The organism is Nocardioides sp. NPDC006273 (assembly GCF_040613495.1).
In the GTDB taxonomy this organism is placed as follows: Bacteria; Actinomycetota; Actinomycetes; order Propionibacteriales; family Nocardioidaceae; genus Nocardioides.
On record NZ_JBEXSD010000036.1, the window covers coordinates 1 to 57537 of the forward strand.

Genomic DNA, 57537 nt, shown 5'->3' on the forward strand with positions numbered 1-57537 from the left:
CGCCGCGGGGGCTGGTCCTGCCCGAACCCCGCGCCGAGTCGGCTCGTCCTGACCGAGTTCCGCCGAGTCGGCTCGTCTTAACGCGCCGACTCGGCGCTGCTCCGTGTCAGTTTGAGCCGACTCGGCGCTGCGCTGTGTCAGTTTGAGCCGACTCGGCGGGCTAGACGGACTCGGCCTCGGCGAGCTCGCGCTTCCACTCGCGGAAGGTCTCCTCGGTGCGACCGCGGCGCCAGTAGCCGGAGATGGAGACGTCGGCCTTCGGGACGCCCCGCTCCTTGAGGAGGTAGGGGCGGATGCCGTGCATGGTGACGGCCGCCTCGCCGTGGACGAAGGCGTGGACGCGGCCGTCGAGCCACTTCAGGTCGCGGACGGCGGTGAGGAGGAGCTGCTCGTGACCCTCGGCGTCCTGCGCCGCGTGGTGGGTGTGGTCGCCGGTGACCAGCCAGGTCACCTCCACGCCCTCGGGGTGGTCGAGCGGCTGCTCATGGTCCGGTGCGGGGATGTCGAGGACGGCGTATCCGCGGGCGTCGGCCGGGAGAGCGGCCAGAGCGGCGCGGATGGCGGGCAGGGCGGTCTCGTCGCCGGCGAGCAGGTGCCAGTCGGCCTCCGGGTCGGGCGCGTAGGCGCCGCCGGGGCCGAGGGCCACGAGGGTGTCACCGGGCTCGGCCGCGACGGCCCAGGGACCGGCGTACCCCTCGGTGCCGTGGACGACGAAGTCGATGTCGAGGGTGCCGTCCTCGACCGACGGGTTGAGAGCGGTGTAGGTGCGCACCACGGGGGTGTCGTCGGCCGAGCCGGGCTCGCCAGGGATGGCCAGCTTCACGTAGCGGTCGGTGAAGACGCTCGCCGAGAAGGCGCTCAGGTCCTCCGAGCGGAAACTCACCCGGATCATCGTCGGGCTCAGCTGCTCGGTGGCGGTGACGACGAGGACGGTCTCGGGCTTCGCGGGTCGGCTCATGTAGGCAAACCTAACTCGCCTCCAAACCGGCCTCGGTCAACCCGCCGACCGGGTGGAGTGCACGGACCGAGGCTGGGTCGACTCGTTCGGCTCCTCGGACGAGTCGAAAGTGGGGGCGACGGGAGCGGCGAGGGGTCGCTGAGGCCTGTTGACCAGCGACACGCTCGGCTCCAGAACCCGCAGCAGCGTCTCGACATGGCCACGCGCCTCGGTCACCAGCCGGCGCGCCTCGCGCGGCGACCGTCTCCGCAGGTCGAGAAGGTCGTCGTCGGCCGGCCGCCGGATCCGCCGCCGGGTCCGTTGCAGCGGCGCGAGCTGGACCAGCGCACGCAGCCGGGCTGCCGCATCCGCTTCCGAACCCGTGGGGCCGCCCAGGGCCGCGCGTCCCAGCAGATCGCTGAGCGCGGCGAGCTCGACGAGCGTGAACGTCCGCTTGACCGCCGGGGGCACCAGCCGCGCGACGTCGCTGCGATGGGACCGCTCGGCGGTGATGATCAGGTCGGCACGCTCGATGTCGGCGACGTCGAGACGGTAAGCCTGATGCCTGGTCAGCCGGGTGCCGGCGAGAGCCACCTCGGAGGCGATCATCGAGTCCATGTCGTAGCCCTCGAGCGCTTCGCTGCCGGCCGAGATCACCGTGATGCCGTGCCGGGCGAGCCCGCCGATCTGGCCGACGCCCTCACGGAGCATCGCCTCGATCGCCGGGGATCGTCGTATGTTCCCGGTGCAGACGACCAGGATCGTCGCGGAGTCCATCCTGCCTACCTTCGAACAGTTGCCTGACGATTCTCGAGCGTGAATCGCACATCCACGCAGCGGACCCCCCGAACGTGACGAACAGACATTACGCAGCCAGCGTACGGCTCCAGAAACCAACGGCAGATCAATCCCCCATTTGGGGGAACGGGGCGGCCGCTCGGCCACGTCGTCCCCAAATCGGGTGAGGATGTGCGATGGCCCCGTGGACCTGCCCTGAGGGCGGATGAGCCACGGACGAACAGCCTGGCAAAGACATCGGACGGAGTGACCTGGTGGACCTGCGCGACTACGTCGCAGCCCTGCGAAAGCGTTGGTACATCGTCGCTGCGCTCGCGATCATCGGCGCCAGCGCGGCCTTCGCGCAGGCGCACGCGACCCCCCCGCAGTACCGCGCCCAGAGCACCGTCTTCGTCTCTATCGCGCGCGGCGCGACGACCCAGGAGCTGGTCCAGGGCTCGACGTTCACCCAGGACATCGTCCAGTCCTACGCCAAGCTGGCCACGATGCCGGTGGTCCTCGACCAGGTCATCTACGACCTCGACCTGGACACGACCTCGAAGGCACTGGCCGAGACGGTCACCGCTGAGAACCCGCTCGACACCGTGATCATCGAGATCGACGCGGTGGCCACGACCAGTAGGGGCGCCTCCGACCTGTCCAACGCGGTCGCCGACGAGCTCACCACCACGATCACCAACCTCTCCCCCAGCTCCAACAAGAAGTCCGCGGTCGAGGTGACCGTGGTCGCCCGGGCCGACCCGCCCGAAGAGGCGTTCGCACCGCGTACGCGGCTGGCCGCTCTGGTCGGCTTCACCGGTGGCTTCGGCCTCGGTGTCGCGATCGCCGTGGTCCGAGCCCTTCTGGACACGCGGGTCAGGACCGCTGCCGAGCTCGAGCAGCTCACCGACGTGGGGCTCCTGGGGGCGATCCCCCGGCGCCGGGGCCAGCGGCGCTCCCGCGGTGCGATCACCGCGATCGATCCGCACAACGTCGCCTCGGAGGCCTATCGAAGACTGCAGACCAACCTGCAGTTCCTCGATGCCTCCTCGCGGGTCCGATCCATGGTCGTGACCTCCTCGATCGGTGGTGAGGGCAAGTCGACGACATCGATCAACCTGGCGCTGGCGATCGCCGAGCAGGGCCAGCGCGTGCTGCTCGTCGACGCCGACATGCGCCGACCGGCGGTCGCCGACTACTGCGGCCTGGAGGGCGCGGCCGGGCTGACGACGGTGCTGATCGGGAAGGTCCAGCTCGACGACGTCATCCAGGTCTGGGGCGACGCGAACCTGCACGTGCTCACCATGGGCGAGATCCCGCCCAACCCCGCCCAGCTGATCGGCTCGCCCCGGATGGCCGCCCTGCTGGAGGAGGCGCGCGCCAGCTACGACGTGGTCATCCTCGACTCCCCGCCGCTGCTTCCGGTCGCCGACGGCGCGATCCTGTCGCGGTTGACCGACGGCGCACTGGTGGTCGCCAACTGCCGTGCGATCCACCGCCCGCAGGTGCTCGAGGCCATCGACAGCCTCGAGGCCGTCGACGCCCGCTGCCTCGGCATCGTCGCCAACCAGGTTCGCGACACCGCCGCGCACACCTACTACGGCCAGCCGGAGCAGAACTGGTTCGCCCGTCTCCTCGCCGGCCTCGTACGCCACCGGGAACCGCGCCAGCAGGGCTACCCCGCCGCCGGGAGCTGACCGTGGCGGTCGCGACCGCGGTGCGCTCGCCGCGCACCGAGCGCACCTCGCGCAACCGACGCACCCAGCACGCCGAACGGACCGGCTGGGAGGTGCTGGCCGCGCTGCTGGCGGGAGCGGCGGCGTTCCTCGCGGGGACCGACTTCAACCTCGCCAGAGGGCTGACGGTCGGCGGGCTGATCGGCGCGGCCCTGGCACCTGTCTGGATCCGGGAGGCGAGCCGCTATCGCGGGGCCGTGCTGGGCGGCGTACTGCTGCTCGCCTGTTTCATCTCCGCGATCGCGCTCAACACCTGGCGTTCGGCGACGCATCCGCCGACCGAGGCCAGTGTGCTCATCGAGCTGCTGCCGGTCTTCTCCGCCGCGATGAGCGCCGGGGCGCTGTTGTGGGGCCAACGGGTGCTCTCACCAGGGGCCGTGGTGTGTCTCTACGCAGTCGGCGCGTTCACCACCGCCCCGATGGGCTCTCGGTTCACCGAGGAACCGTGGCGGTTCGGGTTCGCGATGCCCTCGACGATGCTGCTGCTGGGAGCCTGCCTGCTCATCCCCCGGCGCCCCCGCAAGCAGGTCGCCGCTGAGCTCGTCGTCCTCGGCCTGCTGACCGCGGTCACCGCGCTCTCGGGTGCTCGCTCGATGAGCGCGTTCTTGATCATGACCGCGGTGCTGCTGGTGTGGCAGCACCGACCAGCGACGGCGAAGAAGTCGACCTCCGTGCTGCTCTCCCTGGTGCTGGTCGGCGGCCTCGGGCTCGGGATCTACCGGGCGCTCGAGGGGGCTGCCCTGGAGGGCTACCTAGGCCAGTCTGCGCAGGAGCGCACCGAGCTGCAGGTGCAGACAGCGGGATCGCTCATCCTCGGCGGGCGACCGGAGATCGGGGCCACGGTCGCCCTCATGCTCCACGAGCCGCTCGGCTACGGTGCCGGCATCATGGCCACCGCGACCGACATGCAGGCCGCCAAACAGGGCATGTCGGCGCTCGGTTATGACCCGGACAACGGCTACGTCGAGCACTACATGTTCGGCACCCGGATCGAGGTCCACTCGCTGATCGGCGACCTGTGGATCTGGTTCGGTCTCGCCGGGCTGGTGATGTCTGGGTGGCTGCTGTGGCTCGCCACCGGCTATCTCGGCCGCAGCCTGGCCCACCGCACCGGCACCGCCCTCGGCATCTTCCTCGCCCTGCAGCTTGGCTGGAACCTCTTCTTCGGGCCGATCATCAGCTCGCTGCCGACGCTCGCGCTGGCGCTCGGGGTGTTCCTGCTGCAGCGCAAGGAGGTGGCTGCCGAGCCGTCCCCGCCGCAACAGAAGCAGCGGCCGCCACGGCGACGACAGGGGCGCCGCGACCGGCGAGCTCGCCAGCGCTACCTGGCCGGAGGTCCGCAGCGTGCGTGAAGGCTGGATCGACTCCGCGCGCGGCCTGGCGATCATCCTGGTGGTGCTCTTCCATGCCGTGATCAACCTCGACCTGGTCGGGCTCGCCGGCCCCTGGTCGCGGCTGGCCTACACCCTCGACACCTTCCGGATGCCGCTGTTCTTCTTCCTCTCCGGCCTCCTCGCGCCCTCCCTGCTCGCCCGACCTCTGCGGGTCGTGTTGCGCACCCGGTGCCTGAACCTGATCTACCTCTACGTCCTTTGGTGCCTGCTCCTCGGCATCTTCCGCGCGCTCCTGCCGCATCCCCCGCCCGAGACGTTCGCCTCAATCGCCCAGGTGCTGATCGAGCCCAACGTCTACCTCTGGTTCCTCTACACCCTGTGCCTGTTCACGCTCGCCGGCTGGCTGACCCGGCGGCTGCCGGCGTGGCTCGTCATCGGCACAGCGCTGATCTGCTCCGCAGTCTTCGCCGCTGGTCTCGTCTCCACCGGCGACGTCCCCTGGGACAAGACGTTCCGCTACTGGTTCTTCTTCGTGCTGGCCTCCCGCGCCGCACCTGCGGTGCGCTCGGCTGTGCCACGGATGCGGCCGGTTCACGTGGTCGGGGCCGGCCTGGCGTACGTCTTGGTTCTGGGGTTCTTCCTCTACGTCGCCGACGACCGGATCATCTTCGTACGTCCGATGCTGGGCCTGCTCGCGGTCGCGGCAGGCTGCGGGCTCGGGGTGATGATCGCCCGGGTCCCGGCGTTCGATTTCGTACGCCACCTCGGCACCCGCACCCTCCCGATCTACGTCGTCCACGCCTTCCCGATCACCGCCGCCGCGGCCCTGCTCACCGGGCGCGACATCGACTGGCCGCCGGGCGCCGGACTGGTGGCCATGCCCCTGCTGACCATCACGGCGATCCTGCTCGCCCTGGGTCTGGACCGGCTGATCACCGGCAGAATCCGCGGCATCTTCGACTTTCCGATCGCGCGCTGGACCGCCAAGCGTCCGACGGGCGGAGGTCAGCGCCCGTACTCGGTCACATAGGAGCCCCAGGCGCCCCGGAGCATGCCCAGGCCGCGCAGCATGGTGCGGGTGCCTCGGGCGTGGTGGGCCGACGAGCCGGTGAGGCGGCCGAGGACGATGCGGGCCGATCCGCCCAGGAGGCGGACGAGGCCGCGGGCGGTGGCACGCAATCGCGCCATCGGACGCCGGCCCCGGGGTGCGAGGTAGACCTGCACCCGGGAGTCGGAGTTGCCGATCCGGGAGGCGCGGGCGCGCACCCACTCGCGGGTCGAACGGTCGGTGGGGACCAGGTCATGGACGGGAGCCTCGTCGCACCACACGATCCGGCCGCCGCCTGCGGAGAGGGTGCGGGTGAAGACCGTGTCGGAGCCGCCGGAGAGACCGAAGCCGAGATCGAAGCGGAGCGAGCCGACCTGGCGCATGTCGAGGAGAAGGTTGTTGGTCGCGGCGGTGGTGACGACCGTGCCGGTGGCGTGCCGCAGTCGTACGAAGAAGCCACCCGCGGTGATCCACGGGTCCGGTTCGGCGGCGAAGGTGGAGACCACCGGACCGACGACGCCAGCCGCACCTGTCTCCTGCCAGCAGGTGAGCAGGGTCGGCAGCCACCTCTGCGACGGTTGCTCGTCGTCGTCGATGAAGACGACGACGGCGTCCGGTCCGGCCTCTGCCAGCGCCCGGTTCCGCGCGGCGGCGATCCCTGGGGTGGGCTCATGGGCGTAGACGACGCGGGTATCGCCGTCTGCCGCCTGGGCCACCGCCGCCGCGGCGCTCGGCTGCTCGTCGTTGTCGACCACGAGCATCCGAGCGCCGGGAACCAGATCGAGCTGGGTCCGGAGCATGCCGATCGCCTCGGCCAGCCCCTCAGGCCGCCGATAGGTGAGCATGCAGACCCAGACCGGCTGGGTCATCGGGAAGGAGTCACTTGATCGTGACCGTCACCCAGTCGGAGCGCGAGACGTTGCCGAGCGGGTCCACGGCCTCGATCTTGTACTTCTGCGCCGAGCGGCTGGCGCGACCGGTGTCGGTGAAGGTCATCGCGGCGTGCTTCCAGAACGGGGCCGTGACCTTGACGGTCTTGATCGGCGTGGAGGTCATCGAGCCTCGGTAGAGCTTGTACGTGACGGTCGCGTTGTCCTTGTCGGGGTTGCCGGGCCACTTCAGCGTGGCCTTGCCCGCGGAGGGCGAGGTGCCGGTCAGCGCCCACTTGGCGCCCTTCAGCGTCGGACCGATCTTGTTGGGAGCGATGTCCTTGACGGCGAACCGCACCAGACCCTGCTGGGCGACGCCGTTGACCTTCAGGAACTCACCGCCGTACAGCACGTACTTGGCGTTGGCCGTCACCGTCCAGGTCGACTGCTTGGCGCTGGTGAAGGTGCCGTTGGTCCACTTCGGGTACCACTCCAGGAACTGCGGGCGCGGGGTGCCGGGGTGGTCGGGGTAGTTGTACTTGGTGTCGGCGGTGTTGGTGCCGCGTACGTCCTGGGTGGTGGCGGTGGCGTGGTACCACGCCCGCGGCTTGGTCTCCGGGAAGCCGGCGGAGGTGTCGCAGCCGTGCTTGTGGCTGGCCTGGTAGACCACGTCGGTGGTGGGCCAGACGGCGTAGGTGTCACCGTGGCAGTCCTCGAGCCAGGTCAGCTTGCCGGTGGCCCAACTGGCCTTGAAGGATCCCTCGAGGTTGCCGCCGCTGCCGTAGTGGTAGCCGGTGCCGTAGAAGCTGGTGCCGTCGGACTCCAGCGACAGGATCGCCGAGTTGGCACCGCCGTTGCGGACCTCGGAGTTGACGGGCAGCGCCAGCGACTTGCCCGAGGAGACCTCGATCCGGGCCAGGCCGTAGCCCGGGTTGGCGGAGCCGTTCGCGCTGGTGAACGCCCCACCGATCACGATCTTGGTGCCGTCGGAGGAGACCGCGATGTCGTTGACGTTGCCGCCGGCGAGCTTCGGGTTCATCGGCAGCAGGCCCGTGCCGGTGTCGCTGGGCTTGACCGCCGCCACCTTCGTACGCGCGATCTTGTCGGCCGAGGTGAACACCCCGCCGTAGAAGACAGCGGTCGAGGTGGCCGCGACCGCGTTGGTGGTCGAGTTGAAGATCGGCCGGAAGCTCGTGGCCTTGCCGGTGGCGAGGTTGATCGCCGCGCCGCGGTAGCGATTCACGCCGTCGACCTGGGTGAAGCTGCCGGCGACGTAGAGCAGCTTCTTGTCGGGCGAGAGCGCCAGGTCCTTGACCTGGCCGTTGAACTTCGGCGCGAAGCCGGTGACCAACTTTCCGGTCGAGAGCCGGTAGGCCAACATGTGGGAGCGCGCCGACTCGCTGGTGCCGGCCGCGGCGCCCGCGGGACGAGCGGAGGTGAAGTTGCCGCCCACGTAGACGATGTCCCCGACGATCACCTGCTTCCAGGCGACCCCGTTGATCTGCACGGTCGGGAGTACGTCGGCAGAGACCGTCCTCGGCAGGTCTGTATCGGCCGGAGCGGTGTCCGCGGATGCGGAGGTCGTCGCCAGGGTCAGGCTCGTGGCCAGGAGCGCCAAGACAGCGAGGATCGGCTTCATCACATCTCTCATCGTGGGGACGGTTATCGCTGGGGGCGGCCCTTGAAGACCACCACGTCGGCGCCGTTGCCCAGATCGAGCTCGACGCGTACGGGGCGGGCTTCCTCGGGAATCTGGAAGACGTAGACGCCCTTGGCGGATTCGCCGTCCGCGACCGAGGCCGGGAACGGCACCTCGCCGTCGGAGGCGACGCTCACCGCCGGGGTGCGCTCAGGCCCGTAGTAGGCGTTGACCACACCGAGCGCCAGGTCGAGCTTCTTCCCGGTCTGGTTCTTCACCTTCACGGTGATCGCGAGCGCCGGACCGCCGATCTCGCCGGGAAGGCTTGCCGTGGCTTGAACGGAGTCGATCCTCGCCAGTCGTGCCGTCACGCCGGGGGCCGTCGTCGCCTCGGCCTTCAGGCCGAGCGCGCGGTTGCCGTCCGTCGGCTTCCCCGGTTCGGCGCTCGCCGAGTCGGGCGCCCGTGCAGGTTCCTCCTCCGACGGGGTCGTCGTCGGGGTGGGTTCGGCGGCCACCGTCGAGTCCGGCTCGGAGCTGGCCGGGGCGGACGGGTCGCGGACGATCAGGGCGACCGCGACACTCACCAGGACGACGGCCACGACGGCTGCCGCGACGTACATCCTCGAGCGCGGGACTTGACTGAGCATGGGGGAACTTCCGCGGGCAGGGTGGGACAAGACGATGGATCAAAGACGTCGCATTGTGGCCCAAGCCGACCGCCCGCGGGCGCGTCCGCAACACACACTCCCCAAGATCGGGTACGTGATGGCCGACGGCTACGGCTCGACCACCGACAGATCGTCGTAGCTCACCTCGACCGGCGTCGCGCCGATCGACGAGGAGCCGTAGCCGCGCACCATCACTCCCCCGGGGAGTTGGTTGGCCAGGGTCGAGTCGGAGAGCTCGTACGTCCATCCCGACGGCTCCGTGGAGCCGACCGGCCACACCTTGGTGCGCACGGTCGACGGCGTGGCGCCGGTGACCTGGAGGCGGACCATCAGCCGGTCGCCGGGCGCAACGCTCAGGCCCGAGACGACGTTGGCGCCGACGACGGGGGTGCCGCTGCGTACGAGGTGGACGCCGACGGTGCCGTCCGGGTTGAACCGGAGCCGAGAGGCGTAGTGGTCGGAGCCGGAGACCCGGGCACCGAGGATCGACCAGACGAAGCCCGCGTCCGGGAGCCGAGAGACTCCGACGCTGACGGTGGCGTCCACGTCGCCCGCCGAGATCTCCTCGAGCCGGGACTCGGTGGTGCCGCCGGGGGTGCTCGCGTGCCGGCCACGGCCCTCGGAGACCGAGAAGTTGCCGGCGACGCCGGTGCTGCGCGTCCAGGTGCCACCGGCGTCGGCGGTGCCCCAGCCGCTCGTCTCGGCGCGCTCGAACGTGTCTTCGGCGACGGTGCCCTCGGCAGGAGGCGCCGGCTCACCGGTGACGTCGACGGTGACCCATTCGGTGAGCGCCTGGTTGCCGAAGGCGTCCTCGGCGACGACCCGGTAGCGCTGGGTGGAGCCCGGCGGCGCCTCGGAGTCGAGGAAGCTCTGCGTGGTCTGCTTCCAGAACGCCGCGGTAACGGCCTTTGTGTGGATCGGCGCGACGTCGGTCGAGCCGCGGTAGACCTTGTAGGTCACGGTCGCGTTGTCCTGATCGGCGTTGCCGGGCCAGCTCAGCTTGACCTGGCCGTCGGCGGGCGAGGTCGCGGTGAGCCCGAAGTCCGCGCCGGACAGGGCCGGACCGACCTCGTTGGGAGCGATCGTGTTGACCGCGAAGCGCACAAGACCCTGCTGGGCGACCCCGTCGACCTCGAGGAACTCGCCGCCGTAGACGACGTAGTCGTCGTTGGCGGTCACCGTCCAGGGCGCCTGGTTGGCGCCGGTGAAGGTGCCGGGGGTCCACTTCGGGTACCACTCCAGGAACTCCGGGCGCGGGGTGCCGGGGTGGTCGGGGTAGCCGTACTTGTCGTCGGCGACGTTGGTGCCGCGTACATCCTGGGTGACCGCGGTGGAGTGCTGGTAGCTGCGCGGCTTCGTCTCCGGGAAGCCGCCGGAGGTGTCGCAGCCGTGCTTGTGGCTGGCTTGGTAGACGACATCAGAGGTCGGCCAGACGGAGTAGGTGTCCCCGTGGCAGTCCTCGATCCAGGTCAGCTGGCCGGTGGCCCAGTCGGCCTTGAAGGAGCCCTCGACGTTGCCGGCCTTGCCGTAGTGATAGCCGCTGCCGTAGAAGCTGGTGCTGTCGCTCTCCAGGGACAGGATCGCGGAGTTCGTGCCGGCGTTGCGCACCTCCGAGTTGACCGGGAGCGACATCGAGGCGCCGGTCGCGACCTTGATCCGGGCCAGGCCGTAGCCCGGGTTGGAGGAGCCGTTGACGCTGGTGAAGTTGCCGGCGATCACGATGTCGGCGCCGTCGGGCGAGACCACGATGTCCTGCAGCGACCCGTTGGAGACGGTCGGGTTCATCGGCAGCAGCTGGGTGCCGGTGTCGCTGGGGCGGACCGCGGCCACCTTCGTACGTGCGGTGTTGTCGGCGGAGGTGAAAGCACCGCCGTAGAAGACCGCATCCGCGGTCGCCGCGACCGCGTTGGTGGTCGAGTTGAAGATCGGCCGGAAGCTGGTCAGCGCGCCGGTGGCGAGATTGATCGCCGCGCCGCGGTAGCGGTTGACGCCGTCGACATTGGTGAAGCTGCCGGCGAGGTAGAGCAGGGACTTGTCGGGCGAGAGCGCCATGTCCTTGACCTGGCCGTTGACGCTCGGCGCGAAGCCCGGGATCAGCTCGCCGGTCGAGAGCCGGTAGGCCAGCAGGTTCGACCGCGGCGTCTCATCGGTGCCCGCCGCGGCGCCCGCCGGACGAGCCGAGCTAAAGTTGCCCCCGACATAGACGGTGTCGCCGACGATCACCTGCTTCCAGGCGACCCCGTCGATCTGCACGGTCGGAAGTACGTCGGCCGAGACCGTCTCCGGTAGCTCGGGGTCGACCGGAGCCGTGTCCGCCGTCGCCCCTCCCTGCATGGCGAGGCTGCCCGCCCCGAGAACAGCAGCGACCACCCCGGCCGCCAGCAGACGCCACTTGGTCCCACCGGGCTTGCCCTGAATCCGCGTCATCATCCATCCCTGTACAAAGGCAGCCAGCTCCGGCTGCGACACGCCAGTGTCGAGGACACCCGCGGTCATCCGCCCGTCGATCACACCGCCGTTCCCCTGAATCGGGTATGTATTGGACCCAGAGGCCCCATCCGCGCAAGCTGCGTGGTGCAGACTCCGACATCCGTTGGCCACACAGTCCCAGGAAGGCGTCCGTCTTTGACTGTCTCGCCCGGCCCGTCCCGAATCCTGCTCCTCGGCATCTCCACGGTCGCTACGGCGATCGCGCTGGGTTCGACCTACGCGCTGACCTCAGATCCCGCCCCGGAGAGCGCGCCGCGTGCGGAGAGGAACTACGGCGAACTGCCGCCCGACAACTTCGGCGGACCGGTGACGTCGTCGCCGTCGGCACCGGCCTCGGCCTCTCCATCGGCCTCCTCCACACGCATCCCCAGCCCGACCGCGAACCCGTCCGCTAGGCCGACGAAGAAGCAGCGACCTTCGGACTCGGCCGAGCCGCCCAGCTCCGGCGACCGCCCGGGGTCACCCGAGCAGGAGCCGGTGGAGGCCGACCCGCTGGCGTCGCCGCCGCCAGGCAACCCAGGACAGCAGGGCCCGGAGCCGGATCGCACCGGCGTACCTCCGAAGAAGAAGCTGCGCGTCCACCGTGGCGACTTGGTCATCCGGACCGCGGGGAAGGTGGTCGACGGGCTGGAGGTGCACGGCCGGGTGAGCGTCGAGGCGCCGAACGTGACGATCCGCAACACCAAGGTGATCGTGCCGACCGGCTCCGAGACCGCGGGGATCTCCAACAACAACGACAGCGGTCGCGGGATGCTGGTGCGCAACGTCGAGGTGCGGGCCGCGAGCGCCGCTCCCGGCGTCAACGGCGTGGTCGGCCATGACTTCACGCTGGAGAGCTCCGAGATCCACCACGTCACCGACCAGGTCCACATCACCGGCAGCAACGTGACGGTGCGCGACAACTGGTTTCACGACAACTACCACTTCGAGAGCGACCCCTACCAGGACGGCGGCGCCTCCCACGACGACTCGATCCAGATCATCGGCGGCGGCAACATCACGATCGCGGGCAACCGGTTCACCGGCGCCTACAACGCCGGTGTGCAGATCACCCAGAGCATCCGCGACGTCGACGGGGTCACGATCCGTGACAACCTTCTCGGCGGAGGCGGCTGCACCGTCAACATCGCCGAGAAGGGCCGAGGCCCGGTCGACGGACTGGTGATCCGCGACAACCGCTTCCTCAGCGACCAGCGCATCGACGGCTGCGCGATCATCCGCCCCTCCTCGACGAAGGTCAGCCACTCCGGAAACGTCTGGGACGACACCGGGCGTCCGGTCACCCTCAGCCGCGGCTGATCTTCTGGGACAGCGCGCCCCGCACCGTCACCACCAGCGACATCACGTCGCGGCGTACCGGAGGGACGATCAGCAGAAGCGCGTACGCCGCGGCCCCGGCCACCGCGCAGACCGGCACCGTGACCGCGGGGTGCTGTCCGTGGAGCGCCTGAGCGGTGGCGTACGCCGCGGCGGCGACCGCCCCGGCGACCAGCAGGATCCGGGCGGCACCGAGGTAGAGCGGGCCCACTCGGAGCTGGGTGCGGCGGGAGATCCACCACAGCGACAGCGGCCACTCCAGCAGGTGGGCGGTCGCGTAGCCGACCGCGACGCCGGTGATCCCGTACTGCACCCCGATGACCACGCAGACGACCTTCAGGGCCGAGGCGACCAGGGTGTAGTGGCGCAGCTCCGTGGTCAGCCCGTGGGCGAGATAGACCCAGTAGCCGACGTAGGCCAGTGTCTGGAAGAGGCCGGCGCAGGCGAGCAGGGCGACGATGGCGGCGACGTCCCAGCCTGGGCCGAGCATGAGCGCGCAGATCGGAGCCGCAGCGCCGGCAACCAGCCCGAGCCCGGCACCGAGGCTGTAGCCGAGCGCGACCTGGCCGCGCTGCACGAAGCGCTGGGTCAGCGCGGGGTTGTCGCGGATTCGGCTCAGCACCGGCAGTGCCACCGTCGTGGTGGGGCCGCGCAGCTGGCCGAGTGGGGTCATCAGCAGCTGCCAGGCGCGGTTGTAGGTGCCGAGCTGTTCGGCTCCGAGGCGGGTGCCGATGAGCACCGAGTCGATGTTGCTGGCGGCATAGTTGATCAGCTGGGTGCCCGCCAGCGACCAGCCGAAACGCAGGAAGCCGCCCATCTCGACGCCGCGCCGTGGGCGGCCGGGAAGCCAGCCAGCGAAAGCGCCGGTGATCGCCAGCGCGACGGCGCTCTGGACGAGCTGCTGAACGGCCAGCGCCCAGTAGCCGGCGCCGTTGGCCGCCGCGCACGCCGCGACCGCAAGAGCCAGCAACGGCGCCGCGACCCCGGCGACGGCGAGCCGCGTGAAGCGCATCCGACGGGTCAGGTCGGCGCGATACTGCGCGGCCATGCCGTTGAGCACGAACATCCCAGCCATCGCCACGGTCAGCATGGTGAGCGCCGGCTCTCCGTAGAGCGCGGCGATCAGCGGCGCGGCGGCGATCGCCAGGAGCGCCAGGGCTAGGCCCAGGCCTGAGTTGAGCCACCACAGGTTCGTCTGCTGCTCTCGGCTGAGCTCCTTGGCCTGGATCGCGGCCGTCGAGAGCCCGAGGTCACGGAAGATCTCCGCGACCGCGACGACCGCCAGCACCATCGCGACCAGGCCGTAGTCGCGCGGGCCGAGCATCCGGGACAGCACCACGACCGAGGCGATCTGGACCAGGATGCGTACGCCCTGGCCGCCGAGCACCACCATCCCTCCTCGAGCAGCGCTCCTACCCAGGCTCAATCGAGGACCTCGGCAGCGATCTCGTCCTGATAGCGCTGGACGCCGAAGCGCTCCTCGGCGTCCTTGCGCCCGGCGGTGGCGAGCCCGGCCGCCAGGGCGGGGTCCGCAGCGAGCCGCTGGATCGCCTCGGCCAGGTCCCCGGCGTCACCAGGGATGACCAGCAGCCCGGTCTCGCCGTCGCGCACGATCTCGGCCAGCCCCTGCACTCGGCTCGCGACCAACGGCCGCTCGGCGAGCAGCGCCTCGACCGCGACGTTGCCGAAGGGCTCGACGCGGGAGGGCACCAGCACCACGTCGGCCTGCTCGAGCTCGCCGGCCGGCTCGGTGACGTAGCCCAGGAACTCGACGCTACCGGCCAGGTCGGCCTCGGCAGCGCGGTCGCGGAGCTCCTGCTCGAACCACTCGTAGCCCGCGAACACCGAACCGCACACGCGCAGCCGCGCATCGATCCCTTGTCGGCGCACCTCGGCGAGCGCTTCGAGGGCCACGTCGGTCCCCTTGCGCGGCGAGAGCCGCCCGACCAGCACCAGTCGCAGCGGTCCGTCGGGGGTCCGGGCGCGGGCTGCGGCGGCGGACTCCGGCCCGGGAACGCCGTTGTAGACGACAGTCGTACGCCGCTCCAGCACCGGCAGCGTGCGCACGAGCACGTCGCGCGAGGCCCGCGAGTTGGCCACCACGCGGGTGGCCAGAACGAGCGGAGCGGTCAGGGCGAGGCGTACGGGCTTGGGCTGGTCGTCCTCGGCCTCGTGCACGTGGCAGACCACGGGAACGCGCGCGGCGCGAGCGACGAGGATCCACCACGGGATCGTCACGGTGTTGACCAGCATCCGGCTCGGCCGGGCCCGGCGCCACAGCCGCGCCGCTCGCACCCAGAAGACCATCAGCGCCGCGGCCAGCCGGACGAGGCCGGCAGGGCTGAGGTAGGCCTTGCGCAGCACCGGGAACGCCATCACCTCGACGCTCGCGCCGGCGGCCTCGAGCAGCGGGAGGAGCGGTCCGTGCTCGGGTACGACGACGGTGACCCGCTGCCCGGCCTGGTGCAGCCCACGCACCGTCTCGACCAGCTGAAGATCGGAGCCGTAGACGTCCGGCGACGGGTGGGCGACCAACAAACGCATGATGGGGCCACGGTATGACACCGCACGGGCCCGGGCCGAAAGTCCCAGCGAAGTCCTCCCCAGATCTGGGGATCGGGCGACCCGGGCATCCTCGGGGCGATCGCGGCTCGACTAGGGTCCCGGTGTCCTCCCCTACGTATGAGCGAAGCAGGCAACGAGCATGGCCGCGACCGGCGCCCAACGCGCCCCAGGCGGGTTCCGCACACATCTGGAGGCGCTGGGGCGGGCGCAGAAGCCGTCGCTCAACACCGCGGCCTACTCGCGGCTCGTCAACCGGCCCGCCGGCCGGGTCGTCGCCGCGGCCGCGCACACGCTCGGCCTGAGGCCCAACCAGGTCACTGCGCTGAGTGCGACGCTCTCGGCCGCCGGCCTGCTGGTGCTCGCGCTGGTCGAGCCGCGCTGGTGGACCGGGATCGTGGTCGCGGTGCTGCTGGCAGCGGGCTACGTTCTCGACTCCTCCGACGGTCAGCTCGCCCGGCTGCGTGGCGGCGGGACGCGGTCGGGTGAGTGGCTCGACCACACCATCGACTGCTTCAAGACCGCCAGCCTCCACCTGGCGGTGCTGGTGTCCTGGCACCGCTTCGGCCCGGCCACCGACGGCTGGCTGTTGGTGCCGCTGGGCTTCGAGGTGGTCGCCGTGGTGACGTACTTCGGGCTGATCCTGATGCCGACGCTGCGCCCGTCCTCCACCGTGTCCCCCGTGGCAGTCCAGGAGAACCCGCTCCGCAAGTGGGCGCTGCTGCCGATGGACTACGGAGCACAGTGCTGGATGTTCGTGCTGCTCGGCTTCGGAGCGGTCTTCCAGTGGACCTACGCCCTGGTGTTCGTCTGCAACGCCGCCGCGCTGGTCGTCGCGCTGCGCAAGTGGTGGCGCGAGCTGCGCGCGCTGGACGGGCCGTCATGAGCAACCTCTCCCGGCTTGCCGTGGTAGTGGTCAGCTATGGCGATCCAGCGCTGCTGGAGCACCACACGACCCAGGTGGCCACCGCCCTCGCGCCCGCACGGATCGTCGTGGTCGACAACCACTCGACCGATGCCAATCGGGCCGCGGTCCGGAACCTCTGCGAGCGTAAGGGCTGGACCGGAGTCTTTCCGGGCACCAACACCGGCTTCGGCGCCGGCTGCAACCTGGGCGCCGCGGCCGCGCTGGCCGAGGGCGCCGAGGTCCTGCTCTTCCTCAACCCGGACGCCACGATCGATACCGAGTCGGCCGTACGCCTCGTCGCCGCCGTGGACGCCGAGCCGCTCCTGCTCGCCGGGCCGACGGTGCTCGGCTCTGACGGCGAGGTCGCCTCCGCGGGTCTCGATCTCGACCTCGAAACCGGGACGATGCGCCCTTGGCGGCGGCGAGCCCAGCACTCCAGATCACAGCGCCCCGAGGCCGAGACGCTGCCGTGGATCACCGGCGCCTGTTTCGCGGTCACGCGCGAGCTGTGGGAGCGGGTCGGCGGCTTCGACGAGCGCTACTTTCTCTACTGGGAGGACGTCGACCTCTGTGCCCGGGTCCAAGCACTCGGCGGCCGGGTCGCGGTCATCGACGGGGCCACGGCGACCCACTCCGGCGGCGGCACCCAGCGCGCAGAGGGATCCCGCGCCAAGTCGCCCGCCTACTACTACTTCAACATCCGCAACCGGGCCCTCTTCGCCCGGACCTGGCTCAGCCAGGAGCGGCAGCAGGCCTGGCGACGCGGGGCGGTCGGGGCGGCGTACGAGATCTTGATGCGTGGCGGGCGCCGGCAGCTCCTGCACCCGGTGCGTCCGGTCTCCGCGGCCGTGCGGGGGCTGCGCGACGGGCGCCGCGACCGGCCGGTCCGGGTCCTGGAGTCGGCCCGGGAGCTGCGCGCGACGACCAACCCCTACATCGTCCAGCTCGTCCAGACCCTGGGTCGCCGCGATGACACCGAGGTCCTCCTGTTCGGCTTCGCGCGGGCCATCGCGGGCCGCTACGACGTCTTCCACGTGCACTGGCCCGAGCTGCTGATGTCGGCGCGCACACCTCTGCGCCGCCTGGCCCGCCGCCTGCTCACGACCGCGTTCGTCGCCCGGCTGACGCTGACCCGGACCCCGGTCGTACGCACCTGGCACAACCTCCTCCGCCCCGACGGCCTGAGCCGCTGGGATCACCGGCTCCTGGACTCCCTCGAGCGTCGCACCAGGCACGTCATCCGGCTCACCGACCAGACCGCTCCCCCGCTCGACGTACCGACCTCGACGATCGTCCATGCCCACTATCGCGACTGGTTCGCGCCGATGATCGAGGTCTCGACAAGCTCGGCCACCGGATCGACCACCAGCCACCCGAGACGAGTGCTCTACTTCGGCCTGATCAAGCCCTACAAGGGTGTCGAACTGCTCCTGGAGGCGGTCGCCGACAGCCCCGAGGCCGACCTGGAGGTACGCCTGATCGGCTCCCCCACCGACCCTGCTCTCGCCGACCAGGTCCGAGCCGCGGTCGCCGCCGACGCCCGGGTGAGCGCCGAGCTGAGCTACGCCGACGATGCCACCCTGGCCGCCGAGATCGCCCAGGCGGCGCTGGTGGTGCTGCCCTACCGGGCGATGCACAACTCGGGCGCGCTGCTGCTCGCGCTCTCCCTCGACACCCCGGTCCTGGCGCCCGACAACGAGGTCAACCGCCGTCTGGCCGATGAGGTCGGTGCGGGCTGGCTCCACCTCTTCGAAGGCACCCTCACCATCGAGGACCTGGAGCGTGCGTTGAAGTCCGTCGCCACCGACCCACCGTCCGGTCGACCCGATCTCTCGGCGCGGGAGTGGCCCGAGTCGGCCGCGCTGCATGCCGCCGCGTTCCGGGCGGCACTGCGGCCCTGAAGCGTTCCGGCTAACATCTCAGGCATGTCGAGTCCCAAAGCAGACAGGTCAGGGGCTGCCGGTCACACCGCCAGCCCCGTGAACCACTGAGCATTCCGCCCGCGATCTGAGCGGGCGTGTTCGACATGCTCCGGGCCGCCGGCCGTGGTGACCAGAAGACCATCTTCTGACCACTCACCTCGGAGTACTCGATGCCTTTCGCCCTCTACATGCTTGCCCTGGCGGTCTTCGTCATGGGCACCTCGGAGTTCATGCTCGCGGGCCTGCTGCCCGCGATCGCCACCGATCTCGACGTCACCGTCGGCACCGCGGGCCTTCTGACCTCCGCGTTCGCCGTAGGAATGGTCCTCGGCGCGCCGCTGATGGCTGCCTTCGCCCGCCGCTGGCCCCCGCGTACGGCGCTGCTGGTCTGCCTGCTCCTGTTCGCCGCCTGCCATGTGATCGCCGCGGTCACGCCCGTCTTCCCCGTCCTTCTCACCGCCCGCGTACTCAGTGCCCTAGCCAACGCGGGCTTCCTCGCCGTGGCACTGGCCACGGCAACCACCCTCGTGCCCGAGGACAGGAAGGGGCGCGCCCTGGCCATCCTGCTGTCCGGCACGACCATCGCCACGGTCGCCGGCGTTCCCGCAGGGGCACTGCTCGGCACCGCGGCCGGCTGGCGCACCACGTTCTGGGCCATCTCGCTGCTGTGCGTGCCCGCCGCGATCGGAATCCTGCGCGGCGTCGCGGACTCCCAGGCCCGGGCTGATGTCAGCACCGGTTCACCGAGGCTCCGCGCCGAGCTGGCCCAGCTACGCTCCCACCGCCTCCTGCTCGCGATGGCCCTCGCCGCACTGGTCAACGGCGGCACCTTCGCAGCCTTCACTTTTCTGGCACCGGTGGTGACCGAGACAGCAGGACTGGGAGAAGCCTGGGTCTCCTTGGTGCTGGTGATGTTCGGCCTCGGATCCTTCCTCGGTGTCACCGTCGCAGGACGCCTGTCGGACAACAGGCCGGGGCTGGTCCTCGCCGTCGGTGGCCCGCTGCTGCTGACAGGCTGGATCGCGCTCGCCCTGGCCGCGTCCGACCCCGTCCTTCTCGTCGTCCTGGTTCTGGTGCAGGGAATGCTGTCGTTCGGCGTCGGCAGCACCCTGATCGCCCAGGTGCTCTACGCCGCGTCCGGCGCCCCGACGATGGGCGGTTCCTACGCGACCGCTGCGCTCAACATCGGAGCCGCAGCCGGCCCCGTCCTCGGCGCACTCGGCCTCGCCACCGGAGCAGGCAACCTCGCCGCGGTATGGGTCGCGGCCGGCCTCACCGCCCTGACTCTCATGGTCATGCTCCTGTCGAAGTTTCACCGCAGGGCGGTCAGTGTGGAGACACTCGGCTGAGCGACCCGTACGCTCGCGCCTCAGCCATACCCAGGTCAGGGGGTAGGGGCTCGCAGCGGACGACCCGGTGGGTGTGCGTCGCCCAGGGCACGCCGGATCGCCTGCACCTAGTGAGGCAACTACACGACCCGAGATCTGTCCGGCACGCGAGCACCGGACTTCATGCCCTGCTGTCATGCCCGTTCGACCGTTCTCGACGGGCATCAGCTCGGGATCTACGCCCAAGGTCGGTCGAACCGGCTCGAGCGCGCGACTGTGCGCCCTCGACTGGGAGATGGCGGTGCTGTAGGTGGGCTCAGTGGCCGTGATCCTGCGCGTCAGGGGCGGCGGGTGAACCGGATGGTGCCGTCGGGCAACCGTTCGTGCGTGTAGCCGGGAGCGTGGGCGAGGCGGTGATGGTGTGGACAGAGCAGGACCCCGTCCTTCAGATTCGTCTTGCCGCCTGCTGCCCAGGGTTCTAGATGGTGGGCGTCGCACCATTCCGGGGGCATGTCACAGCCTTCGGCTTGGCAGCACTTCTGCTGGAGCCGGAGTGCTTTGCGTTGGATCGGCACGAAGAATCTGCTGGCCCGGCCCATGTCGAGGACTTCGCTGTCCCCGCCGAGGACCCAGGGGATGATGGTGGCGTTGCACGCCATCTTGCGGGCTTCGGCTGCGGTGATGGTGGTGCCGTTGGTCTCGTCGAACCCCAAGATCGCGGTGCCGAGCTCTTTGCGGAGCTCCTCGAGGGAGATGACTACGTTGATCACGGTGGCGTCCCCGCCGTGGCGGGGCAGGGCGGTCGGGTCGGTGGTCTCGATCAGGCGGGCGAAGCCCTGGCCCATCAGCCGTTCCCACGGCGGGAGCGGGGCACCCTTCTCGACGAGTCGCTGTTTGCGGGGTTGGGCCCAGGCCTCGACCTGCTTCTTGAACCGCATCCCGATCGATGTCGGGAGGACCCCGTCGAACCCGACGGTCCCATCGCCGTTGTCCCACACACGCAGCGCGGTCTTCTGCTGGGCGCGTTCTTCTTCGGCGAGGAGGGCTTTGGCTTCGGCTTCTTCGAACCGGTCGGGGTCAATCTTGGTCAGGACCCGTTTGCCGGCGGTCTGGAGTTCGTTGGCCGTGGCGAGGTCGGCGTAGTCGACCAGCAGTTTCTCGGCCAGGACCAGGTCCTCGCTCGTGGCGACGGGGTCAGCCTCGACCTTGTCGAGGGCTTTGGTGATCACGGTGGCCTTCGCCTCGGAGAGGACACCGGTCGCGAGGCCGGCAGAGACCAGCTCGTACTTCGCCACCGCATGGGCGAGCTTGATCTGCGTCCGCGCGGTGCCTTTGTCGACCAGCAGCTCGGCGCGCATCCAGGCGGAGGCGTCCTTGTCGCCGGTCTCGGCGGCGATGTCACCGGAGACAGCGAGGACCCGCAGCGTCAACGCGGCCTGTTGAGCTTGGAGCTTCTGCACCCGGGCCAGGTAGTCCTTCTTCTGGCTGGTGCGCCAGTAGGTCGGGTCCATCGCGAGGAGCTGTTCGAGGGAGGTTTCGATGGCACCAAGAGCAGATTCGAGAAGGTCGGTGGGGCCGGTGCCCCAGTGGTCGATGCTCATGGCTGTCACCTCCCTTCAATGCGTGTCGTAGTACCTCCGATTCTACCTCTTCCACACCTCCTTTGATACCTATCTGCCCAGGTCAAACACACTTTTCGCGATGAGCGAACGGCGGCGAACCTGTGGATGATAAGTGGCCCGAAGGGCCACCCCTTCCACCCCACGCGCGTCACCGTTTCGAAGCAAGATCCACGCTGCGCCACACCCGGGCCGCCGCCCCGATAGCCAGCCATGTTTTTCTCGAGATGGTCCGGTGTCCAGGACCGCGATAGCGGCCGGCGTAGCCGGCGGCCGAAGGCCGTCATCTCGACAAGCTCGATACATCGCCTTGACGCCGGTCCATGTCGAGAACATCCTCGAAGTCGGGTCGGCGGCCCAGACCGGCCTTCGGGTGGGACGTTCCCGGCAGGGAACCGTGTTGGTCTCGACACGCCTTCGCCTAGCGGCTCCGGCGGCTCGACCAGCGGGGCGACCGTGTTGGTCTCGACACGCCTTCGCCTAGCGGCTCCGGCGGCTCGACCAGCGAGGCAGGGGTCTCGACCACCGCCGAACTCGGTCCTTTACTAACCTGACAGCGTGCCCCTGCCCCCAGACTCATCCCCGACACACCCACCGGTCTGGATCGCGGTCGCGTCGTTCGTGAGCAGCTTCGACAGATTCGTGGTCAGCCCGATCCTGGTCCTGGTCGCGACGGCATTCGGCGTCTCCGTAGGACAGGCGGTGGCGATCGCCAGCGGCTACTACCTCGCGTACGGCCTGTGCCAGCCGTTGTGGGGCGCCCTGTCCGACAGGTTCGGCCGGGTCCGGCTGATGCAGTGGGCGCTCGTCGGGGCGGGGATCGCCGGCCTGGTCTCGGCGGCGGCGCCGAACCTGGTGACCCTGGTCGCGGTGCGGGTCGTGGCGGGGGCGTTCTTCGGGGCGATCGTGCCGACCTCGCTGACGTACGTCGGTGACACCGTCTCCGACACCCACCGACAGCGCGCCCTCTCGGACCTGATGGCCGCGATGGCGGTCGGCACGGCGCTGGCGGCAGCCGCGGCGGGGATCACCGGTCAGCTGCTGGGATGGCGGGTCGTGTTCGCGGTGCCGGCGGTCGTGGCCCTGGTCAGCGCCTGGGGGCTGCGCTCGCTCGCCGAGCCACCGCGAACCACCGACGGCGGAGTGGGCGCCGCGTTCCGAGCCGCGCTGAGCAACCGCTGGGTGGTCGTGGTCGGGCTGCTCGTCTTCGTCGAGGGCGGCCTCGTCCTCGGTGTCCTCACCCTCCTCGCGCCCGCCCTGCAGGCCCAGGGCATCGACGCCGCGCGAGCGGGGCTGGCGGCCGCTGCGTACGGCATCGCGGTCCTGCTCTCCTCGCAGATCCTCAAGGCGCTCACCCGGCGGATCCCCCGCTGGGCGCTGATGGCGATCGGCGGCCTCGCACTGACCCTCGGGTACGCCGTGGCGGCGATGAGCGTCTCGGTGCCCACGATCATCGGCGTCGTCGTGATGCTGGGGATCACCTGGGCCTTCCTGCACACCTCGCTGCAGACGTGGGCGACCTCGATCGTCCCCGAGGCGCGCGGCACCGTCGTGGCCTGCTTCGCCGCCTCGCTCTTCATCGGGAGCTCGATCGCCGCCGTCATCGCCGGGCCGGCCGCCGATCACAACCAGTGGCACACCCTGTTCACCGTGTGCGCCGTGACCGCGGCGGTCCTCACCGTCGCCGCCGTCCTCGCGTACCGGGCCTACACGGCCCGCGAGCCCGCTCCTCGGGCCGAGGAGGTCACGACCGACATCTAGCGTGAGTCAGCGCAGGTGGGCGCGGATGAGCGACTCGTACTTGTCGGTGATCCGGCTCCAGGTGAACTCGGCGGCGTGCCGCGCGTGGGCGTGGCCGGACAGCGATGCTGCCAGCTCGCGGTCGGACAGGAGCTGCTCCAGCGCGGAGACGATGCCGGCCTCGTCGGAGAAGTAGAGGGCGGCGTCGTCGGCCACCCAACGGTTGTAGCGGTTGTCGTGGGCGATCACCGGGTTGCCGCAGCCGAGCGCCTCGACCAGCGACGGGTTGGTGCCGCCGACCTGGTGCCCGTGGACGTAGGCCACCGAGTGGAAGCGCAGGGCCGAGACGATGTCGGTGTCGTAGATCGCGCCGAGGAAGACGACCTCGTCGCCGGCCGCCTCGAGGACGGCGCGCTGGTAGTCGTCGGTGGGGTCGTAGTCGCCCAGGACCGCCAGCTGCCGGCCCCAGCGGCGGCTGGAGAAGGCGCGGACGATCTCGAGGATGTTGTTCTCCGGCACGGGACGGGCGATCACGGTGAGATAGGAGCCCGGCTCCAGGCCGCGGTCGAACACCGCCCACTCCGGGGCGTCGACGACGCGAGGGGCGCCGTAGGCGATCGTGGTGATCTTGTCTGCGGGCACCCGGGTCGCCAGATGGCGGGCGATCTCGGGATGGTCGGCGATCAGGTGGTCACCCAGCCAGCACGCAGCCCGCTCCTGGGTCCACAGGAACGCCTTCTCCGGGCCCGACCAGCGGGCCCGCTTCCACTCGATGCCGTCCATGTTGACGATGTTGGGGACGCGGCGGGAGCGGAGCACGGCGTTGAGCGCACCGGTGTTGTAGCCGAACGTCACGCACACGCTGCCGTCTCGCGCGGCCTCGCGAGCCGCGTGTCGCACCGCGCCGACATCGAACTCGATCGTCCCGCGCGGGCCGTCGTGGGGGGCCGGCACGTGGACACGCTCGATGCCCTTCCAGGAGTCGACATGCAGCTCGGCGGAGGGTTCGTCGTCCTGGCAGTAGACGACGACCCGCCAGCCGCGGTCGACCAGGTCCAGTCCGATGTTCTCCACCGCGGTCTCGAAGCCGCCGTGGGCAGCCGGGACACCACGGGTCCCGAGCATCCGCACAATTGGGGTCACGTGGGGTTGACTCCTAGTTGGGCTAGGAGCCGACGGCCCCTATTTTCAGCACAAAGAGCCATCCAAAGGGATCCGCAGGGGCGGCGGGCGTGGAACGAGGGGCTTATACCCCAAATGGGTTACGTGACGGCAGGTCCCCGAGCCAGCACGAACTGGCGGAGCGCGTCCGGGTCGTCGAGATCGACGTACTCGAACCCCTCGACCGCCACCGCGACGTCCGCGTCCGCGCACATCGAGTCGTAGACCTGCACGTACGCCGCCGACTGTGGGGCCCAGTCGAGCACCTTCGCGGCGCGTTCCCGTGCCCGCAGGGCCAGCTCGACGCGGAGCTCGGGGTCGTCGAGCAGCGACTCGACGGCGTCGGTGAACGCGGCCACGTCCCCGGAGGGGACGAAGAGTGCGGCATCCTCGGCGGAGACCCTGGTCTCGACCAGGTCGAAGGAGACCGACGGCAAGGCGTAGGCCATGTACTCCATCGTCTTGTTCATCGTCGACACGTCGTTGAGCGGCGTCTTCAGGTCGGGACACAGGCCGACGGTCGCTGCGCTGAGGTGCTGGGCGATCAGCGCGGGCCCGGCCCGGCCGGTGAAGGTGACCACGTCATCGAGGCGCAGCTCGGTGCAGCGGCGCTCGAGCTCCTCGAGACAGTCACCGAAGCCCATCAGCACAGCGTCGACATCGCTGCGGCCGCGCCGGTGAACGAGCTCCGCCATGACCTCCAGCACCGTGTCGACGCCGTCCTGGGGCCCCATGATCCCGAGATAGACCAGAGTGTGCCGGGCACCGGCGGTGTTCTCGGACGCAGGGGCATGAGGCCGCATCGGGCGCATCGGGCGCATCACCGACGTATCCGGTCCGCTGCGGACCACGGTCACGTCCCGGGGGTCCATCCCGCCTCGGGTGATCGCGACCTTTCGGTAGGACTCGTTGGTCGAGATGACCCGGTCGGCGGTGGCGTACGTCTGCTTCTCGAGCCAGCGCAGCGCGGCCAGCTGGGCGCGGCCGGACAGGGACGTCGGCGAGCCGAACCGGGAGAGGAAGAGCTCGGGGTTGAGATCGTGCTGGTCGAAGACGAACCGGACGCCGCGCCGCTTCCAGATGCGGGCCAGCAGCCAGTAGGTGTCGGGTGGGTTGCACGCCTGCATCACGCTGAACGGGCGGTCCTGCCAGACCCTGTTGGCCAGCAGTGCGGTGCGGATCCAGCAGTAGACGAACTCGAGCAGGTAGCCGAGCACACCGCTGGCCTGCGGCGCGGGCCGGTACTTGTAGATGCGTACGCCGCCGAGCTGCTGTCGTCCCGGGTCGCCGGGGCCCTTCGGGCAGATCACACTGACCTCGTAGCCGCGCGCGACCAGCGCCTGGCACTCCAGCCAGACACGTCGGTCCAGCGGCACGGGAAGGTTCTGGACGATGATCAGCACGTGCGTCCTTGCGACGCCATGTCTCTGCTGGGCTGCGTTGACCATGGGAGAAGCGTTGTGGAGCGCGGAGACCCCCTCCCCAGGGGCACCCGGCATATCCCCGAATCCGGGGATCGTGAACGGTGGCACGGGTGCCGGGGCACCCTGCGGCTCCTAGCGTCGCCTGCTGTGAACCCGTTGGCCGAGCGCATCCGATCCGTACGCAGCCGACCCCTCTCGGAGGCCGTGATCGCGGACCGGCGCACGTCGGTTGACGCGGCCGGGCTGACCGACGCGGCCGAGGAGCTGCGGCTGGCCCTCGTCAGAGCCACCGGGACCCGGCGTCCGTTGGTCGCGGTGTCGCTGCCGCTGGGCACCGACGCGGTCGTCGCGCTCATGGCCGCGATCCTCGGTGACCTCTCCGTCTGCTTCGTGGACCCGTCGGCCTCCGAGGAGCGCCGCCGGTCCCTCCTCCAGGCGCTGCATCCCGACGTCGTGCTCGACCGGTCGGGGATCCGGACGATCGCCTCATCGTCGACGCCTGCTCAGGACGCACTGGAGGCCGGGTACGTCGCGATGTCCTCCGGCTCCACCGGCGGTGGCCCGAAGGGGGTGCTGTCGCCCTGGGCCGCGATCGACGCCTTCGTCCCGCACGGCGCGGCCGCGCTCGACCTCGACGCCTCCTCGGTGTGGGCCGAGGTCTCCCATCTCTCCTACGACCTGGCGATGACCAACCTGCTGGTCGCCCTGGCCGCCGGCTCTTCTCTCCACGTTTCGGGGTCGCTGGGCGACCGGCTGCGGCCGCTCGGTTTCTGCGCCCGCGTCGGGGCGACGCACGTACGCCTGGCTCCTCGGTTCATCGACCTCGCGGCCAATGAGCGCGGCAGTGCCTCCCCGCGAACCCTGCGGGTGTGGGGATCCGGTGGCGACCGGCTCTCCGCCGCCGACGCCCAGCGCGTCTTCGACCTCGGGGTCGCGACCGTCGTCAACACCTACGGCACCAGCGAGACGATCGGGTTCGCCAGCGCCGCCCGCTTCGAGGCCGGCGACGACCTGCCGACGGTCCGCGGCGCCCTCGGGATCGGGCACGGGTCGGTCGGTGGGTGGCGTACGTCGCTGGCCCCCGACGGGACCGGCGAGATGCTGACCATCGAGTCACCTCATCTGCCCGGCGGCTACCTCTTCGGCACCCCGAACGGAGACTTTCCACGCTGGGACGGCCCGGCGCGGGTGCTCACCGGCGACCTCGGCGCCCGGCGCGGCGAGGAGCTCTTCTGCCTCGGTCGAGCGGGCCGCCGGGTCAAACGCAGCGCGAGCTTCGTCGACCTGGACGCCCTCGACGCCGAGGTGAAGGACGCCTTCGGTCTGGCCACCTTCACCGCCGCCACTCCTGAGGGCGCGCTGGTCAGCCTCGTCGAAGGCGCCGGCAACGACCTCGACGACCTCCGCCGCCGGCTGCCTACGGTCCTTCGTCCCGACTCGGTCCCCGAGGTGCTCGTCCCCGTCGCCCAGCTTCCTCGCACCGGAAACGGCAAGATCGACCAGGCGGCAGCTCAGCTCCTCGCCGAGGGCGGGATGTTCACCGAGTTACCTCGGTGAACAGTCACTTCCTTCGCGGAACTCGGCGAAGGAAGTGGTGCCAGACCGAGTCACCTCGGTGAGCGTCACGCCACCTGCCCACCCACGTACGCGGCCAGCGACCCGACGGACTCGAAGACCTCGGCGTTGATGTCGTCCTCGTCCATCTCGAAGCCGAAGCGGTCCTCGAGGACGGTGATCAGCTCGACGAGGGCGAGCGAGTCGAGCTCGGGCAGGGAGCCGAACAGGAGCGTGGCCGCGGTCAGGGTGCCGGCGCTGTGGTCCGGCCCGATCACCTCCGTGATCGCCTCACCGACCCGGCCCAGGGTGGCTTCGGTGGTGTCGATGGTCATGGGGACTCCTTCGGGTTCAACGGGTCAGAGGGCTCAGACGAGCACTTCGAGCGGCGCCGGGTGGCTGAGGAAGGCGGTGGGGCTGGCGGTGAGGCCGTACGCCCCGGCCTGGTGGATCACGACCAGGTCGCCCACCTCGGTGCGAGGCAGGCTCACCTTGTCGCCGAGCAGGTCCAGCGGCGTACACAGGCAGCCGACGACCTGCACGGTCTCCACTGCGGCCTCCCCCTCACCGGCACCGGCACCTGTACCGGCCGCGACGACCGAGATCGGGTAGTTGCGGCGGATGACCTGGCCGAAGTTGCCCGAGGCGGCGAGCTGGTGGTGCATCCCGCCGTCGACGACGAGGAAGGTCTTGCCGCGAGAGATCTTGCGGTCGACGACTCGGGTCACATAGACACCGGCCTCGCCGACCAGGTAGCGGCCGAGCTCGATGACGACCTGCGCGGACGGCAGCGATGGACGTACGCGGGTGGCCAGGAGCTCCTCGAGGCGCGCTCCGACCATCGGGAGATCGAGAGGCTCATCCTGGGTGTAATAGGGGATGCCGAAGCCGCCACCGATGTTGAGATAGGTCATCGCCGCAGGCAGGTCATCGGAGAGCCGCAGGACGAGGTCGACCGTGCGTTCCTGCGCCGAAGCCAGGATCTCCGCGTGCAGGTTCTGGGAGCCGGAGAAGACGTGGAATCCGGCCACCTCGACGTCGCGGTCGTGCAGCGTCTTGAGCAGCATCGGCACCGTCTCGGCGTCGACCCCGAACTGCTGGGCACCACCGCCCATCCGCATCCCGGAGCCCTTGACCTCGAAGTCCGGGTTGACCCGAACGGCCACTCTCGGCCGAAGACCGAGCCGCTCGGCGGCCTGGACGAGGCGATCCGCTTCCAGCGGAGACTCGATCTCGACCAGCACTCCGGCCGCCACGGCCTGGGACAGCTCGGCGACCGACTTCCCCGGCCCAGCGAAGCTCACCGCCCCCGGAGCGGTCCCGGTGTCGAGGGCCACCCGCATCTCGGCCCCCGAGGCGACGTCGAGCGCATCGACGGCCCGGGCCAGGTGCTGCACCACGGCCGGCATCGGGTTCGCCTTGACCGCATAGCTCAGCTGCACGTCATCAGGAAGTGCCGACCGCAGCGCGGCCACCCGAGCGTCGATCGCGGCCCGGTCGTAGGCGAAGAACGGCGTCGATCCGACCCGCTCGGCAAGCATCCGGACCGGGACGTCCCCCACGTGGTCTCGACGAGCTCGGCCTGCGGTTTCAGGCGTCATCTCACCACTCCAGACATGTCAGCTCGCTGTACAGGTAGTCGACCCGAGCCGGGTCGAGGGCGTCGCTGCGCAGCATCTTCGGCCGCGGCCGCGACAGCCGGCGGGACCCGGCAGGGGCACCGCCGGCGACCCGGTGCTCGACCAGGGTCGCCGCGGCGCCGTCCTGCCTCAGCAGGTGCGACGCCAGCCGCGGCGCGTACCGCCGGAGCAGCTCCGGGTGGCTCGCATAGAGGACCGAGGCGAAGGCGCGTACGCCCTTGCGGGTGTCCTTGCGGGCCACGACATAGCAGTGCTCGGAGCCCGTGCTCAGCACGACGTGCCGGGCCGCTGCGGCGGCTCGGTGGTCGGCGTAGAGGTCTCGCTCCGGCCCCTGCAGGACCGAGTCCAGCACGTCGGGACGGCTGCTCACCCGTACCCCGCGCCCCGGCAGCGCCATCGCGGGAACCAGCGAGGTGGTCGTGTCCAGGTCGGTGAACTTGAGCTTGCGGTTGAGCGCGACGACGTTGCCCGAGGGAGAGAAGTCGGTGAACTCGTAGCCGGGCTGCTTGAGCAGCGTGGTGAGCAGTCGCAGCCCCTGGTGCCGGTGGCTGTCGAGCACGCACCAGGCGCCCAGGTTGCAGATCCGGAGCCGCTCGCCGCCGACCTCCCGCTCGGAGTAGTAGGCGAGGTACGCCCCGACCACGCGATCATCCGCGGTGAGGAAGAACCCGTGGTTGGGCTGCGGTACGTCCCACGGCACCCGCAGCGCCTGGGACCACTCCAGCGCCCGCACCCGCGGGTTCAGCTGCTCGTGCAGGAAGGTCGAGACGGCAGGGAGGTCCTCGGCCGTGATCGGAGCGAGCACCGCCTTCATGCGGCCGCCACCCACTCGGGACCGCGCGGCGCGCTCATCCGGCGACGGCTCACCAGCGTGCGTACGGCACGTCGCGAGGTCTGCTTCCCGAGCAGCGCGCGGCTGCACTCCCGGGCCAGGACCATCAGCCAGTAGGCAGCGCCCTGGACCCGCCCGCGGCGGGCGGTGAAGAGGCGCACCCGGTTGGCGACCAGCAGCGTCCACAGCCCAGGTGAGGTGGTCGACTCGCCACCGAGGTGCACAGCGCGGGCGCCGGGCGCGAACCGCACCCGGAACCCCCGGTCGCGGGCGCGGAGATGGAACTCGGTCTCCTCGGAGTAGAGGAAGTAGGACTCGTCCCAGGGCCCGCACGCGCGCCAGCACTCGGCACTGATCAGCTGCGTGGACCCTTCTGCCCAGTCGGTGTCCTGATCGCGCTCGTACTCGGCCGGATCGGCCACGATCTCCCCCGCCCAGCGGAAGCGACCGGCGCGGTTGGCGCCCACGACCGCGTCGGCGAAGGCCCGCAGCAGGCTCGGCGCGCCACGCATCGACGCGATCAGCCGGCCCTCGGCGTCGACCAGCCGGGGAACGGCGACGCCGACTCCGGGCAGACCGTCGCGGGGCAGAGCCAGCTCGCGGGCGAGTGCCGCGCCGCAGCCCGGCTCGAGGCGTACGTCCGGATTGAGCACGAGCACCGCGTCGAGCTCAGGGGCCGCGGCCAGGGCGGCCGTGACACCCGCGTTGATCCCGACGGCGTAGCCGCCGTTGCGCCCCGTCTCGACGACGGTCGCCTCGGGCGCGAGCCGGCGCGTGGTCTCCGCGGAGCCGTCGGCCGAGGCGTTGTCGGCGATCACCAGCCGCCACTCGAGACCGGCGAGCCCCTCCTGCAGGGAACCGAGGAGGTCGGCCAGCAGATGAGCACTGTTGTAGGTCACCACCACGACGGCGATGCGGATGGGAGGCTCGAACACGTCACCGAGTCTCGGCGGCGCCCACCCCCTACGGAGCCACCTCCCGACCGCAGATCCCCCGTATGGGGTAGGCCCCCTCAGCGCGCGGCCGGACCCGGCTCCCGGATACCTAGCGTTGAGGCATGCCCGCCCACGTGACCAACATCTGCTTCCACGGCATCGGCGAGCCCGGACGCGCGCTGGAACCGGGCGAGGACCGCTACTGGATCAGCCGCGACGCCTACGAGGACATCCTCGACGCGGTCGTCGGCCGACCCGAGGTGCGGATCAGCTTCGACGACGGCAACCGCTCCGACGTCGAGATCGGGCTGCCGGGTCTGCTCGAGCGTGACCTGAGCGCGACGTTCTTCGTCCTGGCCGGGCGGCTCGAGCTGTCGGGAAGCCTCGACCGTCTCGACATCCGACTTCTCCGGGTGGCGGGTATGCGGATCGGCACCCACGGCATGGACCACGTCAGCTGGCGCGGCCTCGACCCTGCCGGCGTACGTCGCGAGCTGGTCCAGGCCCGGGAGCTGATCACGATGGCCGCCGGGGAGGCAGTCGACGAGGCGGCACTCCCGCTCGGCCGCTACGACCGCACCACACTGAGGCACTTGCGCCGCCTGGGCTACCGGCACGTGCACACCAGCGACCGCGCCCACGCGGTGGCCGGTGCCTGGCTGCAGCCGAGGTTCAGCGTCACCGTGGACGACGACGGCGACAGCGTACGCAGCCAGATCCTGAGCGGGCAGGGCATCGCCAGGCGGGTGGAGCGCCAGGCGGCGGGCCTGGTCAAGAGGCTGCGCTGACCCGCGCCGTCTCTGGAAGTAACCAGTTTGAAGGATGCCCCCGACCCACGCGGTCGGGCAGTGTCGAGAAGACAGTGCCGAGAATGCTGGCCATCGAGACGGGTGCGAACACATGCCAATCAAGCCAGGACGGCGCCGGCGGATCGCGATCGTGGGCGGGCTGGCCCTGCTGCTGGCCGCCATGAGCTGGCTCCTGTGGCCAGACCCGACCCCGGTGAGCACCATCGGCTCCGACTCGCTGCCGACGGTCCCGCCGCCTGCGAGCGTGACGATGTCCGAGACGCCCTCGCCCTCCCCGAGCCCGACGACACCGTCGGCCTCGCCGAACTCGTCGGCACCGCCGACCCCGACGCCTGCACCGTCGGCCACCCCGGAGCGTACGAAGTCCCCGACGAGGGCTGCGCCTCCGGCCAAGGGGTTCCCCACCCGAGAGTCGGCGGGGCTGCCCGCCGGATGGAAGCCGAAGCGCACCGTGACCGGGGACTTCTGGGTCCGGCACCGCGGCGCGGTCGTGGAGGACCTGCGGATCACCAACGGCGTCATCTACGTCACCGCACCCGGCGTGACCCTGCGCCGCATCGAGGCGATCGCATCGTCGGTGGTCAACGACTACAACGACCAGTGCAGCAAGGGGCTGCTGATCGAGGACTCCGACTTCGTCCGGAGCAGCGCTCCGACGACGGAGGAGGCCTGGCCTGCGGTCTCAGCGGGCGGCTACACGGTGCGCAACGTCGTCATCGACGGCGTCCCCGAAGGGCTGCGCGCCTCCAACAAGGAGCGCTGTGGCGGCATCGGGATCCACGACTCCTTCATCCGGGTCACCTCGCCGGACGTGTGCAGCGACTGGCACGGGGACGGCCTGCAGGGCTACGGCGGCGGCCAGGTCAAGGTTCGCCGCACGGTGATGATCCTGGAGGTGAAGAACGAGTGCCACGGCACCGCCCCGTTCTTCAACCCCGCAGACCAGGGCAACGACTCGGTCGACATCGACGGCCTGGTCGTGGCCGGTGGCGGCTACCCGTTCCGCAACGGCATGCCCGGGCCGGTCCGCGGCCTCTTCGTCGTCGACCAGAGCTGGGTCTACGGCCCCGTCGACGTCGACTGCTCGGTGGCCACCGACTGGAGCGCCGCCGTGGTGACCATGGACTCAGCGGGCCAGCCCGTCCCGATCCGCGACCTGCCCTGCGAATGAGGGATCGACGGGCGACGGTCTCTCAGGTGACGCCTTTGCAGATGGTGACAGTGCGGTCAGCCGGGTGACCGCGCTCCCGAGGCCGAGGATCAGGAAGATGGTGCCCATCGTCATCGGGAAGGCGAAGGCGTCGAAGAATGCCAGGCCGGCGAAACCCGCGGCCGCGGCACCGATGAGCGCGACGACGAGGTCGCGTGTCTTCGGGTCCTCGCAGGCGCGATAGACCCTGGCGAGCTGGATGAAGGTAGCGATGGCGAAGGCGGCGAAGAGGAGCACGCCGACGATCCCGATGCTCACCATCATCTGCAGATACTGGTTGTCGAAGATGCGGTACTTCGGCAGGAACGTCCCCAGCCCCCGGCCGAAGAGCGGGTTGCGGTCGACGAAGAACCAGGCCACCCCGTAGCTGTCGGTGCGCGAGGTGACGCTCGGGTCCTCCTCGGCGCCGACGAACATGCCGGTCACCGAGTCGATGATCCGGGGCGCGGCCAGGAACACCAGCGCCAGACCACCGACCCCGAGGCCCAGCACCATCCCCCGCTGCCGGCGCGACCAGCCGATCATGCAGACCGCCACCGCGATGGCGGCGCCGAGGTAGGCCGATCGGCTGGAGGAGGCCGCGATGATCATGCAGATCAGGCCGACGGGGGCCCAGCGTACGAGCGGGTTGAGGTTGCGGTGGTGGAAGCCGACGTGGAGCGCGACCGGCAGCAGCATGCCCATCAAGGTGCCGTACTCGATCGGGCTCAGGGCCGTCCCCGCCGGACGTACGAGGCCGTTGCGCATCGCCAGCTCGACCGTCGTCATCGGGGACAGCGCGGGGATCGAGATCCGGTCCACGAAGACCTGACGAGCGAAGAACTGGGCCAGGCCGAGGACCGCGAGGAAGCTGCCGCCGACGACCAGCCGCCACACCAGCACATGCACCCGGGACATGCTCGAGATGGCGTCTCCGGCGAGCATCATCGTGCCGGCCCAGGACACCATCGCGAGGATGGCGACGTCGGCCGGGCTCACCTCGTCGCGGCTGATCGGGCGCGACATCGCGATGACATAGGTGACCCCGACGCTGAACAGGAACAGCGCCAGCATCAACCGCATCGGCTGGCGGGGCTGGTCGACCGGGAGCGGCCTGCCCACACGCAGCAGCAGCCAGATCGCGAAGCTGCCCAGCCCCATCAGCATCGAGACCGAGCCGGCGCTGCCCAACGGGCGGAAGACCAGCCAGGACGGGATCACGAAGACGGCGAACGTATAGAGGCTCAGCCACGTCACCGCGTCGACTCCACGGGGTACGGCCATCTTTCCTGCCTCAGCCGCGCAGGCGCTGGACGACGCGGTCGTCCGGCTGGCGCTGCTCGTCGGTCTGGTCGGTGACGCGTCGGGCCATCGCCTCGGCGGTCCGCTCCTCCCGGGCCAGACGCCGGCGCAGGATGATGCCGTCGATCGCATAGATCAGCACAGCGGTCATCGCCAGGCCCATCCCGACGGCCAGGATCAGCGCACGCATCGGTCCGCTGCTGTCGACGGCTGCCGTCTCGTCGAGTGCGAGCGGTCGGGAGCGCAACCGGGCATTGCCTTTCGCGTTGACCTCGTCCTGGAGCCGGGCGAGCGTCTCGGGGATGGAGCCGGCGACGAAGTCGAGCGCCTCGATGGCGCTGGCCTCGGTGTCCGCGCTGACGTCGATGGCGATCACCGGTCCGCGCGTCGACTCCTCCATCGAGACCGTGACGGCGGCCCCCGGGGTGACCTCCGCGATCGCCTCCTGGGCCGGGGCACTGGTGTAGTAGGCGACCACGACCCGGGCCGGCAGGTCGAGCCCACCGAGTCCGAGGAACGGGTTGCCGCCGGGGCCGACCGCGTTCTTCGAGGGAAGCATCAGGACCAGGCCTCGGGCGGTGTAGGACGGCGCCACGAAGGCCGATGCGCTCCAGCCGAGAACCCCGGTGAGCAGGATCCCGACGACCGCGAGGTACCAGCGTCGCCGGATCGCACCGACGAACTCCGATAGCACCATGCCTGTCCCCTATGTCCGCAGCCGTTCCTGTGTCGTCGCGCCGACGTCCGAACCCGCGACCGACGCTGCCGAACGTACCCATCTCGGATTCGGTCGGCCCGGCCCTGCCGGGGCCCTACCCGATTTGGGCGATGACCCCGGTGACCTGCGTGGACGCCGCCCCCGCGGACCTAGCGTTCGGAACATGGCGTTGTGGGACCTGCTGCGGGCGATGGTCCGGCGCTGGCCGATCGTGGTGGTCGGAGCGATCCTCACCTTCGCCGCCGCCCACTACGCCAGCCAGGACCGAAGCGTCTACTGGACGCGCACCGACCTGCTCGTCCTGGCCCCGAAGAACGCCCAGTACCCGAACGCTCTACGGGCGACCTCCGAGGATCTCGTGATCACCGCCGGGGTGGTCGGCAAGCTCGTCGCCGGCACTCGGCAGGTGCCGAAGTTCACCGCCACCGACGCCGGGCTGATCGGGATGGGCGTACGCGACGGTTGGACCGTCCGGCTGCCCGACACCGGCGGCCAGTGGGCGCCCAACTACGTCGACCAGTGGCTGATCATCGAGGTCGTGGGCCCCGATCCCGAGACCGTCCGCACCCGCAAGGAGCAGCTGGTCGAGGCGATGGGGGTCGCGCTCGCCCGGGTGCAGGACGAGTACCAGGTCGACCGAGCCTTCCGGATGACCACCAAGGAGGCGCCCGGCTCGACGGTCATCTACCCCGTCGGCGGGAGCTCACGACGGGCGTTCGCCGTCACCGGCCTGCTCGGCGCCGCGGCCACCCTCTACCTGATCGTACGCATCGACCCGATCCTGTTGCGGCGCCGCGAGCGTCGCGCCGAGACGCTGCCGGAGACCGACCTTGGCTGAGCCCCGCCCACACACCGCCCTGGCCTGGAGCATCGCGAACACCGCGGTGACCAAGCTCGGCACGATGGTCGTCGGCATCCTCGTCGCACGGCTGCTCGGCCCGGAGAGCTACGGGACGTACGCCGTCGCCTTCCTCGCCCTGATGGCGGTGCTGAGCTTCAACGAGCTCGGCGTGAGCCTCGCGGTGGTGCGCTGGAAGGAGGACCCGCGGGAGATCGCGCCGACGGTGACCACGATCTCGGTCGGCACGAGCCTGCTCATCGCCGCGGCGATGGTCGTCGGGGCCGGGCCGTACGCGCGCGCGATGGGCGAGCCGGACGCGGCCGTGCTGGTGGCGCTCTTCGCCGTCCCGGTCGTGCTCAGCGGGATCACCGCGACGCCGGCGGCGCTGCTGCAGCGGAACCTGATGCAGGGCAAGCGGATGCTCATCGACCAGACGGCCACGTTCGTCACCGTCCCGGTCATGCTCGGGCTCGCCCTGGCCGGCGCCGGTCCGTACGCCCTGGTCGTCGGCCACATGCTCGGCGTCGCCGTGACCACCGTGATGTTCCTGCGGATGTCGCCGCTGCCTTGGCGGCTGGGACTCTCCCGGCCGCATGCGGTCGCGCTGCTCCGCTTCGGCGCGCCGCTGGCGGTGACCAGCATCCTGGTCTTCGCGGTGGGTTTCGCCGACCAGATCGTCCTCGGCAGCATGCTGGGCGCGACCGCGCTGGGGCTCTACGTCGTCGCCTTCAACCTCTCCAGCTGGCCGGTGACGATGCTGTCGCGGCCGTTGCGGCAGGTCACGCCCGTGATCTTCGCTCGGCTGCAGCGCGACCCGGGCGCAATGCGGCACGCCTTCACCCGGCTCTCGGCGCTGGTGCTGACCGTGACGGTCCCGGGCTGCGTGGCGCTGGCCGCGCTGGCACCCGAGGTGATCCGGCTGGTCTACGGAGAGGTCTGGCAGGCGGCAGCGGCGCCTCTGGCCTGGCTCGGCGCGCTGGCTGTGCTGCGGATCTCCTTCGAGCTCGCCTACGACTTCCTCGTCATCGTCGGCTCGACGCGCAGCCTGATGACGATCCAAATCGTCTGGCTGATCGCCCTGTTGCCGGCGTTGCTGGCAGGCGTGGCATGGTCCGGGGTGGGCGGGGTCGGGATGGCCGCCTTCGTGGTCGGGCTCGTCGTCATCCTGCCGCTGCACCTCTTCTACCTCGCGCGGGCCGGGGTGGGGATCGGTGGCCTCGCGACCGGTGCCGCGCTGCCTGCGCTCGGCGCGCTCGCCGTGTGGGGCACCGCTGCCGGGCTGCGCGCGGTGCAGCCGTCGATCTGGGTGACCTGCGCGGTCACCGGCCTGGTGCTCGCCGCCGTCTGGGCCGTGCTGCTGCGCCGCCGTCGCGAGGACATCAGCTGGTTCCGCTCCGGCGCCGGCTCCCCCACCCCCACCGAGCCCCCCATGCCCCGGAGCGAGGACATCCATGTCTGACCGTCTCGACGCCAACCAGTTGGCCCTGGAGCAGATGTACGCCGCGGCCGCAGCCGCCGGGAGACGGCGCCCACGGCGCGCGGCCGCCCTGGCGCAGGCCGCTGCCGAGTTCGCCTGGGGCAACCACACCGGCTGGTTCGCGTACGAACCGCTCGAGCTGCTGCTCGCCGAGCTGGGCCGCTCGCTCCCTGCTGTGCCGGTGCCGGCCCGCCCGCTGCGTACGCTGCACGTGGTCACGCAGATGTACCAGAGCGGCGGGCACACCCAGATCATCGCCGGCTGGACCGACCAGCTCGGCGAGCGCTCCCACGAGATCGTCGCCACCCGCCAGATGACCTCGCCGGTGCCGGCCAAGATCACGTCCCGTCTCGGGGACCGCGTCGGTCTGACCATGCTCGACACGGCGCCCGGGAGCCTGCTCCACCGCGCCGCCCGGCTGCGTGCGCTCGCCTCGACCGCCGACCTGGTCGTCTCCCACTGCCACCCCTTCGACGTGGTCCCCGCGCTCGCCTTCGCCGACCGCCGGGGTCTGCCGCCTGTGGTCTACATCGACAACACCGACCACGTCTTCTGGGTCGGCGTGCGGGCCTATGACCGGGTCGTGCACCTGCGTCGCAGCGGCCAAGAGCTCGCTCTGCACCGCCGCGGCCTGCCGATGGGAAGGTCGGTCGTGCGCAACCGGCCGCTCGCTGTCAAGGGCCGGACGAGGCGCCGGGAGACCGCGAAGCCGCAATGGGGAGTGGACGCCGCCGACGTCCTGGTCGTCACCGCGGCGGACCCCAGCAAGTTCCAGGGCGGCGACACCTACCTGGCCGCGGTCGAGGCCGCGGTGGTCGCCGAGCCGCGGCTGCAGTGGCGGGTCGCCGGCCCGGACCCGGAGTCGGAGCCGTGGGCCGGGTTGGCGCGGCGTACATCCGGGCGGATCCGGGCCGTCGGCATGCTCCCCGACGTGGCCCCGCTCCACCACGCCGCCGACGTCTATCTCGACTCGTTCCCGTTCGCCGGGCTCACCTCGCTGCTCGAGTCCGGTGGTCTGGCCAACCCGGTGGTCACCTACCGCGGTCACCGGCCCGAGTGTGCGGTGTGGGGCTCCGACTCCCCCGGGATCGACCACCTGATGCTGCGCCCGAGCTCCTCCGACCAGCTTCGCGACACCCTCCTCGACCTGGTCCGTCGACCGCGTGAACGGGTCTCGCGCGGCACCGCGATCGCCCAGGCGATCCTCGCGTGCCACACCGGTCCCGGCTGGGTCGAGGCCGCCGAGTCGCTCTACCAGGTGCCGCAGCGGCTCCAGGACGACCTGCTCGCGCCCGTACGCGGCCGTGGCCACCTCGACCTGCTCACCGTCTCCGTCCAGGCGACCAACCCCTTCAGCCGCTCCGGCGCCGACATCACCGCCGGGCTCCTCGGCGCCATGCCGCTCACCGACCGGATCACGATGTGGCGCCAGACCCGCCGCGGCGGCGCCGGCCGCGTCCGCGACCTCGCCCCCGAGTGGGCCGCTGCGGCGCTTCGGGGGCGGCTGCGCCGCCGGGCGGCGTGATACCCGCTCGACCGGGTATCACAACATGAAGAAAGCCCGGTTCCGCGGCCGACTCCACAACGGCGCCAACGCACCCGGCTCGGCGCCGAAGAGGAGCCAGAGGCCCGCGTCACGCGCGAACCCGACGACATAAGGGCCGGTCGTGGTGGCGGCCAGCGGAGCGATCTCCTCGGCTCTCAAGCCGGCGACGAGGAGGAGCTCGCCGGGGGTGGTCGCGGCGACGGCGGCGACGACGCCGGGCCAGCGGAGGGTGGCGGCGGAGAAGGCGAGGCCGTTGCGCTCCATCCCCCCGGCCTCGGCGACGGCGCCGTCGCGGGAGGGGTCGACGACGCGGATCGAGGAGCTGCCGGCGAGCCGGGCGGCATCGTCGACGAGCAGCCGGATGTCGGCGAGCACCACCTGCCCCCGCGGCGTCTCGACCCCACGCAACGTGCGGGTCACCCGGCGGGCGTGCACCGACTCGCCCCAGAACGTCCGGGCCCCACGTGCCCGCCGGACCGGCCAGGACGTGGTGGCTGCGCCGCGCTCGCCGGCGACGATGCCACACGTCGTACGCACGGGCACCAGCCCGGCGTAGGTCCGGCCGACGCTGCGGTGGGCGACGTCGAGGCGGGCGAGGTTGGTGGTCATGCTGTTGTGAGTCAGCGGGATGTCGACGGCCGCGGCACGACGCCCGGAGGCGCGCACCCGGAGGCAGTACTCGACGGCGTACGCGTGCCAGGCGAGGTCGGGCGACTCCGAGAGCGGCTCGCGCAGCACCTGCGATCGGGCCACCAGGAAGAGCACCTCGTCGAGCGAGTCCACGTCCGCCGGCACCGAGGTGGAGCGGCCGAGCGGGACGACACGGTCACGCATCGCCCCGATGACCTCGCCGCGACGACTGACGCCGACCGCACCCAGCACGCCGATCGCCGGTTGGGCGAGAAGCATTGCCGCGGCGGTCTCGAGCGCGGGCAGCGACTGCAGGTAGACGTCTTGGTGGACGAAGACGACGACCTCGTTGCGAGCCAGCCGGGCGCCGTGGTTCAACGCCGCGCCGGCGCTCGTGAACTCCCCCGAGACGTTGTCGACGGCGATCACCTCGGTCTGCCGCGACGGATGGCCGACCTTGACCGACGCCGCCAGGCACGACTCCAGCACCGCCGGGTCGTTGTAGACGCAGACGATCGAGACCGGCGTACGCACCTCACCCATGCCCCACCGCCGCAGCGAGCACCTCGGCGACGTACTCCTGCTGCTCCGGGCTCAGGTGCGGGAACATCGGCAGCGACAGGATCTCGCCCGCCGCCCGCTCCGCGACCGGGAAGGAGCCCTCACCGAACCCCAACGAGGCGTACGCCGCGGTCAGATGCACCGGGAACGGATAGTGGATCCCGGTGCCGACCCCGGCCTCCAGAAGCGCCGCGAGCACCCGATCACGATCACGGACCCGGACGACGTAGAGATGCCAGACGTCGAGGTTGCCCGGCGCGGACTCGGGCAGCCGCACACCACGGACCCCGTCGAGGAGGACGTGATAGCGGTCGGCCGCCTGGCGACGCAGCTCGTTCCACTTCTCCAGCCGAGCCAGCTTCGCGGACAGCACGACCGCCTGGACCGTGTCGAGACGGGAGTTCATCCCGACGACCTCGTGGACGTACTTCGTCTCCGAGCCGTGCGCCGCGAGCAGCCGGACCGTCCGGGCGATCTCCGGGTCGGAGGTCATCACAGCACCTGCGTCTCCCGCCGCGCCGAGGTTCTTGCCGGGGTAGAAGCTGGTCGCCGCCGCGGCGGCGAGCGAGCCGCTCCCACGGCCGTTCCGCTGCGCGCCCTGGGACTGCGCCGCGTCCTCGATCACCGGGATCCCGGCCGCCTCCGCGAGCGGGAGCACCTGCTCGACGAACGCGGTCTGCCCGAACAGGTGCACCGGCACGATCGCCTGCGTGCGTGGCGTGATCGCCCGCTCCACTGCGACGGGATCGATCAACAGCTGCGACTCGTCCACGTCCACAGGCACCGGCAGGGCACCGATCCGGCTGACCGCCTCGGCGGTCGCGATGAACGTGTTGGCCGGCACGATCACCTCGCCACCCGGCCGCACCCCCACGGCCCGCATCGCCAGCTCCAGCGCGTCAGTTCCGTTGCCGACGCCGACGCAGTGACCGGCACCGACGAAGCTCGCATAGGCCTCTTCGAAGGCGGTCACCTCCGGCCCGCCGACGAAGGCGGTGCGCTCGAAGACGCTGTCCAGCCCGAGGCGTACCTCGTCGGCTATCTCTGACTGCTGCGACCCGAGGTCGACGAACGGCACCTTCACCAGATCAGCTCCTGACGTGAGTTCAGACGGCGGGCGGGCACTCCGGCCCAGGTCTCCCCGGCGGGCAGGTCCTCGAGCAGGACCGCTCCCATGCCGAGGACGGAGTCGGCTCCGACGGTGGTCCGCTGACGCACGGAGGAGCTCATCCCGAGATAGGCGGCCTCGCCGATCACGACCTCGCCGCCGAGGGTCACCCCGGCGCAGATGGTCGCGTAGTCGCCGACGATGTCGTCGTGGGTGAGGACGGCGTTGGGCATCGCGACGACGTGGCTCCCGACGCGTACGCCGGCGGTCAGCACGACCCCGGCGAGCAGCACCGCGCCGGCGCCGATCTCACAGCCGGGCGGCACCGAGGCGGTGGGATGGAGGATGGTCGCGTAGCGGTCGGCCGCGACCCCGTAGCCGCTGAGCCGACGATGGACACGTCGCCGCGTCGACCCGGCTCCGGCACAGATGACCAGGTCGTCACCGCAGTCGGTGACGACCTCGACCGGTCCGATCACCTTGACGCCGCCGGTCCCGTCGGCGGAGCCGATCAGCCGACCCCAGCGCTCCTGGTCGTCATCGACGGCGACGATCTCGTCGTAGCCGAGCTCACCGGACCTGGCCGCCGCCGCGACCTCGCCCGCCAACCCACCGGCGGCGACGAGCACGAGCGTCGTCATCGGCGCCCCTGTCGGAGTACGTCGACGACCCGCGCCTGCTCCGAGTCCGACATCTGGTGGAAGAGCGGCAGGATGAGGGTGTTGTCGGTGAGGTGCTCGGTGACCGGGAGGCTGACGCCCGAAGAGACGTACGCAGGCTGCCGGTGGGCCGCCATGATCCCGCGGCGCGCGGAGATCCCGGCCTCGGCCAGGGCGCGCAGCAGCCCCTCGCGGTCCATCCCGTACGCAGGAGACGCCCCGGCGGTCGACCTCGTCGCGACTCCCGTCCCACGACACACCTCGAACCCCGCAGACACCCCGGTGGTCGGCTCTGTCGAGACCCCCGTCCCACGACACACCTCGAACCCCGCAGACACATGGGGGGTCGAACCTGTGGAGACCCCGGTCCCACGACCGACCTCGAGTCCAGCAGACGCCCCGGCGGTCGAGCTTGTCGAGACCCCCGGTCCAGCACAGACCTCGACCCAGAACGACTGGAAGTTCCCGGTGCCCCAAGCCGGGTCCGCGACCGCGCGCAGCCCGTCGATCTCGTCAACCGCCTTCGCGTAGACCGCGGCCAGCTCGCGACGCCGATCGACGACCTCGGGCAGCCGCCACAGCTGGACGATGCCGACCGCGGCCTGCAGGTCGGTCATCCGGAAGTTGAACCCGACCTCGTCGTAGGACTCCGGCGGCGAGACCAGGCTGGCGTGCCGGTCGGCGGCCGAGACGCTCATCGCGTGCTCGCGCAGCCTCCGGGCGCGTGCGGCCCAGTCCGCGCGCGAGGTGGTGAGCATCCCACCCTCACCGGTGGTGAGGATCTTGCGCGGGTGGAAGGACCAGGCGGCGATCTCGGCACCGGCACCCACGGGGCGGCCGCGGTAGGTGGACCCGGCGGCGCACGCCGCGTCCTCGATGACCACGATGCCGAGCGGGTCGCAGACCTCCCGGATCGCCTCCAGGTCGGCCGGAACCCCGCCTTGGTCCACCAGGATCACCGCGCTCGTGGCCGGCGTGAGCGCGGCCCGGACGGTCTCGGCGGTGAGGTTTCCGGTGACCGGCGAGACGTCGGCGAAGACCGGCCGGGCACCGACGTAGACCGCCGCGTTGGCGGTCGCTACGAACGAGAAGGACGGCACGACGACGTCGTCGCCGGGACGTATCCCGGCCACGACCAGCGCCAGGTGGAGCGCCGTCGTACAGCTCGAGGTGGCAACCGCGTGGGCAGCCTGCTGGGAGTCCGCGAAGCGGCGCTCGAACTCGGCCACCCGAGGCCCCTGGGCGACCCAGCCGGAGCGGAGCACCTCGGTGACCGCCTCGACCTCCTCCTCGCCCAGCCAGGGCTGCATCACGTTGATACGACTCACGACGCTCCCCCACTCAAGGCCCGCCCCGCCGCGATCTCGGAGCGCAGCGGCTCCCACCACTCGACCAGCTGCCGCAGCCCCTCCTCGAGCCCGATGGTCGGCGACCAGCCGAGGTCGTCGCGGGCAGCGGAGATGGAGGCGAGCCGGCGGGTGACGCCGTTGACCGCGCGCTCAGGACCGTGCTCGACACCGAGCGGGGAGTCCATGGCTCGCAGCAGCGCCTCGGCCAGCTCCAGCAGCGAGGTCTCCGTGCCGGAGGCGATGTTGTAGACACCCTCGGTCACCTCGGAGGCGGCCGCCAGGATGTTCGCGCGGGCGATGTCGGGGACGCAGACGAAGTCCATCGTCTGGCGCCCGTCGCCGAAGATCAGCGGCGGCTCGCCGTCGGCGATCCGCTCCATCCACCGCACCAGCACCTCGGTGTAGGCGCCGTGGACGTCCATCCGCGGCCCGTAGACGTTGAAGTAGCGCAGCCCTACGTAGTCGAGCCCGTGCATCGCCCGGAAGGACCGCACCAGCCCCTCGTTGTAGGACTTCGCGGCCCCGTAGAGGGTGTCGTTGTTGTTGTGGTGGTGCCCCTCCGGCGTCGGGAACTCCTCGGCGAGCCCGAAGACCGAGGCCGAGGAGGCGTAGATCAGCTTGTCCACGCCGGCGGAGACCGCGGCCTCGACCACGTTGAAGGTGCCGTCGACCAGCACCTCGTTGGCCAGCCGCGGCTCCTCGGCGCACAGAGTGATCCGGATGGCCGCCTGGTGGAAGACCAGGTCCTTGCCGGCGGTGAGGTCGCCGACCAGGTCGCGGTCGCGGATGTCACCCTCGACCAGGGTGACCCGGCCGGAGGCCAGGGCGTCGTCGAGGTTGGCCTTGCGACCCCGGATCAGGCTGTCGAGCACGTCGACGTGCGCGACCCCCTCGTCGAGGAGCTGGTCCACGATGGTGGAGGCGATCGTGCCGGCGCCTCCGGTGACCAGGACGTTCGCACCGCTGAGCTTGCTTTCGGAGGAAGACGTCATCGGATCAGCTCCAGGGTCGGGGTCTCGGCGGCCACCTCGACGAGGGCGCCACGGGCTCGGAGGCTGGTCTGGGCCGCCTCCAGGACGGAGAGGACACGGAGACCGGAGGCCCCGTCGGTGCGCGGCGTACGACCTTCCCGGATCGCTCCGGCGAACTCGCCGACCATCCGGGAGAGCGCCTCGTACTCGGGCAGGGCCGGCGCCCAGGTGTCGCCCAGTCGGTAGGAGATCGTCGCCGCGGCACGGTCGGCTCGCTCGATCTGGTCGACGCTCTGCTGGACGAGGTCTACGCCGCGGTCGAAGACGCTGAGCCGCTGCTGCGGGTTGAGGTCGTCCCAGACCAGCGTACGCCGGCTGCCGCCGATCACCATCTGCCTGATCTTGGTGGGGCTGAGCCAGTTGACATGGACGTGGGCCATCGCGCCGCCCTCCAGCGGCAGGCTCAGATAGCCGACGCAGGCCTTGCCCGCCCTGAGCGGGTCCGCGCCGTGCGCGGCCACCCCGGTGGGGCGCAGCCCGCCGGGCAGGATGAAGTCGAGGATCGAGAGGTCGTGCGGAGCCAGGTCCCAGAAGACGTCGACGTCGGGCTGCACCAGCCCGAGGTTGATCCGCACCGAGTCGATGAACAGGATCTCACCGAGCGACCCGTCCTCGACCAGCTCGCGGATCTTCTGCACGGCCGGCGTGTAGCAGTAGGTGTGATCGGCCATCAGCACGAGATCGTTGGCCCGCGCGGCCTCGACCATGCTCTTGCCCGACCCGACGTCGTCGGCCAGCGGCTTCTCGACGAGCACGTGCTTCCCGGCCCGCAGCGCCCTCTCGACGAGCTGCCGGTGCGTGCCGGCTGGCGTGGCGATCGCGACCGCGTCCACGTCCTCGCGCGCGAGGACCTCGTCGAGGTCGGTCGTGGCCAGCACCTCGGTGCTGCCGCCGATCACCTCCCGGGCCCGATCGAGGTCCAGGTCGACCACTGCGACCAGTGTCCAGTCCGGTGCGTTGCGGAAGTTCCGGATCAGGTTGGGCCCCCAGTAGCCGGCCCCGACCACCGCCACTCCCAGCGGCGTCTGTGCGGTCATGACAGTGCTTCTCCCCACATAGGCGATCGATGCCTTCGGGGTAGATCACACGCGATCCGCCGGTCCCACCCGGCCGTTCAACGGGGTTATCCCCTCTATTCGGGAGACCGGAAGGCACGATCGACGACGGACGCACGCCAGCGACGACTTGCACCAAGACCGACACAGGGAGTTATCATCGCCATATGACGATGACAACCACGGAGGACACTCCCGACCCCACAGACGAGGCGGCCGCGCTGAGCGCCGCTGCCTGCCTGTTCCACGGGTTCTCCGATCCCTCCCGTCTGGCGATCCTGCGCCACCTCGCCCTCGGCGAGCATCGGGTGGTCGACCTGACCGCTCACCTCGGCCTGGCACAGAGCACGGTCTCGAAGCATCTCGCCTGCCTGAGGGACTGCGGGCTGGTGACCTCGCGCCCCGTCGGGCGGGCCTCGATGTTCGGGCTGGCCCACAGCGAGGCGGTCCTGGACCTGCTGGCCGCCGCGGAGCGGGTCCTGGCCCTCACCGGTGATGCGGTGACGCTCTGCCCCAGCCACGGTATCGCCGCCATCCACGCCGACAACCACGAGGAGGCGTGATGGCCGCCCACGTCCACGCCCCCGTCGATCTCACCCCCGACGACCGCAAGCGGCTCGGACGACGTGCCCAGCTGCTCGCGGCGGCATCGGTCGCCTACAACGGCGTCGAGGCGGTCATCGCCATCGCCGCCGGCCTCGTGGCGGGCTCCGTCGCGCTGATCGGGTTCGGTCTCGACTCCGTCGTCGAGGTCTCCAGCGGCCTCATCATCCTGTGGCAGTTCCGTCACCGTCTCCCGGAGTCTCGGGAGCGGCAGGCGCTGCGGCTGATGGCGGTCTCCTTCTTCGCCCTGGCGGCGTACGTCGCCTTCGAGTCGGGGCGCGCCCTCGTCACCGGCCACGACCCGGAGACCTCGATGGTCGGCATCGGCCTGGCGGTCGCCTCGCTGATCATCATGCCGTTCCTGTCCTGGGCTCAGCGCAGGACAGGCCGGTCGCTCGGCTCGAACGCCGTGGTCGCCGACTCGACCCAGACCCTGCTGTGCACCTACCTCTCGGCGGTTCTGCTCGTCGGGCTGGTCCTCAACGCCACGCTCGGCTGGTCGTGGGCGGACCCCATCGCCGGTCTGGTGATCGCTGCGGTCGCGCTCAAGGAGGGCTGGGATGCCTGGCGGGGCGAGTCCTGCTCGTGCGGACCGGTCGCCGTCAACGACGACGAGGACGCCGCCGATGCCTGCTGTGCGTCCGACACCACCGGTCCTGCCGATCTCCAGCTCCTGGACATCGGCAGGCCATCGACGCCGACTCAGCCGGCCGCCGGGCGGAACCGCACGTCCACGAAGTAGTTGGTGGAGTTCCAGGATCGGTTCGGGAGTCCCCCTCCGCTCCCGTACCGATACCGGCCGTTGGCTCCGCCCGGCGCCGTCAGCGGGCCGACCGTCCGCGACTGGCTGAGGGCACCCGGAGTCGAGGCGTAGCGCCCGTTGGGCGCGTAGTAGGACACGACGTACGTCGCCCCCGGCGTGAGCGCGACCGGTGTCGGCAACGTGGCCGTCTGCCAGCCGGTCGCGGTCTCGTTGGTGAAGGTCACCTGGGCGATCCGGGTGCCGGCCGAGTTCCACAGCGAGCCGACGTGGGTGCCGGTGTTGCCGGTGCCCTTGTAGAAGCGGATCGCCGTCACCGAGCCGGCCACCGACGTCCTGAAGGCGGTGCCGACCTCGATCGGCAGGATGTCGAGCGTCGCCGGGTTCTGCGGAGTCACCCCCGTGAACAGCGACACCTCGGTCACGACTGCCGGGACCGTGGTGAAAGACCACGTCTGCGTGGGCAGATTCGCCCCGTCGGTCGAGACCACGCCAGAGACCGTCACCGACACCGTCGCCCCGGACGGCAGCGCCGCCGACGGGGTGAAGCGCAGCGTACGTCCGTCGCTGCTCAGCGCCGCCGAACCCGCCACCGAGGACCCGTTGGCAGTGACCGACACGTTCCAGCCGCTCGAGATCCCCGTCGAGAACGTGATCGACGGGTTGACCGAGGTCGCCACCTCGGTCGCATCCAGGCCTGGATCCTGATCGGTGACCGAGATGGTCGGGCCCGCCCGCTCGAAGACGACGTCGGCGAAGTAGTTCGTCGACCCGAACGTGTACTGCGGGAAACCGCCAGCGGCCCCGTAGAGATAGCGGCCGTTGTTCCCCGCCGGGGCGGTCAGGTCACCCGAGGAGTGGGGCGTCGCGAAGAACTGCGACGTGGTCGCATAGTGCCCCTGCGGAGCCAGGTAGGAGACGATGTACGACACGCCTGCCTGCACCTCGACCGGACTGGACAGCGTGGCCTGCTGCCAGCCGGAGGCGGTCTCACCGGTGAAGGTCACCTGGGCGAGCCGCTGGCCGCCCGAGCTCCACAACGACCCGACGTGGGTGCCGCCGTTGCCGGCTCCCTTGTAGAACCGGATCGCCGTCACCCGCCCGTCGCGGGTGGGACTGAACACCGTCCCGACCTCGACCGGTGAGCTGTCGTCCTGGGCCTCGACCGCGGGCACCACGTCACCGAAGAGCGTCTGGCTGTCCGGTGTCTCCGCGGATCTGGTCCGGAACGTCCAGGTCTGCGTCGGCATACTGGCCCCCTCGGTCGAGGTGATCCCGCTGATCGTGACCGTCACATCCGCGGCCGCGGGCAGCAGGGACGTCGGGTCGAAGGTGAGCGTCGTCCCGGAGTTGCCGAGCGTCGTCGTACCCGCGATCGGCTGGCCGCCAGAGGTCGCCGAGACCGAGTAGCCGGGGCTCAGCTCCGCGGAGAACGACGCCACCACGTTGGTCGAGCGCGGCACCTCGACAGCCCCGGGGACAGGGCTGCGCGAGGGCATCGTCAGCGTCGGCGCGCCCTTCTCGAAGACGACGTCGACCAGGTAGCTCGAGGGCGAGGTCGCCGCCGGGAAGCCAGTGCCATAGGCGTACGCACCTGCCGTCGAGGTCACCCGCAGCGGCGGCTTCGACAGGTCGGTGGAGGCGAACGCGTTCGGCGTGGCCGAGTAGTAGCCGTTGGTGCGGTAGGAGGCGATGTAGTCGGTGTTCGCCTGGATCTTCACCGGCTCGGCGAAGGTCAGCGTCTGCCAGCCACTGGTCGACTCCCCGGTGAAGGTGCCTTGGGCGAGCACGGCCCCGTTGGCCGACCACAGGGTGCCGGTGTGCGGGGCGGCGTTGTTGACTCCCTTGTAGAACTTGACCCCGGTGACGGTGCCGGTGACGTCGGCGCGGAATCTGACTCCCAGGGTCAGCTGCGCGTTCTCCGGGTCCTGGAGGACCGTCGGCGTGGTGTCCTCGTCGAAGAGCGAGCACGGGCAGACTCCTGCCGCCGCAGGCGGCTTGGCCGTACGGAACGACCACGTCTTCCCTGCCGAGACCGCCGTCCCACCACTGTCCTGCCCCGAGAGTGTGGCGGTGTAGGTGACGAATCCGGCGAGGTTGCCTGACGGGGTGAAGGTCACCGTCCTGGTCGTCGAGTCATAGGCCGTCGACCCGGCCACCACGTTGCCGAGGGAGTCGGTCAGCCGCAGCCCGACCGACGAGGCGACCACCGGCTTGGTGAACCTGGCGCTCACCGTCGTGTTGCGAGGTACCGAGGAGGAGTCGGCCAGCGGCCACTGGTTGGTGGCGGACAGCGGCGAGTCGTCGGTGGTCGTGAACAGCACGTCCACGTAGTAGTTGGGGTTCTGGTAGGAGCTCGCCGGGAACTGCCCCGCACCCGCGTAGACGCCCGCCGGAGCGGCGCCGTAGCCACCCTCGACCTCGAAGGGGTACGCCTCGAACCCCTTCGCCGCGAAGGCCCAGGGCGCGACGGCGTAGCGCCCGACCGGAGCCGTGTAGGAGACGACATACCTCGCCCCCGCCGCGACCGCGACCGGCTGGCTGAACGTCGCCGACTGCCAGCCGCCGGCGGACTCGTTGCTGAAGGTGACCTGGGCCAGCCGCTCGCCGCTGCTGCTCCACAGCGAGCCGACGTGGGTGCCGGTGTTGCCGGCGCCCTTGTAGAAGCGGACCCCTGCGACGTACCCGTCGGCCTGAGGGGTGAAGCGCAGGCCGAGCTCGGCGGCGCTGTTGTCGTTGGCCGACGGCGTAGCGGGGCTGGTGACGGCGTTCCAGGTCGTCGGCACCTCCCGCTGACCGAGGATGCTGCACGGGCAGGTCACGTTGAAGCTCCGGGTGGCGGCGGCGCCGATGTTGGCGCTGTCGTCGACGGCGCGCACGCGCACCGGGGTGCTGCCGACGCCGGGCTGGACGTACGTCACCGACCAGGCGGTCGTCCCGGCGCCGTACGCTCCCGGCGCTGGGTGCCACGAGGTGCCCTCGTCGAGGGAGTACTCGACCCCGGCGACCACGCCGCCACCGGTGTCGGTCGCGGTGCCCGTGAGCGTCACCTTGGTGCCGTTCGGCTGCGTCGAGCCGGCGGCCGGTGTCGAGATGGCGACCGTCGGCCCGACCGTGTCGGTCGACTTCGTCGCCGCGACCAACCCGGCCATCAGCGTGGTCGGCAGGGCGTCCATGTCGGCGAGCAGGTTGACCTGCGCCTGCTGCATCCGCCGGTCTGCGGTCTCGTCGTGATACGGGTTGTCGTGCTCGGAGTCGAGGCCCCAAGTCCACTGGACCGACCCGGCACCGAAGACCAGCGCTCCGCTGGCCGCCCGGTAGAGCGTGATCGCATGGGTCGTGGTGCCGTCGCCCGTGGTCCGTCCGAAGTCGGTCATGTACTGGTTGTCGATGAACCCGGTCGTCTCCGACATCCGGATCAGGCCGGGTGGTCGGAACCCGTTGTCCTGGTCTTCGTCGGACTCGTAGCCCACCGTGTGCGGAGCCAGCTCGGTCTGGCCGGCAGTCATCGAGGCGAGGCCGGTGCTGCGCCACATCCGCAGGCCGCCGTGTGACTTCTTCACGGTCACCGGCAGGTCGGTCAGGTTGGACATGAAGACGGTGCCGGTCAGCTCGTTCTCCGGCCTGCCGCCGCCCTGGCTCTTCGGTGTGTAGCGCGGGTCGCGCCAGGTGCCGGTCGACTCCGGTGCCGGGTCGAGCTTCTGCTGAGCCCACGACTCCTTGTAGGTGACCAAGGTCCGGTAGGGCGTGTTGGTGCCGTCCTTCGACGCCTCGTAGCGCGTCCGCCAGTAGACCTCGTTCCCGCTGAGGAACTGCAGGTTCACGCCGGCGTCGCGCGCGGCCTCGACGTTGGCCCGTTGGCGCCCGCTCCAGTACTCGTCGTGGCCGACGCTCAGGAATGTCTCGTGGTTGGTGAGCAGCTCGCCGCGGCGGTCGGTGTCGATCCCGGAGATGTAGCTGACGTCGTAGCCGTTGCGCTCCAGGAACCTCACCAGCGGGTATTCGTTGGCGAAGAAGAAGTCGTGCGAGGTGCCGCCGGAGCGGGTCACGAACGGCCGGTTGTAGCTCAGCTTGTAGGCCCGGCCGTTCCCGCCACCGGTGTAGAAGCTGGACCCACCGTAGGAGTTGTACGCCTGCCAGGTGGTGTCCGAGGTCTGAAAGACGACGTCGGAGCTGCTGGCGTCGTCACGGACGATGAAGGTGATGTGGCTCGACTCCTGGGTGTCGGCGCGGTCCAGCTTGGCGACATAGACCCCCGAGACCGCGGTCGCCGGTACGTTCCAGGAGGCCGAGACCGCCCAGTTGCCGCAGTCGGTGATCTCGGTGGAGGTCTCGCGGTAGCAGTTGGGCTGGTTCTGCGGGAGGCTCGCCGAAGGGGTCACCGCGGTGATCCTGCGGGCGCCGTCACCGCCGTAGTAGCCCATCCGGTAGATCGTGATCTGGTAGGCCGAGGCGTCGGTGTCGATCTTGAAGTCGATCCGGTTGCCCACGTCGACGCTGATGTCGGTCGCGAACCCCTGGATCGAGTCGTCGCCCGCTCCGGTGATCCCCCACTCGCTCGAGGGGGCACCGGGCTTGCTGTTCTCGCAGGAGATCTTGTTGCCCGCCGGTCCGCACGGGTCGGCACTCGCGCTCGACGCGGTGACGATCGTGATGATGGGGGCGACGAGTACTACTCCGAGCAACGCGGCCAGTCCCGTTCGCAGCTTCACGGTCATGTTCCTTCGGGTCAGGCCCGCGAGCTCTCGTCGCGTAGCCAGGTGGTGTGGTCGCCGGACCGGACGGCTCTACGGGAGAGCTTCCGGGCGACGAGAGTGACTGTCAGGAAGACCGGGACCCGAAACCCGATCGTCGGCTGACGCAGCCCGAGCATGAGCAAGTCCGATAGCGAAGTGGATCCGTGCCGAGCCCCGTGATCGTCGGCTTGGGTGTTGCCGGTCGCGACGCGGATCCGACGCCTGACCAGGTCTTTCGTCGTACGAGGCGGCCGCACGACCACGACCGCGTCGGTGACGACGCGCCGCTCGGCGGGCGTGAACAGCTCCGAGGCGACGAGGTCGTCGTTCATCAGACCTCCCCGGGGGCCGGTGCCGGCGGCGTCGACCCGCGCCTGCCCCTCGGCGCTGAGGCAGAAGGCGCCGCGGCCGAACAGGCCGCTGCGTACGGCGGGGAGGGCCTGCCAGACCCGGTAGTAGGCACGGACCGGCCAGGACGACTCCGCCAGCGGCACCGACCGCTCGGGAGCGACGGCCAGCACGCCGTCCTCCTCGAGCGCGTCGACCACCCGGAGCAGGTCCGTGCCGGTGAGGCGTACGTCGGCGTCCAGATGAAGCCTCGGGTAGGTCGTGGCCGCGGCGTTGCCCACCTCGACCGCGCGCAGCTTGGAGGCCTCGGCGATCTCCAGGACGCGTACGCCGGGGATCCTCCGCGCGACCGCCGCCGTGTCGTCGGTGCACCCGTTGCACACGACCACGACATCGACAGCGCCCTCAGGGACGCCGTCGAGCAGGGCCGCCAGGTTCCCCGCCAGCCCCCGGGCCTCGTTGTGCGCCGGCACCACGACACTCACGATCATCGGCGGCGCACCCCGTCGGCGATGACGAAGTTGATCATGTTGCTGTTGTCGTACTCCCTGGCGATGACCCGGCCGGGGTTGCCGCCGACGAGGCTGTGCGGCGGGACGTCCTTTGACAGCACCGTGCCGGCGGAGATCGTGCAGCCGTCGCCGACCGTGATCGCACCACAGATCACGGCGCCGGGGCCGATCCAGACGTCGTCGCCGATCGTGGGCAGCCCGTGGTCGCCGTCGGCGATGCGCTGGCCGATCGTCACGTTCTGATGGAGCACGCAGTTGCTGCCGATCACTGCCGGTCCGACGATGATCCCCGAGCGGTGCATGAGCAGGAGCCCCGGGCCGATGTCGGCGCGGCGGAAGATGTCGGCGTGGTGGATCCGGATGTTGCGCCGGTTCCAGAACCAGTAGAGGCCGAGCGCCAGCACGCCGAGCAGCGGGCGATGGGTGCGCAGCCGACCGGCCCAGCGCCCGAAGCGGTAGCAGGCGACGCAGTGCAGCTCGTAGTCGAAGAGCCAGAACCGCAGCTTGGACAGCCCGGACGTACGCGGACCGTCGAGAACGATCGCGTACATCTTGTCCAGGTCGATCTCGAGATCGCCTACCTCGCGGGCATCGTCAACTAGCAAGGGACTCTCGTTCCCGGGTCGCTGTCTTCCGGCCGACGTACGCGACCAGGTTGGCGACCCCGTCGAGGTTCTCGGGGACGGTCTCGGTCTCGTGGACGGAGATCTCGAACTCCGCCTCGAGGAACTCGATGAGCTCCAGGATCCCGGTCGAGTCGATGACACCCGACTCGACCAGCGACTCCGACGGTGCGGGAAGCCGATCCGCATCGCCCAGCAGCAGGCTGTCGAGGATGAAGCCTTCGATCGTGCGCTGTACGTCCGCCATCACGTCTCCCTGTCTGTGAACGCTCGAGAATCTCCGCGCTTCCGTTTCTGCCAGCAGGAGGGCCGCCGGAGCCGAACTGGGCCCGTAGATGCCGATATTGGGTGATAAACGCACCTGCTCCGAGGTCCCGGCACCCCTGCGCGGACGACCCTTCGAGGACCGGACGGGATCGATCGAGGAGCGCCATGTGCGGGATCTGCGGGGTGCTGAGCAGCACCGAGGTGCCTGACCCTGTGCTGATACGGCGCATGTTGGGGGCCTTGACCCATCGCGGCCCCGACGGCAGCGGCTACTACCGCGACGAGCGGGTCGCGCTCGGCCACACCCGGTTGGCGATCGTGGACACCGTCGGCGGCACCCAGCCGATGTCGAGCCGATCCTGCCGGTCGTCGGCGGAGCACGAACAGGTCTGGGTCACCTTCAACGGCGAGATCTACAACCACGTCGAGCTGGCCGCCCAGCTTCGCTCGCGCGGCCACGTCTTCGACACCCGCTCGGACACCGAGGTCATCGTGCACGCGTGGGAGGAGTGGGGGCCCGGCTGTTTCGAGCGGTTCAACGGGCAGTGGGCGCTGGCCATCTGGGACCGCCGGACGGGCTCGCTCATCCTCTCCCGAGACCCTTTCGGCGTACGACCGCTCTTCTACACCCGTGCCGGCGGTCAGCTGCTCTTCGCCTCCGAGGTGAAGGCTCTGTACGCCTCCCCCGACGTGCCGCGCGAGCTGGACCCGGCCGGGCTGGACCAGGCGCTGACGCTCTGGTCCGCGGTCGCTCCGCGCACCGTGTTCCGCGACATCGCGCAGGTGCCGCCGGGCTCCTACCTCTCCATAAGAAGCGGGCACAGCAGGAACGGGGTCGAGGTCGAGCGCCGCTACTGGGCGCCGACGTTCCCGCCGGCGGGAGCCGAGGAGCTCACCGACCTGGGGGCGAACGCCGAGGCGCTGCGTACGGCGCTGACTGCCGCCACCCGGCTGCGGTTCGAGCGCAGCGACGTGCCGGTGGCTGCATACCTCTCCGGCGGGATCGACTCCGCGGTCACGGCCGGCACGATCGCCGCCGACAGGGCAGTGAGCGGCGCCTCGGCACCGCTGCACACCTTCTCCCTCCGGTTCGCCGAGGCCGAGTTCGACGAGGGCGGCTTCCAGGCGCTCATGGCCGAGCGGCTGGGCACCGTCCACCATGACGTCGTGGTCGGCGAGCGCGACATCGCCGAGGTCTTCCCTCAGGTCGTACGCCACGCCGAGACGCCGCTGCTACGGACCGCTCCGGCCCCGATGTTCCTGCTCTCCCGGCTGGTGCGGGAGACCGGCTTCAAAGTGGTCGTCACCGGCGAGGGCGCCGACGAGGTGCTCGGTGGCTACGACATCTTTCGCGAGGCCAAGATCCGCGACCTGTGGCTGCGGGACCCGGCCGCCGCCGAGGACGCGGTGGGCCAGCTCTACCCGTGGATGCATCGCTCCCCCAACCAGACGCCGGCGTTCGCGCGGCGCTTCTTCTCGCGCAACCTCGCCGCGGACGACCTGGCGATGTCGCACCGGCCGCGGTGGGACTCCACGGCGGTGCTGACCTCGATGCTGCGGCCGGAGCTCCGCTCGATCGGCGGCGCGGCCGAGGGCGTCGTCGCGGCCATGCCCGTCGCGGCCGCCTCGTGGGACCCGGTCGCGCGGGCCCAGTGGCTGGAGATGACGACCCTGCTGCCCGGTTACATCCTGGCCTCTCAGGGCGACCGGATGCTGATGGGCAACTCCGTCGAGGGCCGGTTCCCGTTCCTGGACCCGCACGTCGCCGAGCTCGCCGGGCGCATCCCAGCCGAGCACAAGATCTGGGGCATGGACGAGAAGCACCTGCTCAAGCGGGCCTTCGCCGACCTGGTGCCCGATCAGATCCTGCACCGGCCCAAGCAGCCCTACCGAGCGCCGGACGCGGCCTCCTTCTTCGCCGGCGGCACGCCGGACTGGGTCTTCGACGTCACCTCGAGCGCCGCCCTGGAGGCGGCCGGTGTCTTCCGTCCGGAGCTCGTCCAGCGACTGCTGGAGAAGGCCGCGCGGACCGGCGGGCGCGGTCTCGGCAACACCGACAACATGCGCCTGGTCGCCGTCTTGTCCACCCAGCTGCTGCACAGCGAGCTGCTCACCGCACCGACCTCATCGGCTGCTCCGCCAGCCCCGCTCACCGTCTTCGACCCCACTCTCGGGACCACCAGTCTCGAGCCCGCCGGAAGGACACCAGCCCAGCCATGAACAGCACCGTCACGACCAGCCCAGAAACAAGCCCAGCCGCAACGTACGGACTGGAGGCGCTCCGCTTCGAGGAGGAGGCGGAGGCGAAACGGATCGGCGACGCGATCCGCCGCTACCTGGTGGCCAACAAGCGCAAAGGCATCGTGCTTGGCGTCTCGGGCGGGATCGACTCCAGCGTGGTCGCCGCACTGGCGGTCAAAGCGCTCGGGCCGGACCGGGTCTTCGCGCTGCACATGCCCGAGCAGGAGTCGTCGGACGACACCATCGGGTTCAGTACGAAGCTGACCGACTCGCTCGGGATCAGGTCCACGCTCGAGGACATCTCCCCGGTCCTGGTCGGCCTCGGCGCCTACCAGCGGCGTGACGACGCGATCCGGCGGGTCGTGCCTGCGTACGGCCCGGGGTGGAGGTCGAAGATCGTGCTGCCCAGCGTGGTCGACTCCGACGCGTTCCGGCTCTTCTCGGTCGTCGTCGAGGACCCCTACGGCACCCAGAGCACGCACCGCCTGACCACCGAGGCCTACCTGGAGATCGTGGCGGCGACCAACTTCAAGCAGCGTGCCCGCAAGGCCTTGGAGTACTTCCACGCCGACCGGCTCAACTACGCCGTCGCCGGCACCCCTAACCGGCTGGAGTACGACCAGGGCTTCTTCGTAAAGCTCGGCGACGGTGCCGCCGACCTGAAGCCGATCGCGCACCTCTACAAGTCGCAGGTCTACGCGATGGCCGCTCACCTCGGCGTACCCGAGGAGATCCAGGCCCGCCCCTCGACCACCGACACCTACTCCCTGGAGCAGTCCCAGGAGGAGTTCTACTTCTCGCTGCCCTACGAGCGGATGGATCTGTGCCTCTACGGCTTGAACAACGGGGTGCCGACCGCCGAGGTCGCCGACGCCACCGGGCTCACCGTCGAGCAGGTCGAGCGCGTCTATCGCGACATCGAGCAGAAGCGCCGGACCACCGCCTACCTCCACGCCGCCCCCGAGCTCGTGGACGAGGTGTCATTGAATATCAATGAGTCTTGATATAACGTCGCAGGCATGAGCACACCACCATTCATCCCTGCTGACCACCTCGGCGCCGTGAACCGTGCGCTGACCACCACGACCCGCGGCGGCGAGGAGCTGCGCATGCTCGTCGTCGAGCGCAGCTACGACGCCGCGCCGGACGAGGTCTGGGACGCGCTGACCACCAAGGAGCGCATCCCGCGTTGGCTGATGCCGGTCACCGGCGACTTCGAGGTCGGCGGCCGCTACCAGCTCGAGGGCAACGCCGGCGGCGAGATCCTCGCCTGCGACCGCCCCAAGCTGCTCTCGATCACCTGGGACTACGGCGACATGAGCTCGTGGGTCGACGCGACCCTGACCGCCGCCGGCGACCGTACGCTGCTCCGTCTCGAGCACTCCGCTCCCGTTCCCCCGGAGCAGTGGAAGGAGTTCGGCCCGAGCGCCGTCGGCATCGGCTGGGAGCAGATGCTGCTCGCCCTTGCCCTCCACCTCCCGGCCCCCGAAGCCGAGAAGATGGATCCGATGTCCCCCGACGCCCTGCCCGCGATGATCGAGCACACCAAGGGCTCCGCCGCCGCCTGGGTCGAGGCCGACATCGCATTCGGCACGGACCCCGAGCAGGCCCGCGCCGCCGGCGACCGCTGCGTGGCCGCCTACACCGCGATGCCGGAGTAGGGGCAGGCGCTTGCACGCCTTCGACATCCTCGGAGACCCTGTACGCCGCCGCATCCTCGAGCTCCTGGCCGCCGGCGACCTCACCTCCGGCGAGATCGTGGAGACCATCTCCGCCGAGTTCGGCATCCGCCAGCCCGCAGTCTCGATGCAGCTCAAGGTCCTGCGCGAACATGGCTTCGCCACCGTACGCCCCGAAGGCACCCGCCGCATCTACTCCATCGACACCGGACCCATGGCCGAGGTCGACGCCTGGCTCAACCAGTTCCGCCACTTCTGGACCCAGCACCTCGACGCTCTCGATACGGAGATTCGGCGGGGGCGCCGGAAGGGTTCTACGGGGGGCTGAGTCGCTTAGGACGGTGGCCGCCGACCCTGTAGTGGATGGTGTTCACGCCGAATCCCGGAGTCAAGGACGGCCTTCGGCCGCCGGCTTCGCCGGTCGCCTGCGGCGATCCTTGACACCGTGATCCAGCGAGAAATTTGGCTGGCTATCGGGTCGGCGGCGGGGTATGGCGCAGCGGATTTCGGGTTGGGTACGGGCTCGGGGCCCAGGGTTGGCCGGTCCTGCCAGGGGAGGGTCTGCGGGGCGCTGCGCTAGACGATGACACCTTGTGAATCGTTCACGAGGGATAGCGCCCGGGCCATGCCGGAGGCCACTGGTCGTCGGCTATCACAGAGGGTCCGAGTTCGTGAACCCCTTCACAAGGTCGACCCGGTAGGCCCGGCAGACGGGGTAGGCCGGAGCAGGCCGGAGCAGGCCGCAGCGCGGTCAGACGCAGCGGGTGAACCGGATCCGTCCGTCCGGGAGGCGCTCATAGTCGTAGTTGGGGTCGTGGATCCGGCGATGATCGCTGGGACACAACAGCACCATGTTCGCCAGATTCGTAAGCCCGCCTGCCGACCACGGTTTCAGATGATGCGCTTCAGTCCATGCCGCTGGTGCATCACAGTCCTCGGCCTGGCAACACTTGTCCCGCAACCGGAGTGCACGGTGTTGGACCGGATGGGCCAGCCTTGTAGTGCGGCCGAAGTCGAGAATCTCCGAGCCGGTGCCGAGTACGACGGGGATCAG

Annotated in this window: 48 protein-coding genes; 20 read left to right on the top strand and 28 right to left on the bottom strand. The window is 70.4% G+C overall.

What is annotated here, in order from left to right:
• Positions 1-160 precede the first annotated feature (160 nt).
• Together ABZZ22_RS16350 and ABZZ22_RS16355 are read right to left on the bottom strand one after the other, a co-directional pair.
• Positions 161-958, bottom strand: coding sequence for a siderophore-interacting protein (locus tag ABZZ22_RS16350; RefSeq protein WP_354933146.1), 798 nt, complete (start codon positions 956-958; stop codon positions 161-163).
• A gap of 36 nt (positions 959-994) precedes the next feature.
• On the bottom strand, positions 995-1714 hold the full coding sequence (locus ABZZ22_RS16355) for a hypothetical protein (protein ID WP_354933148.1): 720 nt from the start codon (positions 1712-1714) through the stop codon (positions 995-997).
• Positions 1715-1989: 275 nt separating this feature from the next.
• Here ABZZ22_RS16355 and ABZZ22_RS16360 point away from each other — a divergent pair, with 275 nt between their 5' ends.
• The 3 genes from ABZZ22_RS16360 to ABZZ22_RS16370 are packed head-to-tail and all read left to right on the top strand — an operon-like array spanning position 1990 to position 5814.
• Positions 1990-3411 (top strand): polysaccharide biosynthesis tyrosine autokinase, encoded by a 1422-nt coding sequence (locus ABZZ22_RS16360; RefSeq protein ID WP_354933150.1) that lies wholly within the window; start codon positions 1990-1992, stop codon positions 3409-3411.
• Positions 3412-3413: 2 nt separating this feature from the next.
• Complete coding sequence (locus ABZZ22_RS16365) at positions 3414-4802, top strand: hypothetical protein (protein ID WP_354933152.1); 1389 nt, start codon at positions 3414-3416, stop codon at positions 4800-4802.
• A complete protein-coding gene (locus ABZZ22_RS16370; protein WP_354933154.1) occupies positions 4795-5814 on the top strand; it encodes an acyltransferase family protein in 1020 nt (339 codons plus the stop codon). Before ABZZ22_RS16365 ends, ABZZ22_RS16370 begins: the two co-directional genes overlap by 8 nt.
• On the opposite strand, the gene ABZZ22_RS16375 is transcribed toward ABZZ22_RS16370, so the two are convergent.
• From ABZZ22_RS16375 to ABZZ22_RS16390, 4 genes are all read right to left on the bottom strand, one after another.
• A complete protein-coding gene (locus ABZZ22_RS16375) occupies positions 5790-6701 on the bottom strand; it encodes a glycosyltransferase (RefSeq protein WP_354933156.1) in 912 nt (303 codons plus the stop codon). The two genes, ABZZ22_RS16370 and ABZZ22_RS16375, sit on opposite strands and share 25 nt — an antisense overlap.
• A gap of 10 nt (positions 6702-6711) precedes the next feature.
• Positions 6712-8352, bottom strand: a complete 1641-nt coding sequence (locus tag ABZZ22_RS16380; RefSeq protein WP_354933158.1) for a hypothetical protein — start codon at positions 8350-8352, stop codon at positions 6712-6714.
• A gap of 11 nt (positions 8353-8363) precedes the next feature.
• Entirely contained in the window at positions 8364-8987 is a 624-nt protein-coding gene (locus ABZZ22_RS16385; protein WP_354933160.1) for a hypothetical protein, read from the bottom strand.
• Positions 8988-9116: 129 nt separating this feature from the next.
• Complete coding sequence (locus tag ABZZ22_RS16390) at positions 9117-11435, bottom strand: hypothetical protein (RefSeq protein WP_354933162.1); 2319 nt, start codon at positions 11433-11435, stop codon at positions 9117-9119.
• A gap of 198 nt (positions 11436-11633) precedes the next feature.
• On the opposite strand from ABZZ22_RS16390, the gene ABZZ22_RS16395 reads away from it, so the two are divergent.
• Positions 11634-12797 (top strand): right-handed parallel beta-helix repeat-containing protein, encoded by a 1164-nt coding sequence (locus ABZZ22_RS16395; RefSeq protein WP_354933164.1) that lies wholly within the window; start codon positions 11634-11636, stop codon positions 12795-12797.
• Here ABZZ22_RS16395 and ABZZ22_RS16400 read toward each other — a convergent pair.
• Positions 12784-14208, bottom strand: a complete 1425-nt coding sequence (locus ABZZ22_RS16400) for a lipopolysaccharide biosynthesis protein (RefSeq protein ID WP_354933166.1) — start codon at positions 14206-14208, stop codon at positions 12784-12786. The two genes, ABZZ22_RS16395 and ABZZ22_RS16400, sit on opposite strands and share 14 nt — an antisense overlap.
• A 29-nt stretch (positions 14209-14237) precedes the next feature.
• Complete coding sequence (locus tag ABZZ22_RS16405; protein ID WP_354933168.1) at positions 14238-15359, bottom strand: glycosyltransferase family 4 protein; 1122 nt, start codon at positions 15357-15359, stop codon at positions 14238-14240.
• A 160-nt stretch (positions 15360-15519) separates the two neighbouring features.
• Between ABZZ22_RS16405 and ABZZ22_RS16410 the strand changes: the two genes are divergently transcribed.
• The 3 genes from ABZZ22_RS16410 (at position 15520) to ABZZ22_RS16420 (ending at position 19555) form a co-directional block, all read left to right on the top strand.
• Positions 15520-16263 (top strand): CDP-alcohol phosphatidyltransferase family protein, encoded by a 744-nt coding sequence (locus ABZZ22_RS16410; protein WP_354933170.1) that lies wholly within the window; start codon positions 15520-15522, stop codon positions 16261-16263.
• Positions 16260-18185: a glycosyltransferase gene (locus tag ABZZ22_RS16415; protein WP_354933172.1), complete on the top strand. Its 1926-nt coding sequence runs from the start codon at positions 16260-16262 to the stop codon at positions 18183-18185. The genes ABZZ22_RS16410 and ABZZ22_RS16415 overlap by 4 nt, the downstream gene beginning before the upstream one ends.
• A gap of 191 nt (positions 18186-18376) precedes the next feature.
• Entirely contained in the window at positions 18377-19555 is a 1179-nt protein-coding gene (locus ABZZ22_RS16420; RefSeq protein ID WP_354933174.1) for a Cmx/CmrA family chloramphenicol efflux MFS transporter, read from the top strand.
• A gap of 317 nt (positions 19556-19872) precedes the next feature.
• On the opposite strand, the gene ABZZ22_RS16425 is transcribed toward ABZZ22_RS16420, so the two are convergent.
• The gene (locus tag ABZZ22_RS16425; protein WP_354933176.1) at positions 19873-21135 is read right to left on the bottom strand and encodes an HNH endonuclease signature motif containing protein; all 1263 of its coding nucleotides are present in this window, start codon (positions 21133-21135) and stop codon (positions 19873-19875) included.
• A gap of 576 nt (positions 21136-21711) precedes the next feature.
• On the opposite strand from ABZZ22_RS16425, the gene ABZZ22_RS16430 reads away from it, so the two are divergent.
• Positions 21712-22914, top strand: coding sequence for an MFS transporter (locus ABZZ22_RS16430; RefSeq protein WP_354933178.1), 1203 nt, complete (start codon positions 21712-21714; stop codon positions 22912-22914).
• A gap of 6 nt (positions 22915-22920) precedes the next feature.
• On the opposite strand, the gene ABZZ22_RS16435 is transcribed toward ABZZ22_RS16430, so the two are convergent.
• Both ABZZ22_RS16435 and ABZZ22_RS16440 read right to left on the bottom strand, forming a co-directional pair.
• Positions 22921-24036, bottom strand: a complete 1116-nt coding sequence (locus ABZZ22_RS16435; protein WP_354933180.1) for a DUF1972 domain-containing protein — start codon at positions 24034-24036, stop codon at positions 22921-22923.
• 119 nt (positions 24037-24155) lie between these two features.
• Positions 24156-25457 (bottom strand): glycosyltransferase family 4 protein, encoded by a 1302-nt coding sequence (locus tag ABZZ22_RS16440; protein WP_354933182.1) that lies wholly within the window; start codon positions 25455-25457, stop codon positions 24156-24158.
• A 168-nt stretch (positions 25458-25625) separates the two neighbouring features.
• Between ABZZ22_RS16440 and ABZZ22_RS16445 the strand changes: the two genes are divergently transcribed.
• Positions 25626-27035, top strand: a complete 1410-nt coding sequence (locus tag ABZZ22_RS16445; protein WP_354933184.1) for an AMP-binding protein — start codon at positions 25626-25628, stop codon at positions 27033-27035.
• Between the two features lie 65 nt (positions 27036-27100).
• Here ABZZ22_RS16445 and ABZZ22_RS16450 read toward each other — a convergent pair whose 3' ends face one another.
• The 4 genes from ABZZ22_RS16450 to ABZZ22_RS16465 are packed head-to-tail and all read right to left on the bottom strand — an operon-like array spanning position 27101 to position 30439.
• Positions 27101-27367, bottom strand: a complete 267-nt coding sequence (locus tag ABZZ22_RS16450) for a phosphopantetheine-binding protein (protein WP_354933186.1) — start codon at positions 27365-27367, stop codon at positions 27101-27103.
• A gap of 33 nt (positions 27368-27400) precedes the next feature.
• Entirely contained in the window at positions 27401-28633 is a 1233-nt protein-coding gene (locus ABZZ22_RS16455; RefSeq protein WP_354933188.1) for a pyridoxal-dependent decarboxylase, exosortase A system-associated, read from the bottom strand.
• A gap of 1 nt (position 28634) precedes the next feature.
• On the bottom strand, positions 28635-29486 hold the full coding sequence (locus ABZZ22_RS16460; RefSeq protein ID WP_354933190.1) for a hypothetical protein: 852 nt from the start codon (positions 29484-29486) through the stop codon (positions 28635-28637).
• Positions 29483-30439 (bottom strand): glycosyltransferase family 2 protein, encoded by a 957-nt coding sequence (locus ABZZ22_RS16465; protein WP_354933192.1) that lies wholly within the window; start codon positions 30437-30439, stop codon positions 29483-29485. The genes ABZZ22_RS16460 and ABZZ22_RS16465 overlap by 4 nt, the downstream gene beginning before the upstream one ends.
• Positions 30440-30561: 122 nt before the next feature.
• Here ABZZ22_RS16465 and ABZZ22_RS16470 point away from each other — a divergent pair, with 122 nt between their 5' ends.
• Positions 30562-31227, top strand: a complete 666-nt coding sequence (locus ABZZ22_RS16470; protein ID WP_354933194.1) for a polysaccharide deacetylase family protein — start codon at positions 30562-30564, stop codon at positions 31225-31227.
• A 112-nt stretch (positions 31228-31339) separates the two neighbouring features.
• Positions 31340-32419 carry a hypothetical protein gene (locus ABZZ22_RS16475; RefSeq protein WP_354933196.1) on the top strand — a complete coding sequence of 360 codons (1080 nt, stop codon included), beginning with the start codon at positions 31340-31342 and terminating at the stop codon, positions 32417-32419.
• Here ABZZ22_RS16475 and ABZZ22_RS16480 read toward each other — a convergent pair.
• Both ABZZ22_RS16480 and ABZZ22_RS16485 read right to left on the bottom strand, forming a co-directional pair.
• Positions 32375-33721 carry an O-antigen ligase family protein gene (locus ABZZ22_RS16480; RefSeq protein WP_354933198.1) on the bottom strand — a complete coding sequence of 449 codons (1347 nt, stop codon included), beginning with the start codon at positions 33719-33721 and terminating at the stop codon, positions 32375-32377. The two genes, ABZZ22_RS16475 and ABZZ22_RS16480, sit on opposite strands and share 45 nt — an antisense overlap.
• 10 nt (positions 33722-33731) lie before the next feature.
• Positions 33732-34436 (bottom strand): hypothetical protein, encoded by a 705-nt coding sequence (locus ABZZ22_RS16485; RefSeq protein WP_354933200.1) that lies wholly within the window; start codon positions 34434-34436, stop codon positions 33732-33734.
• A gap of 184 nt (positions 34437-34620) precedes the next feature.
• Between ABZZ22_RS16485 and ABZZ22_RS16490 the strand changes: the two genes are divergently transcribed.
• From ABZZ22_RS16490 to ABZZ22_RS16500, 3 genes are read left to right on the top strand one after another with little or no spacing between them, the layout of a single operon-like run.
• Positions 34621-35295: a hypothetical protein gene (locus tag ABZZ22_RS16490; RefSeq protein ID WP_354933202.1), complete on the top strand. Its 675-nt coding sequence runs from the start codon at positions 34621-34623 to the stop codon at positions 35293-35295.
• Positions 35288-36757 carry an oligosaccharide flippase family protein gene (locus ABZZ22_RS16495; protein WP_354933204.1) on the top strand — a complete coding sequence of 490 codons (1470 nt, stop codon included), beginning with the start codon at positions 35288-35290 and terminating at the stop codon, positions 36755-36757. Before ABZZ22_RS16490 ends, ABZZ22_RS16495 begins: the two co-directional genes overlap by 8 nt.
• Positions 36750-38300 (top strand): hypothetical protein, encoded by a 1551-nt coding sequence (locus tag ABZZ22_RS16500; protein ID WP_354933206.1) that lies wholly within the window; start codon positions 36750-36752, stop codon positions 38298-38300. The genes ABZZ22_RS16495 and ABZZ22_RS16500 overlap by 8 nt, the downstream gene beginning before the upstream one ends.
• An 18-nt stretch (positions 38301-38318) precedes the next feature.
• On the opposite strand, the gene ABZZ22_RS16505 is transcribed toward ABZZ22_RS16500, so the two are convergent.
• From ABZZ22_RS16505 to ABZZ22_RS16530, 6 genes are read right to left on the bottom strand one after another with little or no spacing between them, the layout of a single operon-like run.
• Positions 38319-39494 carry a glycosyltransferase gene (locus tag ABZZ22_RS16505; protein ID WP_354933208.1) on the bottom strand — a complete coding sequence of 392 codons (1176 nt, stop codon included), beginning with the start codon at positions 39492-39494 and terminating at the stop codon, positions 38319-38321.
• Entirely contained in the window at positions 39487-40596 is a 1110-nt protein-coding gene (locus tag ABZZ22_RS16510; protein WP_354933210.1) for a DegT/DnrJ/EryC1/StrS family aminotransferase, read from the bottom strand. Before ABZZ22_RS16510 ends, ABZZ22_RS16505 begins: the two co-directional genes overlap by 8 nt.
• On the bottom strand, positions 40593-41261 hold the full coding sequence (locus ABZZ22_RS16515; protein ID WP_354933212.1) for an acetyltransferase: 669 nt from the start codon (positions 41259-41261) through the stop codon (positions 40593-40595). Before ABZZ22_RS16515 ends, ABZZ22_RS16510 begins: the two co-directional genes overlap by 4 nt.
• On the bottom strand, positions 41258-42607 hold the full coding sequence (locus ABZZ22_RS16520; RefSeq protein WP_354933214.1) for a DegT/DnrJ/EryC1/StrS family aminotransferase: 1350 nt from the start codon (positions 42605-42607) through the stop codon (positions 41258-41260). Before ABZZ22_RS16520 ends, ABZZ22_RS16515 begins: the two co-directional genes overlap by 4 nt.
• Complete coding sequence (locus ABZZ22_RS16525; protein WP_354933216.1) at positions 42604-43620, bottom strand: NAD-dependent epimerase/dehydratase family protein; 1017 nt, start codon at positions 43618-43620, stop codon at positions 42604-42606. The genes ABZZ22_RS16520 and ABZZ22_RS16525 overlap by 4 nt, the downstream gene beginning before the upstream one ends.
• Positions 43617-44696, bottom strand: coding sequence for a Gfo/Idh/MocA family oxidoreductase (locus ABZZ22_RS16530; protein WP_354933218.1), 1080 nt, complete (start codon positions 44694-44696; stop codon positions 43617-43619). The genes ABZZ22_RS16525 and ABZZ22_RS16530 overlap by 4 nt, the downstream gene beginning before the upstream one ends.
• A gap of 191 nt (positions 44697-44887) precedes the next feature.
• Between ABZZ22_RS16530 and ABZZ22_RS16535 the strand changes: the two genes are divergently transcribed.
• Both ABZZ22_RS16535 and ABZZ22_RS16540 read left to right on the top strand, forming a co-directional pair.
• Positions 44888-45277, top strand: a complete 390-nt coding sequence (locus tag ABZZ22_RS16535) for a metalloregulator ArsR/SmtB family transcription factor (protein ID WP_354933240.1) — start codon at positions 44888-44890, stop codon at positions 45275-45277.
• Positions 45277-46059: a cation transporter gene (locus ABZZ22_RS16540; protein WP_354933220.1), complete on the top strand. Its 783-nt coding sequence runs from the start codon at positions 45277-45279 to the stop codon at positions 46057-46059. Before ABZZ22_RS16535 ends, ABZZ22_RS16540 begins: the two co-directional genes overlap by 1 nt.
• On the opposite strand, the gene ABZZ22_RS16545 is transcribed toward ABZZ22_RS16540, so the two are convergent.
• The 4 genes from ABZZ22_RS16545 to ABZZ22_RS16560 are packed head-to-tail and all read right to left on the bottom strand — an operon-like array spanning position 46020 to position 52543.
• Positions 46020-50789, bottom strand: a complete 4770-nt coding sequence (locus ABZZ22_RS16545) for a DUF4082 domain-containing protein (protein WP_354933222.1) — start codon at positions 50787-50789, stop codon at positions 46020-46022. The genes ABZZ22_RS16540 and ABZZ22_RS16545 overlap by 40 nt on opposite strands.
• A gap of 17 nt (positions 50790-50806) precedes the next feature.
• Positions 50807-51652 carry a glycosyltransferase gene (locus tag ABZZ22_RS16550; protein ID WP_354933224.1) on the bottom strand — a complete coding sequence of 282 codons (846 nt, stop codon included), beginning with the start codon at positions 51650-51652 and terminating at the stop codon, positions 50807-50809.
• Positions 51649-52278: a serine acetyltransferase gene (locus ABZZ22_RS16555; RefSeq protein ID WP_354933226.1), complete on the bottom strand. Its 630-nt coding sequence runs from the start codon at positions 52276-52278 to the stop codon at positions 51649-51651. Before ABZZ22_RS16555 ends, ABZZ22_RS16550 begins: the two co-directional genes overlap by 4 nt.
• The gene (locus ABZZ22_RS16560; protein WP_354933228.1) at positions 52268-52543 is read right to left on the bottom strand and encodes an acyl carrier protein; all 276 of its coding nucleotides are present in this window, start codon (positions 52541-52543) and stop codon (positions 52268-52270) included. The genes ABZZ22_RS16555 and ABZZ22_RS16560 overlap by 11 nt, the downstream gene beginning before the upstream one ends.
• 185 nt (positions 52544-52728) lie before the next feature.
• Between ABZZ22_RS16560 and asnB the strand changes: the two genes are divergently transcribed.
• Genes asnB through ABZZ22_RS16580 form a run of 4 tightly spaced genes read left to right on the top strand, consistent with a single transcriptional unit; the run spans position 52729 to position 56811 of the window.
• Positions 52729-54783 carry an asparagine synthase (glutamine-hydrolyzing) gene (gene asnB / locus ABZZ22_RS16565; RefSeq protein WP_354933230.1) on the top strand — a complete coding sequence of 685 codons (2055 nt, stop codon included), beginning with the start codon at positions 52729-52731 and terminating at the stop codon, positions 54781-54783.
• Positions 54780-55808: an NAD(+) synthase gene (nadE, locus tag ABZZ22_RS16570; protein ID WP_354933232.1), complete on the top strand. Its 1029-nt coding sequence runs from the start codon at positions 54780-54782 to the stop codon at positions 55806-55808. Before asnB ends, nadE begins: the two co-directional genes overlap by 4 nt.
• Before the next feature lie 15 nt (positions 55809-55823).
• Positions 55824-56465: an SRPBCC family protein gene (locus ABZZ22_RS16575; RefSeq protein WP_354933234.1), complete on the top strand. Its 642-nt coding sequence runs from the start codon at positions 55824-55826 to the stop codon at positions 56463-56465.
• Between the two features lie 10 nt (positions 56466-56475).
• The gene (locus ABZZ22_RS16580; protein WP_354933236.1) at positions 56476-56811 is read left to right on the top strand and encodes a metalloregulator ArsR/SmtB family transcription factor; all 336 of its coding nucleotides are present in this window, start codon (positions 56476-56478) and stop codon (positions 56809-56811) included.
• Positions 56812-57234: 423 nt separating this feature from the next.
• Here the strand turns inward: ABZZ22_RS16580 and ABZZ22_RS16585 are convergent.
• Positions 57235-57537 (bottom strand): HNH endonuclease signature motif containing protein (locus ABZZ22_RS16585; protein ID WP_354933238.1); only part of this gene is annotated, 303 nt, incomplete at its 5' end.

Bases quoted from the DNA above. Each gene is read 5' to 3' on its own strand.
- ABZZ22_RS16350 (WP_354933146.1), bottom strand. From the start codon at position 958: ATGAGCCGACCCGCGAAGCCCGAGACCGTCCTCGTCGTCACCGCCACC.
- ABZZ22_RS16355 (WP_354933148.1), bottom strand. From the start codon at position 1,714: ATGGACTCCGCGACGATCCTGGTCGTCTGCACCGGGAACATACGACGA.
- ABZZ22_RS16375 (WP_354933156.1), bottom strand. From the start codon at position 6,701: ATGACCCAGCCGGTCTGGGTCTGCATGCTCACCTATCGGCGGCCTGAG.
- ABZZ22_RS16380 (WP_354933158.1), bottom strand. From the start codon at position 8,352: ATGAGAGATGTGATGAAGCCGATCCTCGCTGTCTTGGCGCTCCTGGCC.
- ABZZ22_RS16385 (WP_354933160.1), bottom strand. From the start codon at position 8,987: ATGCTCAGTCAAGTCCCGCGCTCGAGGATGTACGTCGCGGCAGCCGTC.
- ABZZ22_RS16390 (WP_354933162.1), bottom strand. From the start codon at position 11,435: ATGACGCGGATTCAGGGCAAGCCCGGTGGGACCAAGTGGCGTCTGCTG.
- ABZZ22_RS16400 (WP_354933166.1), bottom strand. From the start codon at position 14,208: ATGGTGGTGCTCGGCGGCCAGGGCGTACGCATCCTGGTCCAGATCGCC.
- ABZZ22_RS16405 (WP_354933168.1), bottom strand. From the start codon at position 15,359: ATGCGTTTGTTGGTCGCCCACCCGTCGCCGGACGTCTACGGCTCCGAT.
- ABZZ22_RS16410 (WP_354933170.1), top strand. From the start codon at position 15,520: ATGGCCGCGACCGGCGCCCAACGCGCCCCAGGCGGGTTCCGCACACAT.
- ABZZ22_RS16415 (WP_354933172.1), top strand. From the start codon at position 16,260: ATGAGCAACCTCTCCCGGCTTGCCGTGGTAGTGGTCAGCTATGGCGAT.
- ABZZ22_RS16420 (WP_354933174.1), top strand. From the start codon at position 18,377: ATGCCTTTCGCCCTCTACATGCTTGCCCTGGCGGTCTTCGTCATGGGC.
- ABZZ22_RS16425 (WP_354933176.1), bottom strand. From the start codon at position 21,135: ATGAGCATCGACCACTGGGGCACCGGCCCCACCGACCTTCTCGAATCT.
- ABZZ22_RS16450 (WP_354933186.1), bottom strand. From the start codon at position 27,367: ATGACCATCGACACCACCGAAGCCACCCTGGGCCGGGTCGGTGAGGCG.
- ABZZ22_RS16455 (WP_354933188.1), bottom strand. From the start codon at position 28,633: ATGACGCCTGAAACCGCAGGCCGAGCTCGTCGAGACCACGTGGGGGAC.
- ABZZ22_RS16460 (WP_354933190.1), bottom strand. From the start codon at position 29,486: ATGAAGGCGGTGCTCGCTCCGATCACGGCCGAGGACCTCCCTGCCGTC.
- ABZZ22_RS16470 (WP_354933194.1), top strand. From the start codon at position 30,562: ATGCCCGCCCACGTGACCAACATCTGCTTCCACGGCATCGGCGAGCCC.
- ABZZ22_RS16475 (WP_354933196.1), top strand. From the start codon at position 31,340: ATGCCAATCAAGCCAGGACGGCGCCGGCGGATCGCGATCGTGGGCGGG.
- ABZZ22_RS16480 (WP_354933198.1), bottom strand. From the start codon at position 33,721: ATGGCCGTACCCCGTGGAGTCGACGCGGTGACGTGGCTGAGCCTCTAT.
- ABZZ22_RS16485 (WP_354933200.1), bottom strand. From the start codon at position 34,436: ATGGTGCTATCGGAGTTCGTCGGTGCGATCCGGCGACGCTGGTACCTC.
- ABZZ22_RS16490 (WP_354933202.1), top strand. From the start codon at position 34,621: ATGGCGTTGTGGGACCTGCTGCGGGCGATGGTCCGGCGCTGGCCGATC.
- ABZZ22_RS16500 (WP_354933206.1), top strand. From the start codon at position 36,750: ATGTCTGACCGTCTCGACGCCAACCAGTTGGCCCTGGAGCAGATGTAC.
- ABZZ22_RS16505 (WP_354933208.1), bottom strand. From the start codon at position 39,494: ATGGGTGAGGTGCGTACGCCGGTCTCGATCGTCTGCGTCTACAACGAC.
- ABZZ22_RS16515 (WP_354933212.1), bottom strand. From the start codon at position 41,261: ATGACGACGCTCGTGCTCGTCGCCGCCGGTGGGTTGGCGGGCGAGGTC.
- ABZZ22_RS16525 (WP_354933216.1), bottom strand. From the start codon at position 43,620: ATGACGTCTTCCTCCGAAAGCAAGCTCAGCGGTGCGAACGTCCTGGTC.
- ABZZ22_RS16530 (WP_354933218.1), bottom strand. From the start codon at position 44,696: ATGACCGCACAGACGCCGCTGGGAGTGGCGGTGGTCGGGGCCGGCTAC.
- ABZZ22_RS16535 (WP_354933240.1), top strand. From the start codon at position 44,888: ATGACAACCACGGAGGACACTCCCGACCCCACAGACGAGGCGGCCGCG.
- ABZZ22_RS16540 (WP_354933220.1), top strand. From the start codon at position 45,277: ATGGCCGCCCACGTCCACGCCCCCGTCGATCTCACCCCCGACGACCGC.
- ABZZ22_RS16550 (WP_354933224.1), bottom strand. From the start codon at position 51,652: ATGATCGTGAGTGTCGTGGTGCCGGCGCACAACGAGGCCCGGGGGCTG.
- ABZZ22_RS16560 (WP_354933228.1), bottom strand. From the start codon at position 52,543: ATGGCGGACGTACAGCGCACGATCGAAGGCTTCATCCTCGACAGCCTG.
- asnB (WP_354933230.1), top strand. From the start codon at position 52,729: ATGTGCGGGATCTGCGGGGTGCTGAGCAGCACCGAGGTGCCTGACCCT.
- nadE (WP_354933232.1), top strand. From the start codon at position 54,780: ATGAACAGCACCGTCACGACCAGCCCAGAAACAAGCCCAGCCGCAACG.
- ABZZ22_RS16575 (WP_354933234.1), top strand. From the start codon at position 55,824: ATGAGCACACCACCATTCATCCCTGCTGACCACCTCGGCGCCGTGAAC.